This window comes from Gibbsiella dentisursi (assembly GCF_039539505.1).
Lineage (GTDB): Bacteria > Pseudomonadota > Gammaproteobacteria > Enterobacterales > Enterobacteriaceae > Gibbsiella > Gibbsiella quercinecans.
Genome location: NZ_BAABDG010000003.1, coordinates 632,355 through 676,932 on the forward strand (window position 1 = coordinate 632,355; position 44,578 = coordinate 676,932).

35 protein-coding genes and 5 pseudogenes (1 of these 40 running past the window's edge) are annotated in these 44,578 nt (G+C 53.6%); 31 read left to right on the forward strand and 9 right to left on the reverse strand.

The window, feature by feature from the left end:
• On the forward strand, positions 1-836 hold the final stretch of the coding sequence (locus tag ABFX35_RS13535) for a TonB-dependent receptor domain-containing protein (protein WP_346081642.1). Its footprint begins 1,129 nt before the window's first position; the window shows 836 of its 1,965 coding nt (coding positions 1,130-1,965); its start codon lies beyond the left edge, outside the window; its stop codon occupies positions 834-836.
• Here ABFX35_RS13535 and ABFX35_RS13540 read toward each other — a convergent pair.
• Genes ABFX35_RS13540 through ABFX35_RS13550 form a run of 3 tightly spaced genes read right to left on the reverse strand, consistent with a single transcriptional unit; the run spans position 833 to position 2,945 of the window.
• On the reverse strand, positions 833-2,218 hold the full coding sequence (locus ABFX35_RS13540) for an ATP-binding protein (protein WP_346081644.1): 1,386 nt from the start codon (positions 2,216-2,218) through the stop codon (positions 833-835). The genes ABFX35_RS13535 and ABFX35_RS13540 overlap by 4 nt on opposite strands.
• A complete protein-coding gene (locus ABFX35_RS13545; RefSeq protein WP_346081646.1) occupies positions 2,215-2,493 on the reverse strand; it encodes a winged helix-turn-helix domain-containing protein in 279 nt (92 codons plus the stop codon). Before ABFX35_RS13545 ends, ABFX35_RS13540 begins: the two co-directional genes overlap by 4 nt.
• Positions 2,494-2,534: 41 nt before the next feature.
• Complete coding sequence (locus tag ABFX35_RS13550) at positions 2,535-2,945, reverse strand: response regulator transcription factor (protein ID WP_346081648.1); 411 nt, start codon at positions 2,943-2,945, stop codon at positions 2,535-2,537.
• A 255-nt stretch (positions 2,946-3,200) separates the two neighbouring features.
• Between ABFX35_RS13550 and ABFX35_RS13555 the strand changes: the two genes are divergently transcribed.
• The 7 genes from ABFX35_RS13555 to ABFX35_RS13585 all read left to right on the forward strand — a co-directional run bounded on the left by ABFX35_RS13555 (position 3,201) and on the right by ABFX35_RS13585 (position 9,373).
• Positions 3,201-4,229, forward strand: coding sequence for a LacI family DNA-binding transcriptional regulator (locus ABFX35_RS13555; protein ID WP_346081650.1), 1,029 nt, complete (start codon positions 3,201-3,203; stop codon positions 4,227-4,229).
• Positions 4,226-5,230, forward strand: a complete 1,005-nt coding sequence (locus tag ABFX35_RS13560; protein ID WP_346081652.1) for an ABC transporter substrate-binding protein — start codon at positions 4,226-4,228, stop codon at positions 5,228-5,230. The genes ABFX35_RS13555 and ABFX35_RS13560 overlap by 4 nt, the downstream gene beginning before the upstream one ends.
• Positions 5,230-6,108, forward strand: coding sequence for an ABC transporter permease (locus tag ABFX35_RS13565; protein WP_346081654.1), 879 nt, complete (start codon positions 5,230-5,232; stop codon positions 6,106-6,108). Before ABFX35_RS13560 ends, ABFX35_RS13565 begins: the two co-directional genes overlap by 1 nt.
• Positions 6,105-6,914, forward strand: a complete 810-nt coding sequence (locus ABFX35_RS13570; RefSeq protein ID WP_095847011.1) for an ABC transporter permease — start codon at positions 6,105-6,107, stop codon at positions 6,912-6,914. Before ABFX35_RS13565 ends, ABFX35_RS13570 begins: the two co-directional genes overlap by 4 nt.
• Complete coding sequence (locus ABFX35_RS13575) at positions 6,911-7,894, forward strand: ABC transporter ATP-binding protein (RefSeq protein WP_346081656.1); 984 nt, start codon at positions 6,911-6,913, stop codon at positions 7,892-7,894. The genes ABFX35_RS13570 and ABFX35_RS13575 overlap by 4 nt, the downstream gene beginning before the upstream one ends.
• Positions 7,895-7,905: 11 nt before the next feature.
• Positions 7,906-8,736 (forward strand): phosphodiesterase, encoded by an 831-nt coding sequence (locus ABFX35_RS13580; RefSeq protein WP_346081658.1) that lies wholly within the window; start codon positions 7,906-7,908, stop codon positions 8,734-8,736.
• 322 nt (positions 8,737-9,058) lie between these two features.
• Positions 9,059-9,373 carry a hypothetical protein gene (locus ABFX35_RS13585; RefSeq protein ID WP_279027010.1) on the forward strand — a complete coding sequence of 105 codons (315 nt, stop codon included), beginning with the start codon at positions 9,059-9,061 and terminating at the stop codon, positions 9,371-9,373.
• On the opposite strand, the gene ABFX35_RS13590 is transcribed toward ABFX35_RS13585, so the two are convergent.
• Complete coding sequence (locus ABFX35_RS13590; protein ID WP_346081660.1) at positions 9,370-10,188, reverse strand: DUF4225 domain-containing protein; 819 nt, start codon at positions 10,186-10,188, stop codon at positions 9,370-9,372. The two genes, ABFX35_RS13585 and ABFX35_RS13590, sit on opposite strands and share 4 nt — an antisense overlap.
• Before the next feature lie 509 nt (positions 10,189-10,697).
• Here ABFX35_RS13590 and ABFX35_RS13595 point away from each other — a divergent pair.
• Positions 10,698-11,645: an AEC family transporter gene (locus ABFX35_RS13595; protein WP_095847008.1), complete on the forward strand. Its 948-nt coding sequence runs from the start codon at positions 10,698-10,700 to the stop codon at positions 11,643-11,645.
• 303 nt (positions 11,646-11,948) lie between these two features.
• Positions 11,949-13,634 carry an NAD-dependent malic enzyme gene (locus ABFX35_RS13600; protein ID WP_346081663.1) on the forward strand — a complete coding sequence of 562 codons (1,686 nt, stop codon included), beginning with the start codon at positions 11,949-11,951 and terminating at the stop codon, positions 13,632-13,634.
• A 109-nt stretch (positions 13,635-13,743) separates the two neighbouring features.
• On the opposite strand, the gene ABFX35_RS13605 is transcribed toward ABFX35_RS13600, so the two are convergent.
• Positions 13,744-14,526, reverse strand: coding sequence for a DsbA family protein (locus tag ABFX35_RS13605; RefSeq protein WP_346081665.1), 783 nt, complete (start codon positions 14,524-14,526; stop codon positions 13,744-13,746).
• 1,069 nt (positions 14,527-15,595) lie between these two features.
• Between ABFX35_RS13605 and ABFX35_RS13610 the strand changes: the two genes are divergently transcribed.
• The 14 genes from ABFX35_RS13610 to ABFX35_RS13675 all read left to right on the forward strand — a co-directional run bounded on the left by ABFX35_RS13610 (position 15,596) and on the right by ABFX35_RS13675 (position 31,033).
• A complete protein-coding gene (locus ABFX35_RS13610) occupies positions 15,596-17,023 on the forward strand; it encodes a DNA cytosine methyltransferase (protein WP_346081722.1) in 1,428 nt (475 codons plus the stop codon).
• A gap of 7 nt (positions 17,024-17,030) precedes the next feature.
• Positions 17,031-17,504 carry a very short patch repair endonuclease gene (locus ABFX35_RS13615; RefSeq protein ID WP_346081667.1) on the forward strand — a complete coding sequence of 158 codons (474 nt, stop codon included), beginning with the start codon at positions 17,031-17,033 and terminating at the stop codon, positions 17,502-17,504.
• A gap of 152 nt (positions 17,505-17,656) precedes the next feature.
• Complete coding sequence (locus tag ABFX35_RS13620; protein WP_346081669.1) at positions 17,657-18,874, forward strand: type II restriction endonuclease; 1,218 nt, start codon at positions 17,657-17,659, stop codon at positions 18,872-18,874.
• Positions 18,875-19,130: 256 nt separating this feature from the next.
• Complete coding sequence (locus ABFX35_RS13625; protein ID WP_346081671.1) at positions 19,131-19,520, forward strand: type II restriction endonuclease; 390 nt, start codon at positions 19,131-19,133, stop codon at positions 19,518-19,520.
• A gap of 535 nt (positions 19,521-20,055) precedes the next feature.
• Positions 20,056-21,354, forward strand: coding sequence for a DUF445 domain-containing protein (locus ABFX35_RS13630; protein ID WP_346081724.1), 1,299 nt, complete (start codon positions 20,056-20,058; stop codon positions 21,352-21,354).
• A gap of 453 nt (positions 21,355-21,807) precedes the next feature.
• The gene (locus tag ABFX35_RS13635; RefSeq protein WP_095846998.1) at positions 21,808-22,647 is read left to right on the forward strand and encodes a DeoR/GlpR family DNA-binding transcription regulator; all 840 of its coding nucleotides are present in this window, start codon (positions 21,808-21,810) and stop codon (positions 22,645-22,647) included.
• 274 nt (positions 22,648-22,921) lie between these two features.
• Positions 22,922-24,427 carry a sugar ABC transporter ATP-binding protein gene (locus ABFX35_RS13640; protein ID WP_346081674.1) on the forward strand — a complete coding sequence of 502 codons (1,506 nt, stop codon included), beginning with the start codon at positions 22,922-22,924 and terminating at the stop codon, positions 24,425-24,427.
• Positions 24,420-25,409, forward strand: a complete 990-nt coding sequence (locus tag ABFX35_RS13645; protein ID WP_279026492.1) for an ABC transporter permease — start codon at positions 24,420-24,422, stop codon at positions 25,407-25,409. The genes ABFX35_RS13640 and ABFX35_RS13645 overlap by 8 nt, the downstream gene beginning before the upstream one ends.
• 14 nt (positions 25,410-25,423) lie before the next feature.
• A complete protein-coding gene (locus ABFX35_RS13650; protein ID WP_346081675.1) occupies positions 25,424-26,473 on the forward strand; it encodes an ABC transporter permease in 1,050 nt (349 codons plus the stop codon).
• Complete coding sequence (gene alsE, locus ABFX35_RS13655; protein WP_346081677.1) at positions 26,473-27,153, forward strand: D-allulose 6-phosphate 3-epimerase; 681 nt, start codon at positions 26,473-26,475, stop codon at positions 27,151-27,153. Before ABFX35_RS13650 ends, alsE begins: the two co-directional genes overlap by 1 nt.
• Positions 27,150-28,043 (forward strand): allose kinase, encoded by an 894-nt coding sequence (alsK, locus tag ABFX35_RS13660; protein ID WP_279026488.1) that lies wholly within the window; start codon positions 27,150-27,152, stop codon positions 28,041-28,043. Before alsE ends, alsK begins: the two co-directional genes overlap by 4 nt.
• Positions 28,043-29,038 (forward strand): ribokinase, encoded by a 996-nt coding sequence (locus tag ABFX35_RS13665; protein ID WP_095846992.1) that lies wholly within the window; start codon positions 28,043-28,045, stop codon positions 29,036-29,038. Before alsK ends, ABFX35_RS13665 begins: the two co-directional genes overlap by 1 nt.
• Positions 29,039-29,073: 35 nt before the next feature.
• Complete coding sequence (locus ABFX35_RS13670; protein ID WP_346081679.1) at positions 29,074-30,051, forward strand: substrate-binding domain-containing protein; 978 nt, start codon at positions 29,074-29,076, stop codon at positions 30,049-30,051.
• 13 nt (positions 30,052-30,064) lie between these two features.
• On the forward strand, positions 30,065-31,033 hold the full coding sequence (locus tag ABFX35_RS13675; RefSeq protein ID WP_346081681.1) for a nucleoside hydrolase: 969 nt from the start codon (positions 30,065-30,067) through the stop codon (positions 31,031-31,033).
• Positions 31,034-31,204: 171 nt separating this feature from the next.
• On the opposite strand, the gene ABFX35_RS13680 is transcribed toward ABFX35_RS13675, so the two are convergent.
• Positions 31,205-31,561: a hypothetical protein gene (locus tag ABFX35_RS13680; RefSeq protein WP_279026484.1), complete on the reverse strand. Its 357-nt coding sequence runs from the start codon at positions 31,559-31,561 to the stop codon at positions 31,205-31,207.
• 461 nt (positions 31,562-32,022) lie between these two features.
• Here ABFX35_RS13680 and ABFX35_RS13685 point away from each other — a divergent pair.
• The 5 genes and pseudogenes from ABFX35_RS13685 to ABFX35_RS13705 form a co-directional block, all read left to right on the forward strand.
• A pseudogene (locus ABFX35_RS13685) lies at positions 32,023-32,515 on the forward strand (transposase); the annotation flags it as partial.
• Positions 32,516-32,776: 261 nt separating this feature from the next.
• Positions 32,777-34,663: a site-specific DNA-methyltransferase gene (locus ABFX35_RS13690; protein WP_279026482.1), complete on the forward strand. Its 1,887-nt coding sequence runs from the start codon at positions 32,777-32,779 to the stop codon at positions 34,661-34,663.
• A gap of 10 nt (positions 34,664-34,673) precedes the next feature.
• On the forward strand, positions 34,674-35,579 hold the full coding sequence (locus ABFX35_RS13695; RefSeq protein ID WP_346081684.1) for a hypothetical protein: 906 nt from the start codon (positions 34,674-34,676) through the stop codon (positions 35,577-35,579).
• Positions 35,579-38,590, forward strand: a complete 3,012-nt coding sequence (locus ABFX35_RS13700) for a type III restriction-modification system endonuclease (RefSeq protein ID WP_346081686.1) — start codon at positions 35,579-35,581, stop codon at positions 38,588-38,590. Before ABFX35_RS13695 ends, ABFX35_RS13700 begins: the two co-directional genes overlap by 1 nt.
• A 158-nt stretch (positions 38,591-38,748) precedes the next feature.
• Positions 38,749-39,507 (forward strand): annotated as a pseudogene (locus tag ABFX35_RS13705) (IS110 family RNA-guided transposase).
• A 284-nt stretch (positions 39,508-39,791) separates the two neighbouring features.
• Here ABFX35_RS13705 and ABFX35_RS13710 read toward each other — a convergent pair.
• From ABFX35_RS13710 to ABFX35_RS13720, 3 genes and pseudogenes are all read right to left on the reverse strand, one after another.
• Positions 39,792-40,142, reverse strand: a pseudogene (locus tag ABFX35_RS13710) (transposase); the annotation flags it as partial.
• Positions 40,143-40,268: 126 nt separating this feature from the next.
• Positions 40,269-40,400: pseudogene (locus ABFX35_RS13715) on the reverse strand (P-loop nucleotide/nucleoside kinase family protein); the annotation flags it as partial.
• A 74-nt stretch (positions 40,401-40,474) separates the two neighbouring features.
• Positions 40,475-43,990 carry an AAA domain-containing protein gene (locus ABFX35_RS13720; RefSeq protein WP_346081688.1) on the reverse strand — a complete coding sequence of 1,172 codons (3,516 nt, stop codon included), beginning with the start codon at positions 43,988-43,990 and terminating at the stop codon, positions 40,475-40,477.
• Positions 43,991-44,189: 199 nt separating this feature from the next.
• Here ABFX35_RS13720 and ABFX35_RS13725 point away from each other — a divergent pair.
• Positions 44,190-44,447 (forward strand): annotated as a pseudogene (locus ABFX35_RS13725) (transposase); the annotation flags it as partial.
• A gap of 67 nt (positions 44,448-44,514) precedes the next feature.
• On the forward strand, positions 44,515-44,578 hold a 64-nt coding region (locus ABFX35_RS13730), incomplete at its 3' end, for a hypothetical protein (protein WP_241657261.1).

The following is a 44,578-nucleotide window of genomic DNA, read 5'->3' on the forward strand; positions in this document are numbered from 1 at the left end:
CGCTGTTCGCGGAAGACGAATGGCGCATGACCGAGAGCTTTGCGCTCACCGGCGGCCTGCGGCTGGATCACCACCAGCAGTACGGCAGCCACATCAACCCACGCCTGTATGGCGTCTGGCACCTGAACGATGAGTGGACCCTCAAAGGCGGCATTGCCCGCGGCTTCAAGGCGCCCGAACTGCGCGCTGTGATCGATGATTACGCGGTGCTGCGGCGCAACACGTATGTCATGTTCGGCAATTCCAGGCTAAAACCGGAAAGCAGCACCAACTATGAGCTTTCCGCACTGTGGTCTGACCGTGACACCCTCTCCGCCGGCGCCACCGTGTTCTACAACGACTTCAAAGACAAGCTTTCCACGGTCACCACCAGCGAGCGCTGGAATGGCTATATCATCATGGACCGCGTCAACATCGACGAAGCGGTGATCAAAGGTATTGAGTTGAACGGCCGTTGGCAGATCACCCCGGCATTGGCCCTGAAAGGTAACTTCACCTATACCGACTCAGAGCAGAAAAGCGGCGCCAACGCCGGCGCGCCGTTGGCCCTCACGCCCGAAAGCAAAGCCAACCTGCGGGCCGACTGGGCGATCAGCGATCGCGCCCAGGCCTGGGCTGCCGTTAACTACTACGGCAAAGAGTTTGGCACCACGGTCAATGCCGAACCCGCCCCTGCTTACACCACGGCGGATATCGGCGGCTCTTACCAGCTGACCCGCGCCGTGGCGCTTAACGCCGCAGTTTACAACCTGAACGACAAACGCCTGGACGACGAAACCTACGGCACGGTCAACTACGGGCGCACGTTCTGGCTCGGCAGCACGGTCACCTTCTAGAGCGAGCGCCCTTCGCCCGCCGGCAACAGCACGATGGCGCACAGGCCGGCCGGCGGGCGGTTCTCCAACAGCAGTTCACCGCCGTGGGCATGAATGCAAGCACGGGCAATGGACAGCCCCAACCCCAGCCCGGCTCCTTTCCCCTCGCGCCGGCCCTTGAACGGCAATTGCACAAAAGGTTCAAACACCTGCTCCAGGCACGCCGGCGGGATGCCGGGGCCACGATCGCAGATTTCAATACGCACCCCAGCCGGATCGCGCTGCAGGTGGATCCGCGCTTCACCGCCGTAGATCAGCGCGTTGTCGATCAGGTTGGTCAGCGCGCGTTTGAGCGCCAGCGGCCGGCAACGGAGCGTCATCGCCCCCGCATCTATGCCCTGCCACTGAACCCGCTGGCCCAACGTGCGGTAACGCCGCGCCAGCTCGTCAAACAGCGCCGCCATCGCGATGGTATCGGTCGTTTCCTGCATCGCATCGCCGCGTATAAAATTCAGCGTTTCACTCACCATCGCGCTCAGCTCCGCCAAGCTTTCCAGCATGTCATCACGGGCTGGCCCCTCCTCCAGCAGTTCCACCTGCAACCGCAGTTCGGTAATCGGGGTGTTGAGATCGTGGCTGATCGCCGCCAGCATCCGAGTGCGGCCTTCAATATGGCGGGCGATGCGCTCTTGCATCACGTTAAACGCCTGCGTCAGCTCGCGCGCTTCCAGCGGGCCAGCCAGCGGCAAGGGCGCCACCCGTTCGCCGCGGCTGATCTGCTCTGTCGCCGTGGCCAGCGTCTTCACCGGCCGCACCACGCGGCGCATGAAAAAGATAACCATCAGCAGCACCGGCACGCTGGTCACCGGCAGCGAATAGGAGAGCAAACGGCTCCATTCATACGCCTGCAGCGGGTGCTGCACCGCGTTGAGATAGCGCCCGTCGGCCAAGGCGATACTGGTGCGCAGCCGCAGCGGATCCCACCGCACCGCGCTGAACAGGTGCCCGCGCGCCAACCCGCCGTCGGTGCGCTCAAGCTGCATGGCAATCTGCTGGCTGGCGACCTGCGGCAGATGCGCCGCCAGATCGGCGATCAAGCGTTGCTCTTCGGCGCGCATCGCAAAAGGCCGCACTTCAGGCTCGGCGGCCACCCAGAACCGGGCGCCGTTGGCGTCCATCGTGGCCAGCAGGCGCTGATGCGCGGCCGCTGGCAGGCTATCGGCGGCCTGATAGGCAATCACCAGCCGCTCCAGCGCCAACGTGCGCGACACCGGGTGCAACAGCGCGCCCGTTAACTGCACATAGACCATCGCAATCGCATTGGCCGCCACCAGAGCCAAAACCAGCAGCAGCGCCAGCTGGTTGGACATCCGCTTGGGCAACAGCGCAGCGGCTCTTCTCATAGCGGCTCGCTGCTCACGCTGGTGGCCAGGCGATAACCGCTGCCCCAGACCGTCACCAGTAACCCCGAGCCTTGCAGGAAGAGGCTCAGCTTGCCGCGCAGGCGGCTGACCTGCCGATCGATAGCCCGATCGAAAACGTCGTTGCCGGGGCGGGCGCACAGATCGATCAGGCGATCGCGGCTCAATACTTCATTGGGGTGCTGCAAAAACGCCAGCAGCAGGCGCCCTTCCATGGTGCTCAGCGGCATGCTGGCGCCGTCGTCCCTGCCGAGCACGCCGGTCGCCGGCACAAACTGCAGATTGGCGAAGTGGTACTTCAGCAGCGCGGCGGCGGAGCGACATACGCGCTGCTCGCCCGGCTGCGGCGCAGCACGCTATGGATGCGCGCCACCACTTCACGGGGTTCGAACGGCTTAACGATGTAGTCATCCGCCCCCAGATCCAGCCCGCGAATGCGATCGGCCGCGGCATCACGCGCCGTCAGCAGGATCACCGGTGCAACCGTGCGGCGGTGCAGTTGATGGCACAGCGCCATACCATCGCCGTCCGGCAGCATAACGTCCAGCAGCACGATATCGAACGCTTGCTGTTTGAGCAGCAGCCACATGCCTGCCGCATTCTCGGCCGTGCGGACGTCAAAAGCGTGGCGCCGCAGGTACTCCGCCAACGGCTCGCGGATCTTACGGTGATCGTCCACAATCAGTACGCGCTGAGCCGCTGCGTTCATTCGCCCCCCTTCATCCACCACGCCCAAAAAGTGATCGTACCGATCCCGCCGATCGCCACCGCCGGCGGACGATCGTGCCCCGCAGAGACTGTAACAAATTTTGTCATTGATTATCTGCTGCGCAGTGAGGATGAAGCAAGACGGCTGGTTTATATGGAACACATTTGCGTCATCCCCGCTTCATGAAACTGACATCTGCGCCGCATAGGCTGATGCGCAATGAGATCGATCTCATTGGCGAACAAGAGACAACGGATGACCGATTTACTGAGCGTTGCCCGCCTGGCGGGCGTATCACGAGCCACCGCCGCACGCACCTTCTCCGCACCGGAAAAAGTGCGCGAGGCCACGCGCAACAAAGTGTATGCCGCATCAAAGACGCTGGGCTTCCGCCCCAACTATGTGGCGCGCCAACTGCGCACCCAGTCCACCCGCATTATCGGCGTGATGCTGCCGACCCTCAGCAACCCGGTATTTAGCGAACAACTGCAGGCGATGGAAAACATTGCCCGCACCGGCGGCTATTCGCTGATGGTGGCGACCACCCATTACGATCCGGCGCGCGAATCCGCCGTGCTGGAAAACCTGCTGCGCCAACGGGTTGACGGGCTGGTGTTGACCGTCGCCAACGCCCAGGCCAGCCAATGCCTGGAAAAGTTGGAACAGGAAGCCCTGCCGGTGGTGCTGGTGCATAACCCAGCCGCCGGCCGCCGCTTTGTCACCGTTAGCGTGGATAACCAGCAGGCGATGCACCAGGCAACGCGCCATTTGCTCACCCTCGGCCACACCCGCATCGGCATGGCCGCCGGGCCGGTTCAACAATCCGACCGCGCCCAACTGCGCTACCAGGGCTACTGCCAGGCGATGACAGATGCCGGGTTGGCGCCGCTGCCGCTGATTGAAATGGCGCACCACACCCGCGTGGATATCGACACGTTGCGCCCGTGGCTCGGCGCGCCGCAAGGGCTGACCGCCCTGCTCTGCTCGAACGATCTGCTGGCCCTGAGCGCCATCGGCAACCTGCAACGCCTTGGCTACCGCATCCCGGAACAGCTTTCCGTGGTGGGCTTTGACGGCATCGCGCTGGGCGAGATGGTCTGCCCGGCGCTGTGCTCCGTGGTGCAGCCGCAACGCGAACTGGGCACCGTGGCGATGGAAAGCATGCTGGGGCTGCTCGCCGGCGAAGACGTGTGCTCCCAAACATTGGATATTGCGCTGCGCCACGGCGAAAGCACCGCCGCGGCGCAGATTTTCTGTTGCACCACTACTAGGGAAACATCATGAAAAAATCGATCTTCTCCGCGCTGTGCCTGAGCGGCACGCTACTGCTCTCGGCACAAACCCAGGCGGCCACCGCCATCTGTTACAACTGCCCGCCGGAATGGGCAGACTGGGGCACCCAGTTGAAAGCCATCGCCAGGGACACCGGCATTGTGGTGCCGCAGGATAATAAAAACTCCGGCCAGTCGCTGGCACAGTTGGTGGCGGAAAAAGCCAACCCGGTTGCCGACGTGGTGTACCTCGGCATAACGTTCGGCATCCAGGCGGCCAAATCGGACGTGCTGGCATCCTATCAACCCGCCGGCTGGGATCAGATCCCGGCAGACATGAAAGATCCGGCAGGCAAATGGGTGGCGCTTCACTCCGGCACCATCGGCTTTATGGTGAATGTGGATGCCCTGAACGGCGCGCCGGTGCCGCAATCCTGGGACGATCTGCTCAAACCAGAATACAAGGGCATGGTCGGCTATCTGGATCCGGCCAGCGCGTTCGTCGGCTACGCCGCCGCCGTTGCCGCCAACCTGGCGAAAGGCGGCACGCTGGATGACTTTACGCCAGGCATCAACTACTTCAAACAGCTGATCAAGAACCAGCCGATTGTGCCGAAGCAAACCGCCTATGCCCGCGTGCTCTCCGGCGAGATCCCGATTCTGCTAGATTATGATTTCAACGCTTACCGCGCCAAATATAAAGATCACGCCAACGTGGCGTTCGTCATCCCCAAAGAGGGCAGTATCAAAGTGCCTTACGTGATCAGCCTGGTGAAAAACGCCCCGCACAGCAGCGACGGGAAAAAAGTGATCGACTATGTGCTCTCGGACCGCGGCCAAGCGATTTGGGCCAACGCCTGGCTGCGGCCGGTGCGTGAAAGCGCGATGTCTGCCACCGCCAAGGCGCAGTTCCTGCCGGACAGCGACTACGCCCGCACCCGCACGGTCAATTACCAGCACATGGCTGATGTGCAAAAAGCCTTCTCCGCCCGTTACCTGAGCGAGGTTAAGTAATGGCGACAACCTGGCAAAACGCTGCGCCGCGCCCCCAAACCGGGGGGCGGCCGGCCCGGTGCCTGCCGCGCGCCGTTGGCTTTGCCCTGGCGCCGGTGCTCACGGTGTTCTGCGCCTTTTGGCTGATCCCCTTCGGCTACCTGGTGGTGCTGGGCAGCACGCCGGATAACAGCACGGGGCTGAACGCCTACTGGACGGTGCTGACCCATCCAACCTATTTGCAAAGCCTTGGCATCACCCTGCTGCTTTCGGCCAGTGTCGCGTTAGCCGCAGTGGCGATCGCTACCGTGGTGGCGTGTTTCCTGGCACGCCAATCCTTCCCCGGCAAGGGGCTGCTGCTGGCGCTGCTCACCTTTCCGCTCGCCTTTCCCGGCGTGGTGGTCGGTTTTCTGATTATCATGCTCGGCGGGCGCCAGGGGCTGTTTGCCCAGTTGGGCGCCGCCACGGTGGGCGAGCGCTGGAGCTTCGCCTACAGCCTGAGCGGGCTGTTCCTCGGGTATCTCTATTTTTCCATCCCGCGCGTGATCATGACGTTGATGGCCGCCTGCGAAAAGCTGGATCGCAGCCTGGAAGAAGCCGCCCGCTCACTGGGAGCCGGCAACGGGCGCATCGTCCGTGATGTGATCCTGCCCGGCCTGGCGCCGGCGCTGCTTTCAAGCCTGGCGCTGTGCTTTGCCACCAGCATGGGGGCTTTTGGCACCGCCTTTACGCTAGGAACCGATCTGAACGTCTTGCCGTTAAGCATTTACGGCGAATTCACCAACTACGCCAACTTTGCCACCGCCGCTGCACTCTCGGTGCTGCTGGGGCTGGTGACCTGGGCCGCCCTGTTGCTGGCGCGCCGCCTCTCTGGCGCCACTCTGGAGGCCCCGCTATGAAACGCCCGCTGCTGTTTAGCCTGCAGTTCGCCTTCACGTTGCTGGTGTGCCTGTTTTTGATCGTGCCGATCGGCATGTCGGTGATGGCGGGCTTTACCGAAAACTACTTTATCGGCATCAAAAGCGGCCTGACCCTGCGCTGGATTGCCGAAGTATGGGCGCTGTATGCCCCCACCTTCTGGCTTTCGCTACTGATTGCGCTGGCGTGCCTGGCGTGCACGCTGTTGCTGGGGGTGCCGGCCGCCTGGGGGCTGCTGAAAAGTTCTTCGCGCACCGCCGCCTGGATTGAGGAGTGCCTGATGCTGCCGGTCGCCATTCCGGGGCTGGCGACCGCGCTCGGGCTGCTGTTGGTTTACGGTGGCATCCCGGCGCTGCGCGCAAGCTGGGTGTTTATTTTGATCGGCCACGTACTCTTTACCCTGCCCTTTATGGTGCGCCCGGTGCTGGCAGTGATGAAGGCCGCGGGTCTGCAACAGATGGAAGAGGCCGCCGCCAGCCTGGGGGCGGGCAGCCTGCGCCGTTTTTTCACGGTGGTGGTGCCCAACTGCCTTTCCGGCATTGTGGCCGGTGCGTTTATGGTGGTCACCTTGTCGATCGGTGAATTCAATATCACCTGGATGTTGCATACCCCGCTGACCAAAACCCTGCCGGTCGGGCTGGCCGATAGCTATGCCTCGATGCGGCTGGAGATTGGTTCGGCCTACACTACACTGTTTTTACTGATGATTATTCCGCTGCTGGTGGCGCTGCATTTTCTTGGCCGCCCGCGCAGCCAGCCGATGAAAAAGAAAGAGGTATCCTCATGAGCCACCCTGTCGGCATCCGCCTGCACCGCTGCGCCCGCACCTTCGGGCGCGATCACACCGCGCTTCATCCGCTGGATCTGACTATCCACCCCGGCGAAACCCTGGTGCTGCTCGGCCCTTCCGGCTGCGGCAAAACCACCACCTTGCGCATTATCAGCGGCCTGGAGCACAGCGACGCCGGCGGCGAAGTGTGGTTTGACGAGCGCAACGTCACCGCACTGCCGATTGAAAAACGCAACGTCGGCATGGTGTTCCAGAACTATGCCCTGTTCCCCAACCTGAACGTGGCGGGCAACGTGGCCTATGGCCTGCGGATTATGCGGCTGCCGGAAGCGGAGATCCGCTCGCGGGTGGCCGAGATGCTAGCGATGGTGGATCTGGGCGACGTTGCCGAACGGCCAATCCAGGCGCTTTCCGGTGGGCAGAAACAGCGCGTTTCGCTGGCCCGGGCGCTGGCGGCGCGCCCCAAAGTGCTGCTGTTTGATGAACCGCTGGCGGCGCTGGACGCCAAACTGCGCGAGAAGCTGCGCGAAGATATCGGCATGTTGCTGGAACGGCTTGGCATCACCGCAGTGTATGTCACCCACGATCAGCAGGAAGCCATGGCGTTAGGCGACAGGATTGCCGTGATGCGCCACGGGCGTATCGAGCAAATCGGCACGCCGCGCGAAATTTATCACCAGCCCGCCACCGCCTTTGTCGCGGACTTTGTCGGGGCCATCAACCGCCTGGCGATCGCCGGCGGCGAGTATTACTGCCGCCCGGAAGACATCCGCCTGGGCGACGCCGAGCAGGCATTGCTGACCGGGCGGGTGCTGCACAGCACCTTTCTCGGCCAGAACCAGCGGGTGCTGGTAGACACCGGCCACGGCCGCCCGGTGCAGGTGGACTGCCCGGCGCGCGAAAGCTGGCAGCCCGGCCAACCGGTGGGGCTGCACGCCAGCACCGCGAACCTGTTCCAGATCCACGCCCACCCCTAAGGAGCCCGTCGTTGAATACTTCTTTTGTTCTCGCCCAGATAAGCGATCTGCACGTAAAAACCGCCGGCCGCCTTTCCTACCGCAAAGTGGATACGTTGGGGGCGCTACAGGCCTGCGTAGCGCACCTTAACGCGCTGGTGCCGCGCCCCGATGCGGTGGCGATCACCGGTGATTTAACCGATTTCGGCACGCCGGAAGAATATGCCGAAGTGCGCAGCGTGCTCGATACGCTAGTTATCCCCTGGTTTGCCATCCCCGGCAATCACGATGCGCGCCCGGCGTTCCGCCAGGCCTTTGCCGATCGCCCCTGGCTGCCACACAGCGGTGAGTTCCTGCACTGGGTGGTGGAGGATTACCCGGTGCGGCTGATCGGGCTCGATTCCACCGTGCCGGGCAAACCCTGGGGGGAACTGTGCGTAGAACGCTTGGCCTGGCTTACCGCCCAACTGGCCAGCCAGCCGGAAAAGCCTGCGATTGTGATGCTTCACCACCATCCATTTATCAGCGGCATCGGCCATATGGACCGGCAGAACCTGCGCGATACACCGGCGCTGGAGCAAGTGCTGGCGGGTGCACCGCAGGTGATGCGGGTGCTGTGCGGCCATGTGCACCGTTTTATGGTGGCGCAATTGGGCAACACGGTGGTGTGCAGCGCGCCGGGCGCTTCGCACCAGGTGGCGCCGGATTTTACCCCAGGCGGCCCGGCGAACTTTGTGCTGGAGCCCCCCGGCCTGCTGCTGCACCGCTGGAATGCGCAGCAAGGCATGGTGACGCACTATTGCCCAATCGGGCAGTTCCCCGGCCCCTGGCCGTTCTATGATGAAAATGGGTTGATTGATTGAGGTCGATCCGCTGATATCGCCCCGAACTCCAGAAAGGTTGGAGAAACGCGAATACACAACGAGCAGTGCATGTTGTGGTTACTCTGCGCCACGGCGACGGGGAAACAGCGTATTAAGTCATCCAGATTTACTGGCTTACGGGGGGAGGCAGAGATTGGCTCCCACTCGAAGAGAAACGCAAAAACTGAAATAACCAATTGATATTAGGGAACAACATCTGGCTTTACTGGGAAGCACTCGTGATGCTGGTCGATTAATTGCTTGTTTTCTGATATACCTGCCAGAAGACTTAGGGCGATCAAGCGTTTAAGGGTAAAAAGGCATGATAGTTAGTGAAGAAGCACTATTACGATCTGGTTTCAGCCACACAGAACTGCAACGCATCAAGAATAACGTAGAAAGCTATGGTGGCACTCTGGCAGAGGCCATTCAGGATTTAGCAAATAAGTTCAGAGTCGTTCTTTGGGTAACGGCAGGTTGCCTGATAGTTTTTATATTCCTTTTATTATTTTCTTCAGCGCCAACCATTGTAGGCGGTGGTATATCACTGCTAATTGCCATCATGATCGTGTTCTTCATACAGCCGCCAGTCCTTTCTTACAAATCTTGGCGGTACTGGAAAAACAACAAGAGTTAATTGTTATCATCGTCAGTAGTCAGGAGATCAAAAACGACTTTGGCTTTCACACCATACTTCACGATTTTCATCGTCAGTTTAGGACGGCTCATCGTATCAACTTTCCGGTAGTAGTCATGTGTTACCCACCGGAATAATCTCCAAGCTTCTGGCCTTCTTGCCAACCCTAATATACTGTAAACGCTGGCAGTTAACGTTGTTGCTTTATAAAACGCCAGACCAGTTTCTGGTTTAAATCCAAGGAAATTAGCTGTTTCCATAGCACCATCAGCAAAAATCCCTTCTGTCTTGGTTTGCTCGCCATACAAGCGGGGGATGATCTCTTTAGATATGCCATTAATCCCATCGACGATAAGGATTGCACCTGCCAACACCCCCACAGGCGTCATTGTTGATATCATCATAGCCCCCCCAGCAACAGCGAGACCTGAAATCACAATGTGTACAGCAGTAATGACATACCCAACAATTTCGTTATTTTCCTGGACAAACTTTACCTTTGCGTAAAGTTGAGCGGCTTGTATCCGTAACTGCCGGTCTTGCTCTTTGAGGCTTTCCGACTCTTCCCGAAGTGCTTTCACACACATCATGCACTCTTCATCAGACTTTGCATTACGGGCGACAGCAAACTGTTGTTCAATTACATCCCTAATTTCTTGAACAAAATGCAAACGACTTAGACCATCACGCAAATGGTACGCTGATATAGAATTCGCGGTATCAACCAGCTTTCTGGCTTCGAGGTTTACCATCGACTCAGCCCAAACCTTATTTCTGCCACCAGACTGCATCATTGAAAACAATGCTAGATCCATGTTCCTACCTCCGCATACCTATTCACTCACCTGATAATACGCCGTTGTCTTCAACTGTAAATCACGCGTAATTCTGAAAGTATAACCAACCATGCTCCCACTGGAGCACATAAGGCCCTCGCAGACGTTCCCAAAACCTACTGACCGGCAAGCACTCCCCTCAAGCGCCAACACGGGCGCATACCGAACATATGGCGGCAAAGCGAAAACGCCTGCGCCCTATGCCCCACCTAAGCGATGAAATATATTTTTACTTTTGCGATAAAAAAGAATATCCCACAATAAAAAAACTATCGTCAGCTCGATTCAATGCACTGAAAAACAACCGTTAACCTCCTCTCCGCCATACTAAAAACCACCTGTATATTAATTAAAGTAGGCATTAAGTAATTAATTAAACCAATGCCATGTGATGTTTATCACTACTTCTCTCCGCCCTAATACTTAGATTAATACCAAATTTACTAAAACACCTCACCCTACTAAAAAATGCAAACACAGGAAATATTATGGAATCGTTACTTTTACAATCGTTATTCCCACTTGTATTTATTATGTTACTGGGATGGCTGAGCGGTAAATTAGGTTACAGCAAGCGGGAAGATGCCAACGTTTTAGCCACGGTGGTCATCCGGTTCGCACTGCCATTCCATTTATTTGTCGGCGCATTAAATACCGATCCGGAAAAAATACAGAATTTACCGTTTATGGCGGTATTGGTGATCGGCCTGATGGGCTCTTACCTGCTGACATTATTCATTTCACGCTTTATTTTTCGCCACGATATTAAAACCAGTGCCATTCAATCGCTGGTCTGCGCCTTCCCGGACATGGCCTATTTTGGCGCTCCGGTGTTGGCGGTACTGATTGGCCCGGAGGGTTTTCTCGGGGTGCTTATCGGCAATTTGATCACCAGCGTACTGATGATCCCACTGACCATCGTGCTGTTGCGCATGGGTGATAGCAACGCTTCCGGCGCATCGGCAGAGCTGGGGCTGGGCCGGATGATCATGCAGAACCTGTTTAAGGCCGTGCGCAACCCGATTGTGTGGATCCCTATCCTGGGCGTACTGATGAGCCTGGCAGGGCTGAAGCTCCCGCACCTGTTGAGCTCGCCAATCGAGATGATGGGCAAAACCGCCGGTGGTATCTCTTTGTTTGCATTGGGTTTGCTGTTCTACGGCGAGCGCCCGACGCTGAACATCCAGACCATCACCAATATCGGCATGAAAAACCTTATCCAGCCGGCCATGATGGCATTCGCCGGGTTGGCGTTTGGCCTTAGCCACACCTTTATGCAGCAGGTGGTGATTATCGGCGCCACGCCTTCGGCCATTGCCGCTGGTATGTTCGCGCTACGTAGCGATACCTATGTGGAGTCGGCCTCGTCGTCAATATTATTGGGCACCGCCATCGGCGTGCTAACGCAAGGAGTCATGATCTATGTAATTTCGTAGCTTCATCAGACAGAAGTAGTGAAAGGTTTATTCATTAGCAGGCGGGCTTAAGGCCCAAAATAAATTACCAAAATCGCTTTATACCCAAAATAATTCGCGTTGCAGGAAGAAAACACCCACCGCGTTTTGGATCGCGTTTGCGCTGGCCCCGCAGGGGAACGGCCCAGGGATGGGCCAGGTAACCAAGCCAGCGCACCTGCAACCGGAAAAATAACGGGTATATGTCACGGCGACAGACGATGGTTATATTTCTATCGCCCTTGAACCGTGCGATAAATCCGTCGTACAGGAGCAAGACAAAAAATGTTAAAGACCGAACCGATTTATACACCGTATACTGGATCAATATTATTAGAAAACCCATTATTGAATAAAGGGCTGGCCTTCACACAGGAAGAACGTGCCGCCTTTAACCTGAACGGCTTATTGCCCGATCAGGTAGAAACAATAAAAGAACAAACCGAACGCGCCTGGGCTCAGTTCTGCCATTTCAAACGCGATATATCAAAACATGTATATTTGCGTAACATTCAGGATACCAATGAAACCCTATTTTATAACCTGGTGCGCGCGCATTTAAGCGAAATCCTGCCGATTATTTATACGCCGACGGTCGGCGAAGCCTGTGAACATTTTTCCGATATTTATCGCCGGCCGCGTGGTTTATTTATCTCATGGCCAAATCGCCACCATATCGATGAAATGCTGCAAAGCTTTTCCCGCCACGATATCCGCGTGATCGTCATCACCGACGGCGAGCGCATCCTGGGGCTGGGCGATCAGGGCATCGGCGGTATGGGGATCCCGATCGGCAAACTGGCGCTGTACACCGCCTGCGGCGGCATCAACCCGGCGACCACGCTGCCGATCATGCTGGACGTGGGCACCAATAACGCGCAACGGCTGGATGATCCGCTCTACATGGGCTGGCGCCACCCACGCATCACCGACGATCAATACCTGGAGTTTATCGATTCGTTCGTCAGCGCGGTGAAGGAACGCTGGCCGAATGTCTTGCTACAGTTCGAGGATTTCGCCCAGAAAAACGCCACGCGCCTGCTTAACCGCTACCGGGATCAGCTCTGCTGTTTCAATGATGATATTCAGGGAACGGCGGCGGTGGCGGTGGGCACACTGCTGGCCGCCAGCCATGCCGCCGGCACGCGTTTACGCGACCAGCGGGTGGTTTTCCTGGGCAGCGGTTCAGCCGGTTGCGGCATCGCCGAGAAGATTATCGCCTGTATGGTGGAAGATGGCGCCGACGAACAACAGGCGCGTAGCCAGATCTTTATGATTGACCGCTTCGGCCTGCTGACCGACGACATGCCGAACCTGCTGGACTTCCAGCAGCGGCTGGTGACGCCGCGCGACAGCGTTAAGGGCTGGGACACCGATCCAAGCAGCATTTCACTGATGGATGTGGTGCGCCACGTGCACCCGACGGTGCTGGTGGGCGTATCGGGCCAGCCAGGGCTGTTCAGCGAAGAGATTGTGAAAGAGATGCACCGGCACTGCCCACGGCCGATCATTATGCCGCTGTCTAACCCCACTTCGCGTGCGGAAGCGGCGCCGCAGGATCTGATCGCCTGGACGCAGGGTGCAGCTCTGATCGCTACCGGCAGCCCCTTCGCACCGGTGTTTTATCAGGATGAGCTGTACGATATCGCCCAGTGCAACAACGCCTATATCTTCCCAGGCCTGGGATTAGGGATTTTGGCGGCCAAAGCGCGGCGCGTGACCGAAGGCATGCTGATGGCGGCCAGCCATGCGCTGGCGGCACATTCACCGCTGGTGCTGACCGAGCAAGGCGGGCTCTTGCCGCCGGTGGCGGAAATCGAAACCCTCTCGCGGGCGATTGCCTTTGCGGTGGGCCGTGCCGCGCAGCAGGATGACGTGGCGCCGACGATGAGCGAAGACGCATTGCGCACTGCAATTGAAGATATGTTCTGGCAAGCCCAGTACGCGCCTTACAAACGCGCGTCTTTCTGACAACCCTACGGTAACCCTTCGGGTGGCCTTTGCCACACCGTTCTCAGCGAAAACCAAGGTGCTCTGCGGCATCTTGGTTAATCAAGCCAAACGCCGCCAGAGCAACTGCTTAATGTGCGGCCTTCTGAATCGCTTGCAACAGATCTTCCGCCGGCACCGCGCCCGGCAGTACGCTGATGTTCTCCGCCGTGGCATTCTTCACCGGCATCACAATCAACCCCGGCGTCCCGGTTAACCCCAGTTGCTGGGCCAATGCATTGTTCTTGGCCAGCACACCGTTATAGTCCACATCCTGCGTTGGCTTGTAGCCCGCAGCGTTACTTGCCGCCGCGATGTCTTCTTCGGTCAACGCACCTTCATTGTGCTGGGTGTGATAAATGCCATTATGGTAGGCCATATAGGCCTGCGCGCCCTTCTCTTTCCAGACCGCTAACCCACGCAGAGCCGCCTTACCGGAGTTCTCCCAACGGCCGGCGAAAATCGGCCATTCTTTAAAGATGAAACGTACATTCGGGCTGGCCTTCATGACTTTTTCCAGCTCTGGCGCCAGCTTGCTGCAGTAGATGCACTGGTAATCGAAAAACTCGATAACGGCGACGCTAGCGTTAGCCGGGCCGTATGTGGGCGTGTCTTTATCGTTCAGCAGCGCCTGTTGGTTTTTCAACACGTTCGCCACCAGCGTTTGCTGCTGTCGATCTTCCTGTTGCGCCTGGAGCGTTTGGCTCGCCTGCACCAGCACCTCTGGGTGCGCCACCAAATAATCAGCTGCAATTTTACCGATTTGCGCCTGTTGCTCTGGGGTGAACGTGGGCGACGCATCGGCGGCCTGCGCCAGGCCGCTCAAAAACAGTGAAGTGGTAACGGCAACCGCCAGGCGGGTTTTAAAATTCATTGCGTCATTCCTGTAGGGTTAATGTATTTGTTGCATGCGCCACGTTTGGCTCGCGCCGGTGTTCACATCCGATACAGCCAGATTAATCATTTCCGTTTAAGGAATCTGTATCTTCTGTTGTTGAGGTTGTGTCTAACTGTGAATGGGATAGTTGGAAAGGGACATATCGCAGCGCCATATAGATTTATGGCCAAATTCAATGGCTGGTTATAACAGCCAATCATGGTGGAAAACTGTGCAAGCTACCGTTGCGAACCAGATTCCACTATTGGCAGTAAGTACCTGTAATTTTAAACAGGCTATTTTACCGCCAATGCTGCCAGGGTAGAGTTAGCTAGCTGCGGCAAAATCCGCAGCCGGAGTTAGCGTTCCGAATCTCCCAACCCTATTCGAATGTGGTATAAATTCGAGCAAGCGGATGCACACCCAAACAATGGTGGCTCGGGCGGTGCTTCTTCAGAGAAGGCCGGGATCCGTTGGGGGCCGGTTACGCTAACTCCATTCGAGCTACCACCCCCGAGTTTAGCGTCTCTTTGGTTGCGGTTTTCTCTCCCAATGGAAATGACCAATATGGAAAACATCCGTCAACCTATACGTTAGAAGCAGTTAAAAGTACAATTTCTCTTTATCGCGATCTGTTTAATCATCTCAATCTGCATGAGCTAACATCAACGCAACTGCTCGATCTTGCGGCACTGTCAGCAGAACAGTCCGAAGGTCTGTGCAACGGGTTGCTACTATTCATCGAGCCTTTACAAAAAACTCATGGCCCAGCGCATTTAACAAAGAGCTCTTGAGTAGTTATCTGAACGCATCTGCTGCCTGCATTATGTACCCTGTATGGACGGGAATTGAGAGAGATGGAGTACCAAGAAGCTATAAAATGACAGCTTCATTTAATGTTAACTAGTTTTAAAATCAGGCAGACGTTCCAGTCTGCCCTGTTACAAGCAGCGCCAACGACATCCATTCCCTTGATAAAATACTGGATATTCATCCAGAAAACTTTAAACTGGGTATAATGAGTGATAGGCTATCACTAAGTCATTCCACACTTGGAAGAGTCATGATGCAAGAGTTCCAACAGTACGCAGAAAAACTACACGCAAAGGCACAACAGCAACAGTTAACCCGGCTGGAAGAAGACAAAGTATTGGTCGGAAAGCTGGTTGAAATTTACGATCAGAAAGCTATTGCTGAGCTTCTGCGTACAGTGAGTGGTAACGAATGGACACGCGAGTCCCTCAATCGTTGGTTAAAAGGGAAATCACCTCAAAAAATTCTAACGGAAACTGAGGTCGAATTACTCCAATCGATGTTGCCAAAACCATCTTCTTTTCATCCAAACTATAAGTTTCGCTTCATTGATCTTTTTGCAGGAATTGGAGGAATCCGTAAAGGATTCGAGGAAATCGGTGGCCAATGTGTTTTCACCAGTGAATGGAATAAAGAGGCTGTTCGTACCTATAAAGCTAACTGGTACTGTGACCCTATCTATCATAAATTTAACTCAGATATCCGCGAAATAACGCTTAGTGAAAATAATAATATTTCTGACAAAGAAGCATATCAGCATATTGATAAAGAAATACCAGATCATGATATCTTATTAGCTGGGTTTCCCTGCCAACCGTTTTCACTGGCAGGCGTATCCAAAAAGAACTCTCTGGGCCGAGCCCACGGTTTTGAGTGTGAAACCCAAGGGACATTATTTTTTGATGTAGCTCGCATTATTGCCGCTAAAAAACCTGCAATTTTCCTTCTGGAGAATGTTAAAAACCTTAAGAGCCACGATAAAGGAAAAACGTTTAAAATCATCATGGAGACATTAGATGAACTTGGTTACGAAGTAGCAGATGCTCAAGCAACAGGTTCTGACGATCCCAAAATTATCGATGGGAAGAATTTCTTACCTCAACACCGTGAACGTATCGTGTTGGTTGGATTTCGTCGTGATTTAAATATTCATGATGGTTTTTCACTCAATAAACTAAGTAATTTTTTCCCAGAGAAGAGGCCTTCCTTAGGTGAATTATTAATAGAAAACGTTGACAACAAGTATATTCTCACAGAGCATTTGTGGAAATATCTATATAACTACGCAAAAAAACATCAGGCTAAAGGTAATGGCTTCGGCTTTGGTTTGGTAAACCCCAAAAATGAATCAAGCATTGCCAGAACACTGTCAGCACGCTATCACAAAGATGGTTCAGAGATTCTGATTGACAGGGGATGGGATATGGTTCTTGGAGAGAAAAATTTCGAGGATCCTAAAAATCAGGCCAACCGACCTCGCCGTTTAACCCCCAGGGAATGTGCGCGGATTATGGGGTTCGAAACACCTGATGGGGAACCCTTCCATATCCCGGTATCAGATACTCAGGCATATCGACAATTTGGCAATTCAGTGATTGTTCCTGCTTTTTCAGCAGTAGCAAAACTATTGGAACCCTATATTGCTTTAGCGGTTTCGAAGGAAAAAAATAAAGCTGCATGAGGTAATTATGGCTGACGTACACTCCCCTTCAATCAGAAGCAAGAATATGAGGGCAATACGGAATAAAAATACAGCCATAGAAAAATGCTTATCCCGGATTTTGGATGAATCCGGCATAGCTTATCGAACTCAAGTATCTGAACTACCAGGTAAACCTGATTTTGTTATCGATGATTATAAGGCTATAATTTTCGTCCACGGATGCTTTTGGCACCAACATGACTGTTACTTGTTCAAAGTACCAGCAACAAGAACCGATTTTTGGCTAAAAAAAATAGATTCAAATGTTAAACGCGATAATGAAGTCATGCGATTACTAACAGAACAAGGATGGCGAGAGCTGATAATCTGGGAGTGTGCCCTAAAGGGGCGATTAAGAATTTCAGCTAACGCGTTATCAGAAAGGATAGAAGAGTGGCTATGTGCAAGTCAGAGTCATGCCGTTATTGACTCAAAAGGAATCCATCAAATAAATAATTAGCGTGATAACATTAACCAATTGAAATGATAAATTTTGCCCCCCTACAGCTGGTACACCCCATCATCTACTCGACATCTATACAATAACGTGGATAATAAATACATCAATAATAACCAGATGTATCCATATCAAATACACTGTGGGAGAAGTAATTGACTGATTTTCAAGACTGGTTAACCGAAAAATCATCAGATAGCTGGTATATACATATCAAGCGACTTTCTGCTAATGATACAGGGGCTACTGGCGGTCATCAGTCAGGAGTTTACCTTCCTAACAATTCAGCGAACCTTCTCTTTCCATCAATTAACAGAACTGATGAAGAAAACCCTTCCGTATGGCTTGTTGCAGATATTATATCACATAAAATCAATGGATTACACGTAAGGTCGGTATATTACAACAGCAAACCAAGAAATCAGAACCCAAAGGGCCGTAACGAAACACGCATTACCTGCTGGGGAGGCCAAAATAGCCCTGTACAGAACCAACAAAATACAGGTGCGATAGCTATATTCGCTTTCAGTGCCCCGGATCGCCTAAAAGATTGTGAACTTGTTGAAGTGTGGGTATGTCGCTCCCTTGATGAGGAAAGCCTTCTTGAAACAATAATTGGAGAAGTGCTTCCTGGAACAGCACTATCGGGGGTTGCTACTCATATCTTAGGAGGGTTCGCTACAGATAACAGCAGTTGGAAATCTCATGATTATCCTATTCCTGAAAAGTGGAAAGTAACATTTCCTGGTGGAAACGAAATTATAGAATATCTCCCGAAGATATTTAAGTTCAAAAGTAACACACCAGATAAATTATTACTTGAAAGGCGTGATAAAGAGTATTCATTGTTTCGACAAATTGAGGAAATTCATGTTATCGACAAGATAAGAAAAGGATTTTCTTCTGTTGAAGACTTTATTGAACTTGCAAACTCAGTAAGTAACCGACGCAAGTCGCGTTCAGGAAAATCTCTCGAGATGCACATTGAAAAAATATTTATTTCCAATGGGCTAACAGAATTTACTACTCAAAGCATTACAGAAGGAAAAAAGAAACCTGATTTTCTTTTCCCATCAGTAGATGAATACCATAACCTAGCCTATCCTACTGATAAATTAAGAATGTTAGCAGTCAAAACAACCTGTAAGGATCGCTGGCGACAGGCTATTAGCGAGGCTAATCGCATAGAAAAAATACATTTATTCACTCTTCAAGAGGGTGTTTCTGTTAATCAATATTTAGAAATGAAAAATGCAGGGGTTACTCTGGTTGTACCCAGACCTTTACATGATAAATATCCCAAGGAAATTCGGAATGAGTTAGTTACCTTATCCGAATTCATTGATGAGACAAAGAAACTCTATCAATTATAAAATACCACATGTTTTTCTTGGATATTGAAAATATTGTTTAACGTAGCAGTATACTTCCGCAACATCCCACTCCTGCCATTTATGATTATATATCAACATAAATATAAAAACATATAAAATCAAATAGTTAGCCAAGTTCACCTCTTCCAAGAATAAAGTGTTGACGATGGGCATTTATTAGATAATATAGTGTATATTAATGTTACCCCAATCTAAACACATTATCTTTTCATAAAATTTACAAGAGACTATAATTATGTCAACGACATCAATTTATCTAAGCCAGTCTTGTATAAAAACATTATCTGCTGTAGAAGCAGAAAGAAAAAGATCTAACCAGCACGAATTCAACGGAGTCAGTCAACTAAAAAAAATGTTCGGATTAAAAAAATTCACTAAAAACGCATTTTTCTCAATTAGGGGGACAGGAGTAAAATGCACCAAAAATATAACATGGTACGATGCCAGAGAAAATAACCCTGATAGAACAGAGTATCGCCTATATTTTAGTGGGAATATTGTAATGGACAAAGCCCAAGAGGGGGATAATATTATTATAGGTGTGGATAATAAAAACGACATACATGTAATACTAATTAAATCAAACACTGAGGATCATAATGGGGAAATATTAAAATGGCAATAGAGTATATAAGCTTAGGTGTCCAGCCCAAGCTTATTTTTCCAGATCAACCATTCATATCAGTGAAATAAAATAGACTTAGACTCACCTAGAAAAATAATTTAAAAAATCAATCAAAAAAGCATTACAATGATATATAATGAAATTTGTAAGAAGGGACAGAATTTCGACAATTGTATCGAAAAATAGTTAATATTACTTTCCGATGAGTTACACGTCACATTATGAAAGAATAAATACTAATACCCGGTATAGCTAAAATTTAAATATTCCCTCATAGCTGACAATAGCCGCGCTATCATTTCAAAAGTCTGGTTCAGCCCATCAGTCCTACAGAAATACTCGCCAACTGAGGTTAACCCGTCGCAGGATGAAGGTGCCGCGATGGCACCCATTCCATTACCGTATAGCACCAGGACTACCCTCAACCATAACCACATTCATCGTTAAATCCCCCGCCATCGCAAAATTCGTCTACAGTCTGCCAAGATAGATGTATGTGTCATTGATTTGAATAATGGGCAATCCACACAACCACATGACTAAAGAAACCGAACTGGCCAGCGCCAAACGCCTTCCACTGCTGCTGTTATGCGGCGCCGCGGGTATTTTTATCGCCACGGTGCTTTACCCGCTGTGGTTCCCCGCCAATGCCTGGATCGGCGCGCTGAAGGCCATCTCAGAGGCAGCGATGGTCGGCGCCTTGGCTGACTGGTTTGCCGTCAGCGCACTGTTCCGCCGGGTGCCGATACCACTGGTGGGCCGCCACACCGCCATTATCCCGCGTAACAAGAATCGCATTGCCGATAACCTGGCGCTGTTCGTGCAGGATAAATTTCTCAACACCAACGCCCTGCTGGCGCTCATCCGCCGCCACGATCCGGCGCAGATCATCGCCAACTGGCTCAGCACGCCGGCGAACGCCGCCCAGTTCAGCGGCTATCTGCTGAAGATAATCCGCGGGTTTCTCGATCTGGCCGATGACCAACGCATTCAGGCATTTATGCGCAGCGCCATCCACAAGGCGATTGATAAGGTGGATTTATCGCAAACGTCAGCCATGTTGTTAGAGAGCCTGACCAAAAACAACCGCCACCAGGTGCTGCTGGATGACGCCATCCGCCAGCTGTTGCATCTGGTGAACAAGCCGGGAACGCATGCGTTTATCGCCCAGCAGGTCATCAGTTGGCTCAAGCGCGAACACCCCATCACCGAGAAAATGCTGCCGACCGACTGGGTGGGCGACAAAAGCGCCGAACTGGCCGCCAGCGCGGTGCAATCCATTCTTAATGATATCGAGCAGGATGGCGCGCACGAATTGCGCCAGGGCTTTAACCGCGCCGTGCAGCGGCTGATCGCGCAGTTGCGCAGCAGCCCGGAGATGCAACTGAAAGCCGAAGAGATCAAAGACTATCTGAAACAGGACGAAGCCCTGAACAGCTACATTAGCCAGCTATGGGGCGATCTGCGCGCCTGGCTGAAAACGGATCTGGACAAAACCGACTCGGTATTGCACGCCAGGGCCAGCGCCGCCGGGCAGTGGCTGGGGGAAGCATTGCAGCAAGATGCGGAACTGCGCGCGTCGCTGAATCAGCATATGGAAGAAGCGGCCACCCATGCCGCGCCGGAATTTTCGACGTTTTTAAGCCGCCATATCAGCGACACGGTAAAAAGCTGGGACGCGCGCGATATGTCGCACCAGGTAGAACTGAATATCGGCAAGGATTTACAGCGTATCCGCATCAACGGCACAGTGGTGGGCGGCGTGATCGGCCTGATATTGTATCTGTTATCGCAGCTTCCGGTGTTGATCGCCTGGGTGCGCCTGGGGCAGTGATGCTCATGCGATTCTCTGCACGCCGCCGCACACATTATTTCGCCATGTCGCAGGGGTTAAGGTCACGCCCCTGCGGTTCCCTACCCGGCGAATAACGGTGCTATCCCCCATCGCCAACGCATCCATTCAGCACAAAATCGCTCACCCTCCATCCTTACCCCTTTGCCAATCCCGAGTGAAAAACGGTCATATCCTCACAAACGGGCATTAACAGTCATAGTAATCTCTGAAGAATAATTTTTTCATCGCCACAGCGTTTAGGCGCGTTTTATGCCTGAAACGATTATTTTTGTGATTATGCTCACTATTAAACGTGCGAATTGTTATTTATTTCACTTCTTTTAACGACATTCATCAATTTTTAAACGGCAGTAAAAATGCCGGCCGACAGTTTCGGCTGGTGCACATTTTACGCCGGCCGGATCTTCTAACTTATAGTCATCGGAGGTTGCTATGTTGCCGATTGAAAGACACCGCTTGATCGTGGAGGAATTAAATCTTCATGGCCGGGTACTGGTCGCTGAACTGGTGAATCTTTGCCGGGTATCACAGGAAACGATTCGCCGCGATTTAACCCGCCTGGAGAAAAAGGGTTTATTACAACGCAGCCACGGCGGCGCGGTAGTAATGCGAAAACATGAGCGCAACCTGCCCGAAAAAAACAGTAATTTCAGCGAACATGAATTGGCTTTTCGTTTGCGTATGCATGAAAACACGCAGCAAAAAACGCAGATCGCCAAGCGGGCGCTTGATTTTATCAACCCAGGCGACTGTATTTTACTGGACAGCAGCACCACAACCTGGTTTCTGGCGCGCCAGTTGCCGGATGTCGAGCTGACGGTGTTAACCAATTCGCTGCAGATCGTCCAGACGCTGGCGGCCAAAGAACGTATTCGCACCATTTGCCTGGGGGGAGAATACTCCGCTCATAACGAAGATTTTAACGGCGTGGTGGCGGAACAACCCTTAAAGGATTTTCTGATTAACAAAACGTTCTTTTCATGCAGCAGCCTGGGCAACGATGGTTATTTACGTGCGGCAAATGAAAACAATGCCCATTTAAAACAGCAGATGCTGCTGGCATCGGAAAGAAAATATTTATTGCTCGATGCGGGGAAATTCCTGCGCCCCTCATTCGCGCGCATCTGCCATTACCGTGACGTCGATTTTTTAATTACCGACAGTTTAAAAGATAAGGAACTCCAACAGGAACTGGCATGGAACGGCGTGAATGTGATTGATTGCTCACAGCGCGCCAATGCAATGCAGTTAATGAATCATCAAAAAATATAGCGCCATGGAAATAAAATTTATCGCCAGTGTTCCGCTGGCGCAGTTATACCCCTAATAATTCGAGTTGCAGGAAGGCGGCAACGCAGCGAATCCCCAGGAGCTTACTGGAGTAAGTGACTGGGGTGAGCGACAAATCTGCCGGGAGCAGATTTGAACGCTGTTGGCAGCGGCCCCAAAGGGGCGAGGCCCAGGGATGGGCCGAGTAACCAAGCCAACACACCTGCAGCTTGAAGTATGACGGGTATAGCATCACCTGCCAACCCGGGGCTGTAATATGCAAGCATTCACATCGCAAACATTAATTACGCTGGAAAATTTATCCAAAACTTTTGGTGGTAACCGTGCGTTAAGCGATATTTCACTGTCTTTAATGGCGGGAGAGGTGCATTGCCTGGCGGGCACCAACGGCTGTGGTAAAAGCACCTTAATTAAAGTCATCTCCGGCGTTCACATTCCAGATGCCGGCAGCCAGATTACGCTCGGCAACGGTGAGCGCATTTCCCGCCTCACGCCCAAGCAGGCGCGCGATTTCGGCATCCAGGTGATTTATCAGGATCTGTCGCTGTTCCCTAACCTCACCGTGGCGGAAAACATCGCCTTCGAATATAACCTGGGCCACCTGCTGGGCTGGTACAGTGCGAAGAAGCTGAAAGCCTGCGCGCAACGCATTATTCATGAGCTGAAGTTCGAGCTGGATCTGGATGCGAAGGTCGCCGCGCTTTCCATCGCCCAACGCCAGCAGGTGGCGATTTGCCGTGCGCTGGTGGCGGATGCCCGCCTGGTCATTATGGATGAGCCCACCGCCTCGCTTACCCGCACCGAGGTCAACCAGCTCCTGCGCACCGTGCGCTATCTGAAAGAGAAAAACATTTGCGTGGTGTTTGTCAGCCACCGGCTGGATGAAGTGCTGGAGATTTCCGACCGGGTTACCGTGCTGCGCGACGGCCGCAAGATGGGCACCTGGCCGGCCAGCGAAATGGACAGCCGCCGCCTCACCGAACTGATGACGGGCCTGAAACTCGACTACCACCTGAAAACGCCGACGCTGAACCCGCAACGCAAGCTACTTGAGGTGGAGAACCTGAGCCGCGAGGCGCAATACCACGACGTCAACTTTTCCCTCTATGAAGGCGAAGTTCTGGGGCTGTGCGGGCTGTTGGGCTCCGGCCGCACCGAACTGGCGCTATCGCTGTTCGGCATGACCCGGCCAGACAGCGGCAAAATCTGGCTGGACAGTAAACCGGTGCGCTTTCGTAGCCACGAGGATGCGATCAAGGCCGGCATCGGCTATGTCTCTGAAGATCGCCTGACGCTGGGGCTGGTGCAACAGCAGTCGGTCGCCGACAACATGGTGATCGCGATCCTCGATCAACTACGCAACCGCTTCCACCTGATCGATGAATACCGCAAAAACAAGCTCATCCACAGTTGGATAAACCAACTGGGCGTGCGCGTGGCGGATCCGGAACACGCCATTTCCACGCTCTCCGGCGGCAATCAGCAAAAAATCGTGCTGGCGAAATGGGTGCTGACGCAGCCTAAGATCCTGATCCTCGATTCCCCCACGGTCGGCGTAGACGTCGGCGCAAAGGCCAGTATCTACAGCCTGATACATCAGTTGGCGAAAGAAGGCCTGGCGATCCTCCTGATTTCGGACGAAGTGCCGGAGGTTTACTACAACTGCGACCGTATCCTTCATTTCCGTGACGGCACCATACACGCCGAATATCAACCGCAGCAGGTGGCGCAGCAGCAACTGGCGGAGGTGATCAATGCCTGATTTATCCTTACTCAAACCAAAATCCAGCCAGGGCTGGCTGGCGTGGGTGCTGTTGTTCTTTATCGTGCTGTTCTCGTTCGCCAGCGAACAGTTCCTGTCGTTGCAAAACCTGCTCGATCTGGCGGAAACCTACGCCGTCACCGGCATCTTCGCGCTGGGGCTGTTCGTGGTGCTGGTAACCGGGGGGATCGATATCTCCTTCGCCGCCGTGGCTTCGGTGGTGCAGTACATCATTGCGGCGCTGTTCGTGAATCTGGGCTTCGATAATGCCCCGCTGAGTATTCTGCTGGCGATCCTTTGCGGCACGCTGTTCGGCGTCATCAATGCGGTGCTGATCTACTGGCTGCGGATTGTGTCGATCATCATCACCATCAGTATGCAGGCGCTGCTGTTTGGCCTGCTGATGTGGATCACCGAAGGGCGCAGCCTCTACAACCTGCCGGAGTGGTGGGTCACGCTGCATAACGTGCTGCCATTTACCGTCAATGGGCAGCCTTACCAGATCGGCCTGCCGCTCGCCATTATGCTGATCATCACCGTGATCACCTGGCTGCTGCTCAACAAAACCCACCTTGGCCGCCAGCTCTACGCTACGGGCGGCGATCAGGAATCCGCGCGCCGCATCGGTATCCGGGTGGGGCTGATCCATATCCTGGCCTATGGCTACCTGGGCGCGCTCGCCGCCATCGGCGGGCTGGTGCAGGTTTATCGCGTCGGCGAGGTGGTGCCCAATGCGCTGGTGGGCGGCGAGCTGGATGTGCTGGCTGCCACCGTGCTGGGCGGCGCCAGCCTAATGGGCGGCAAAGGCAGCGTCACCGGCACGCTGATGGGCGTGTTCCTGATCGCCATCTTGAAAAACGGCCTCAACCTGGTGGGCGTTTCCAGCTACTTCATGAACATCGTCATCGGCGTGGTGATTATGGTCGCCATCGCCGTCACCCACTACAAAAAACGCAAAGAGACCGACGTCAGCTTCGTCTGACCAGGGAGAAAGCTATGAAAAGACTTCATTTTCTGAGCAGTGATAAAGCGCACCCTGGCCTGTTGCTGCTGATTGTCCTCGGCATCATCGCCTTCAGCCTCTTGTTGCCCGGGCGGTTTTTAACCGGGACGACCTTTGTCAGCATGGCGTTTCAACTGCCGGAGCTGGGGCTGCTGACGCTGGCGATGTTTATCGCCATTCTTAGCGGCGGCCTGAACCTGTGTATTATCGCCACCGCCAACCTGACGGCGCTGTTTATCGCCTGGGTACTGCTGACCTTCCTACCGGCCGGCGCCGGTACCGGCCTGCAACTGTTGTGGCTGCTGCTGGCGCTGTCCGGGGCGGCGTTGATCGCCACGCTGATTGGCCTGATCACCGGCTTGATGGTAAGCCGCGTCGGCGCGCACCCGATTCTGGTTACGCTGGCGACCATGATGACGGTCAACGGCATCGGCATCTGGCTGACGCGCGGCACTGCGGTGAGCGGCATGCCGGACGTGGTGCGGGCGCTGGGGGCGGATACCTTCCTGGGCATCCCGCTGCCACTCTGGCTGTTCTTCTGCGCCGGCGGCGCGATGGCGCTGTTTTTGGGCAAAACCCGCGCCGGGAAATGCATCTATATGGGCGGCAGCAATATCAACGCCACCTGGTTTAGCGGCGTCAATACCCACCGTTTACTGATTCTGGTTTATGTCATTTCCAGCCTGCTGTGCGTGCTGGCCGGGCTGGTGATGATGGCGCGCTTCAACTCGGCGCGCATGGGCTATGGCGATTCCTACCTGCTGATTACCGTGCTGGCCATCATCCTGGGCGGCGCAGACCCGAACGGCGGGTTTGGCCGGGTTACCGGCGTGGTGCTGGCGCTGATCGCGCTGCAGATCCTCTCGACCGGTTTCAACCTGATGAACATCAGCCAGCACTTCAGCCTGGCGATGTGGGGCGCCGTGCTGATTGTGGTGCTGGGCCTGAAGTTCTGCAAAACCAAACTCCTTCACTCCCGCGCGGTGCGGCGCAGCACATTGCTTGCACGCCAGGCCGGCTTAACGAACAAAAAGGAAGTCTGATGCGTACCCTAATTTCGCCCTCATTAATGTGCATGAACCTGATGGAAATCAAGCAGCAACTGGCGGTGCTCAATACCCGTGCCGACTTCCTGCACATCGACATCATGGACGGCCACTATGTGAAAAACATCACCCTGTCGCCCTTTTTTATCGAACAGATCCGGCCATTCACGCCGGTGACGATCGACGTGCACATGATGGTGGAAGAGCCGACCGATTTTATTGAGGCGGTGGCCAACGCCGGCGCGGATTACATCTGCCCGCATGCCGAAACCATCAACAAAGATGCTTTCCGGGTGATTAATCAAATTCGGGCGCTGGGGAAAAAAGTGGGCGTGGTGCTTAACCCGGCCACCCCAATCGCCTTTATTCAGCATTACATCCACCTGCTGGACAAAGTCACCGTGATGACGGTCGATCCCGGCTACGCCGGCCAGCCGTTTATCGCGGAAATGGTGCAGAAAATCGCCGAACTGCGCGATCTCAAAACGCAGCACGGCTACCGCTACCTGATTGAGATCGACGGTTCGTGCAACCAGAAAACTTATCGCACGCTGCTGAATGCCGGGGCGGAAGTGCTGATTGTAGGCACGTCCGGGCTGTTTAACCTGCATGAAGATCTGGCTTCCGCCTGGTCTTTAATGATCGAAAACATCGAACAGGCGCGGGAGCCGGTATGACTGAAACCTGGCTGGGCATCGACATCGGCGGCACCAGTACCCGTTTATTAACCCTGCAAGGCGACGACGGCTGGGCGGGGTTTCGCAAATTGCCCACCGCCGGATGGGCGACCGCGCCGGATGCGCTGGCCGCGCTGGCGGAACTGATTGCCGCCGCCCAGGCCGAACGGCCGATTGCCGGCGTGATGCTGGGGCTGCCGGGGATCCTCAGCCGCGATCGCCGCCAGGTGGTTTCATTGCCGTTTATCCAGGCGCTGGACGGCATACCGGTGGCGGCGAATCTCAGCGAGATGATTGGCGCCCCGGTAGCAATGGATAAAGACGTTAACCACCTGATGCTGTGGGATCTGTTGCAACTGGACACGCTGCCGGATAACGCCGTCGGCTTTTACCTCGGCACCGGCATGGGCAACAGCCTGTGGCTAAACGGGCAGTTTTACCACGGCGAGCATGGCGGCTCGGGCGAAGTGGGCCATATTCCCTGGGCGGATAACGATTGCCCGTGCCCCTGCGGCAACCAGGGGTGCGCCGAGACGATCACCTCCGGAAGCTGGTTAAGCCATTGGGCGCATGAGCACTACCCCACCCTGCCGATATCGCAACTGTTTAGCCGCCACGGCGCGCACCCGGCGTTGCAGCAGTTTGTTTCCCGGTTGGCCAAGGTGATCGCCAGCGAAATGAACATTCTGGATCCGGAGTATCTCATTCTCGGGGGCGGCGTGCTGGCGATGGCCGATTTCCCGCTGGCGCAGTTGCACCGCGAGATCGCCCGCCATTTGCGCCCGCCGGTAACGCGCGGTGGCCTGAAGATCATCAACAGCCATGCCACCGACCACACCGGCTGCCGGGGCGCCTGCCTGGCGGCGGCGCGTTATTTCAGGAGGGCATGATGAAAGGCAAAGTCTGCGTATTCGGCTCTTTTAACCTGGATATTGTCACCAAAATGTCGCGCTTCCCGATGCCGGGGGAATCGCTGGTGGCACACAGCACCATGATGGGGCCGGGCGGCAAAGGCTCTAACCAGGCTACGGCCGCGCTACGCGCCGGCGCGCGGGTGCATTACATCGGCAAAGTGGGCAACGACGATTTCGGGCTATTTGCCCGCCGCCACCTGGAGAAGACGGGGTTCGATGCCATCACCCTGTTCACCTGCAAGGAAAAGCCCACCGGCAACGCGATGATTTTTGTGGCCGGCGATGATGCCGAGAACATGATTTCGGTTTACCCCGGCGCCAATCTGACGGTCAGCGCCGCCGAGGTGAAGCGCTGCCAGCCCACAGTGGCCGCGGCCGATATCCTGTTGGTACAGTTGGAAAATAACCTGAGCGCGATTCAGCGCATGGTGAATTGCGCCAGGCAAGTCGGCACCTATGTGATCGTCAACCCGGCGCCATGGCAGAAGGTGAAAGACAGCTTTCTGGCGCAAACCGATCTGCTCACCCCCAACAGCACCGAGGCCGGCCAAATCACCGGGATTGCGGTCACCGACCTGCCCTCTGCCCGGCAGGCGGCAAAAGCGCTGCACGCCAAGGGCGTGCGCCAGTTGATCATCACGCTGGGCATGCAAGGGGCGTTGCTATCAACCGGGCAACAGATGGCCCTGGTGCCGGTTTACCCGGCCCAGCCGGCAGACACCACCGGCGCCGGCGACGCGTTCAACGGCGCGCTGGCCGCGCGCCTGGCGGCTGGGGAAACATTGGAACAGGCGGCGCTGTTTGCCGCTGCCTACGCGGCGGTGTGCGTTGAGCGGCCCGGTGCGGCCGCCGCGATGCCGGCGTATGCCGAGGCGATCGCGCGGATGCAGCAACACCCGGAACTGGGCATCACCGTACTGGCCGATGGCAGTGAAATGGCCGGGGCATCCACGTCACTCTCTGGTTTTTAACGCAGTACCCTACATAGCGAAAAACGGAGCACAAAATGAAAAAGATAGCGGCAGTACTGATTTCCCTGGCGTTGAGCGGCTATGCATGCGCAAACGAGCCGTTGAAGATGGGGGTGGTGGTGAAAGTCGGCGGTAACCCCTGGTTCAACTCGATGGAAGAAGGCATTAAGAAAGAAGCGGCCAAGCAAGGGATCAACGCCTGGCAGGTGGGGCCGACGGCGCAGGATCCGGCGCTGCAGGTAAAAGCCATCGAAGATCTTATCACGCAAAAGGTCGATATTATCGGCGTAGTGCCGATCGATCCGGCGGTGCTGGAGCCGGCGTTGAAAAAGGCGAAAGACGCCGGCATCAAAGTGATCGTGCATGAGTCGCCGGCACAGAAATATGCCGACTGGGATTTTGAGCTGGTGGATGCAAAATCCTTCGGCGAGCGGCATATGGAGCTGATGGCGCAGTGTATGAAGGAACAGGGGCAATACGCGATTATTGTCGGCAGCCTGACGATCCCGCTGCACCGCGAATGGGCGCAGGCGGCCATCGATTACCAGAAACAGCACTACCCGAAGATGCAGCAGGTGGGCGATCTGTACGGCACCGGGGAATCGCTGGACGACTCCATGCGGGTGACCAATGAACTGATGTCTAAATATCCCGATTTCAAAGGGATGATGGCCTTCGGCTCCCCTGGGCCAGTGGGCGCGGGCCGCGCCGTTGCCCGGCGCAATAAAAGCGACAGCGTTTGTGTGGTAGGCGCCTACAGCCCTGGACAGGCGGCGGCACTGGTACGCAGCGGCGATATCAAGGGCGGCTATATCTGGAACCCGATGACCGCCGGGGAGATTTTCGTCCGCCTTGGGAAGATGGTGGCGGAGAACAAACCGATCGCGGAAGGCACTGAAATTGAAGGCATGGGCAAGATGCGGGTAGATACGGCTAACCACACCGTGTACGGCGACAGCCTGGAGAGCCTGGATAAAGACAACCTGCCCAAACTGCTGAAAATGGGCCTGTAAGGAGAGACGGGTGATGGCCAGACGTAAAATTATTATCGATACCGATCCGGCAATCGGCATCCCAGGCACTGACGCCGACGATCCGATAGCGATTATGCTGGCGCTGCAAGACCCGCGCCTGGAGCTAATGGGCATTACGACGGTGTTTGGCAATTGCCCGCCGATGCTTGGCGCACGCTGCGCCACGCGCATTTTGCAGGTGGCCGGGCGCACTGCGATCCCGGTGGCGGCCGGGATGGGAACGCCGATGGGCGGAACGCTGCCGGAGCTGTTGCAGCGCGCCTATGCAGGCCCGCGCGGGCGCGAAGGCAGCATTGCGCTCCCAGCGGCGGAATCTTCCCATTGCGGCCGGCACGCCAGCGAACTGATCATCGATCTGGTGCGGCAACACCCGGGAGAAATCACGCTGGTTTGCATCGGCGCCCACAGCAACCTGGCGCTGGCGCTGCTGAAAGCGCCGGACATCCAACCGTTGATTAAGGAAGTGGTGATGATGGCCGGCGCACTGGGGATGGATGCCACCTGGGGGCGCGGCAACATCACTCCGGTGGCGGAATGCAATATCTGGTTTGATCCGCAGGCCGCGGATATTGTGTTCCGTTCCGGCATCCCACTGACGATGGTGAGCCTTGATGTCACCAATACCGCCACCGGCTTGGTGCTGACGCGTGAACATCTGCAGGATATCGCGCAGGATAAACCACTGACCGCCTTATTTAAGCAGGTTTGCGCAACCTACTTCGAAGCACCGATGTTCGACTGGTCGGAAGGCTGTGTGCTTTATGATCCGCTGGCGGTGGCCGTGGCGGCCGATGCCAGCGTTGGGCATTTCGAAGAGATGGCGATCGGCATTGAAACCGCGGGCCGGCTGACGCTGGGGCAGACGGTGCCGCTGCGCGACACGCCGCCCAATGTGCGGGTGTGCACGCACATCGACGGGCAGAAAATCGTCCGTGATATCGTGGCGCAGATCGTCGGTTGATGGGCGGTTAGTGGGTGAATTTGGGAGGTTAAGGCCTGATATTTCTCTGGAGTGTCGGGCCTTTTTTGAGGGGGGATTACCGCAGAAACAACGCCTTTATGACGTTGTTTCTGCATTGTTAGTCAACCGATGGCTTCCGGCCGATAGGATAAGCACTAAAGCTTATTCTGATTACCAGCTAGTCAGGGCTGCGTCCTTAACTGTGCAGCCAGTAAAATAAATTTCATTATTAATTAGTTGTTTTAGCGAGCAATTTTTGGTTTTCCCGCCTATTGTTGCATCAAACGTATAGTCTTTCGATGCAGCACCAGTGAGAGCGTTCCCGTTGCCTTCACTTTCTTTAATATTGCTGATAGTAACCTTCTCCGGAGACACGTTCATAGATTGAGCGAAGCTTTTCTGGACTTCTTCTGTGGAGGGAGCACCTTTTAAACGGCCGTAAAGTTCCATGCCGACGTGCGCACATCCTGATAATTGCGTAATGAGAAATACCAGTGCGATATTCAATAAGAATTGGTTTCTTTTCATTAAAGGTGGCCCCTTCCAGAAAACGGTTCAAATTTTTTAATTGAGCGTCCACAGTTGAGCAGCGTGAACGCACAGAATCGGTTACTTTAACCTATTGATACATCGAAACTTATCAGGAAAAACTAGCTTCTCTGGCTGATTACTGCGGCCCCCAGGCAGCGGGGCCGGCAGAAATAGAGTGTATTAACAAACCATGTTCAACCGGCAGTGAAGTAAGAAACAAACCCAGATGTTTCATCGAGTCATTCATTCATGTTTCTTATCACTATGAAATAATTTATAACACATCGCCAAAATCCTTCACCTTCTTTAGCCGCCTGAAAGTACAATTCAGAAAATTCCTTTTCAGGGGCCAGAGATTTAACCAAAAAGCGGAATGCGGAGGATCAGGCAAAATGATCTTATCCAGCAATCGTGGACATGCGCCTAAGTGAGTAAACTCTCAACCAGAGGTAGCTCACATGACAAAATCCATATCAACCAGTAAGACCCCCCGTAAGAAACACGCGCCTGAATTCCGCGATGAAGCCCTCAAACTTGCAAGCGCATAGGCGTGGCCGCCGCCGCACGCGAACTCAGCCTGTATGAGTCGCAGCTCTATAACTGGCGCAGCGAACAGCAGCAGCAAATGACCTCTTCCGACAGGGAAAACGAGCAGGACGCTGAAATTGCCCGCCTGAAGCGTCAATGGGCAGAAAAAGACGAGGAGCTGGCCATTCTCCAAAATGGCCGCGACATACTTCGCGAAGCGCCTGAAATGAAGTCTGTCTTTATCGATAAATATCAGGCCGAATTCAGCATTAAAGCCATGTGCCGTGTGCGGCGGGTATGCATGGCAAAAGCGGCACACCATGATGGGAGTGGGCGGATGACATTACGTACTTGCGCACAGATGAAAGCTGGCTTTATCTTGCCGTGGTTATTGACCTGTGGTCGCGGGCCGTTATTGGCTGGTGAAGAAGTTGGGTGATTATTGCTGTGATACAAAACATTATAGATAAACGCCAATAACATACAGTTTGTGTGGTTATTTACACACCCCCCTCAGATAAGGATGTATGGCACCTCTCACGATGATAGAAAAATGACCTACCTATACCCGCTGTTAAAATTGCGGCACGAAAGCCACATTCATATGGCGAGACGGTACGCAAAACGTCCCTCTTGGTTTAAGATCGCCCCCTGCGCCAGCCCAAATGAACTATTGTGGTAACTATGAGAAAAATCGACATCAACAGTAACGAGACCCACTCTGCCGATCTGGTAGCAGAAAACATTGAACGGCTCAACGCGCTGTTCCCAGAGCTTCTCACCGAAGGGGCTGATGGCGCCGTGGTCAATGTGGACGTGCTGAAAGCGCTGGTAGGTGATCGCACCATAACCGACGCCGATGAAAAGTATGGTCTTAGCTGGTACGGCAAACGCCATGCACGCCAGCTAGCGCTGACGCCCAGCACGGGTACCCTGCGGCCTGCCACTGACGTGAGTCTGAACTGGGAGTCCACCCAGAATCTGATGCTTGAAGGTGATAATCTCGAAGTCCTCAAACTGCTGCAAAAAAGCTATTCAGGTAAGGTCAAACTGATTTTTATCGATCCGCCCTATAACACGGGTAAAGACTTTGTTTACCCGGACAACTTCCAGGACAACATCAAAAACTACCTGGAGCTGACCGGGCAGATGGAGAACGGGCAGAAACTTAGCAGCAATACCGAGGCCAGTGGGCGTTTTCATACCGACTGGCTCAATATGATGTACCCACGCCTCAAACTCGCCCGTAACTTGCTAAGCGACGATGGCGTGATGTTTATGTCGATTGACGATGGCGAAGTGGCGAATCTGCGTAAAGTCTGCGACGAAATCTTTGGCGAAGAGAATTTTATCGCTAACATCGTGTGGCAGAAAAAATATACCCGCTCCAACGACGCCAAGTGGTTCTCCGATAACCACGACCATATCCTCGCTTATGGCAAAAATAAGGAACTGGTGACGCTCAACGGCCAGGAACGTAACGCAGATCAGCTTAAGGCCTACACCAACCCGGATAATCATCCGAAAGGCCCATGGAAAGCCACGCCGCTGCACGCCAAAAGCGGCAGCAACACCAAAGCATTTACCTTTAAAAACGGTGCTGTCTGGGCACCGCCAAAAGGCACCTATCGTCGGTTCAATGATGCAGCTATGCAGCAGATGGACGAAGGTAATGAGATCTGGTTTGGAGAAGAGGGCAACCTAACACCACAGCGAAAATCGTTCTTAAGCGAGGTCAAGCAGGGGGTAACGCCGGTAACCCTGTGGCCGTATCAGGAAGTCGGGCATAACCATGAGGCTAACAGCGATCTTAAGGCCCTGGGGCTGGGCGGTATTTTCGACAACCCGAAACCTGTCCGTCTGCTTCAACGAATGATCCACCTGGCAACCAGTGCGGATCAGGAACACATCGTGCTGGACTTCTTTGCCGGCTCCGGCACTACCGCACATGCGGTGCTGGAATCGAATGCGCAAGACAACGGCAACCGCCGCTTTATCTGCGTTCAGCTTCCTCATCCGCTTTCCAGCCCGGTGCATGAGGAGGGTATGACGCTGAGCACCATCGCGGATATGACGACGGAGAGGATCCGCCGTGCCGCCGTCGCGCTACGTGAGCGTCACAAAGATTATAAAGGGGATCTCGGTTTTCGCGTCTACCGTCTGAGCAACTCCAATATCCGCGCCTGGGACCCGGTACCGGAAAGCCTGGAACAATCACTCTTTGACACCGCGCCGCACATCCTTGAAGGGCGCAGCGCGGCAGATGTGCTCAGCGAACTGTTGTTGAAGCTGGGACTTGAGCTTTGCGTACCTGTTGAGACGAAGACCATAGCAGGCCGAGAAGTGTTCTCAGTCGGGGGCGGAGTGTTAATCGCCTGTCTTGCGCCTTCTATTACCGCAGACGATGTAGAAGCGCTGGCTGAGGGGATTGTCGGGTGGCATCGCAAACGCGATCCGCAGTCGGAAACCACCTGCATCTTCCTCGATGATGCCTTTGCCGACGACGTTGCGAAAGTGAACATTACGGCGATTCTGGAGCAGTCCGGCATTAAAAACGTTCGTAGCTTATAAGGCGGTTCCCATGATTATTGCTCCCCTGCAACAGGCGCTGTGCACGGACAGATGTCGGGTCACCTACGGCCCCGATCCCAGCAACTGGATCGTGCCGTCACTACCAGCAGGCTGGCGCTTGCTGAGCTTTCACTTTTTTGTCGACTGGAGCCAGACGCCGCCGGTGGTGGCAGATCGCATCTGGATGACCCGCCAGCTACGGCTTGAAGCGGGGGAAATGCTCGAAAATATTAGCAAAGATGAGATCCTGCGACAGTTTCGCGTGGGTGCGACATACCAAGAGTTTAAAGATCTGGAGCGTGCTAGCGCGCCTTGCAGGCACCAGATTACTGTCGTTCTGTTACCAGAGATTCCGGTTGCAGATATTAATGACAATACGCCTGTATGGGCCATTGGCAAAACCGAAGGCGGGAAGCTCAAGATCTCCACAGGTACGGTTCAGGATCTGAAGGGGGCGATTCAGATGCATTCAGGCGGCCCGGTTCAGATCGGCAGTAAAGGGCTGACCTACGGCACCAGCGCAGTGGAGTGCTACCTGTCCAAATCCGACGCTGCCTTTCCGGGAGATGCAGACGCCGTTATCGTCGACGATCAGAACCGGATACGCTGCATCGTTGAATACAAAAAGCACACGCTGGATGCGCCCATTAGCCAGCATTTAGTAATGCGTTATTACCCGCGCCCCGATGGTCGTAAGTATCAGCGCCTGGAGGCATTGGCCGCACGTTGCAGAGGCTTGCTGCCTTTTCCCGTGCCGCTGGTTATCTTGTATTACTCAACAAAAACGCCCGCAATACGGCTACAGGAAATCGGCGCTCTGGATGCCCATGGCATCACAATTAACCGAGATTCGGGTGATATGCCTGTTAATGGAAACACCGCTGATACTGTTGTGAACTGGCTTGGAATGCTCTGATGAAACTGAATTTTGAACCGAACTTAGACTATCAGTTGCAGGCGATTGAGTCGGTATGCGATCTCTTTCGCGGCCAGGAAGTGTGCCGAACTGAATTTACGGTCACCCTGCAAAAGCCTGACGCGCAGCCGCAACAGATGTCGCTCGGTATCGCAGAGTCCGACCTAGGGCTCGGCAACCGTCTGACCCTGCCCGACGATGAAATAGAGCAAAACCTGGCGGATATCCAGCTGCGGGGCGGCCTGCCACCGTCCGGCGCGTTAACCTCCGGCGATTTCACCGTTGAAATGGAGACCGGTACCGGTAAAACCTACGTTTACCTGCGCACGCTTTTTGAACTAAACAAACGCTACGGCTTTAGCAAATTCGTGATTGTCGTGCCATCGGTGGCAATCAAAGAAGGCGTTTACAAGACTCTGCAAATCACCGAAGAGCACTTCAAAGGGCTCTACGCGGGCGTGCCGTTCGACTATTTCCTGTATGACTCTGGCAAGCTCGGCCAGGTGCGCAACTTTGCCACCAGCCCACACATCCAGATCATGGTGATGACGGTTGGGGCAATCAACAAAAGAGACGTCAACAACCTCTACAAAGACAGCGAAAAAACCGGCGGCGAGAAGCCTATCGACCTGATTAAGGCCACACGCCCGGTGATCATCGTCGATGAACCGCAAAGCGTCGACGGTGGCCTGGAAGGGCGCGGTAAAGAGGCGTTGGCAGCGATGGATCCGCTGTGCACGCTGCGCTACTCCGCCACCCACACCGACAGGCACCATATGGTGTATCGCCTGGACGCGGTGGATGCATACGAGCGTAAGCTGGTGAAGCAGATTGAAGTCGCTTCTGCCACGGTGGAGGACGCGTACAACACACCGTTTGTCCGCTTTGTCAAAGCCGAGAGCAAGCGCGGGAGCATCAGCGCGACTATCGAGTTGGATGTCGCTACCGCGAGTGGCGTCAGCCGTCAACAATTGAACGTGCAGGATGGCGATGATTTGGAGCGTCTCGCTCACCGCCCGCTGTACGCCGATTTCCGCATCGGTGAAATCAGCACGGCCAAAGATGGCCAGTTTATGGAGCTGCGCTACCCCGGCGGCGAAGTGTTCTTGCAGCAAGGCCAGGCCCACGGCAGCGTGGATGCGCTCGCCCTGCAACGTGAGATGATTCGTCGCACTATCCGCGAGCATCTGGACAAGGAGCTGCGCCTGCGCCCGCTGGGCATCAAGGTGCTGTCGCTGTTCTTCATCGACGCCGTCGAGATGTACCGGCAGTACAACGCCAGCGGCCAGCCGCAGAAAGGAATCTATGCGACGATTTTTGAAGAAGAGTACCGCCGCGCCAGCAAACTCCCTGCTTATCAGAGCCTGTTTGCTGACACCGACGTGCAGGCTCACGCGCAGGCGGTGCATAACGGCTATTTCTCCATCGATAAGCGCGTGGTCACTCCGTTCTCCGATGTCGAGCTGAAAAAATCGTCGAAGAAAGAAGATATTGAAACCAGCTCCTACAACCTGATCATGAAAGAGAAGGAGAAGCTGCTCTCTTTCGACACCCCGTTGCAGTTTATTTTCTCGCACTCGGCGCTGAAAGAAGGCTGGGACAACCCCAATGTCTTTCAGATCTGTACGCTACGCGATATCCAGACCGAGCGGGAACGCCGCCAGACCATTGGCCGCGGTCTGCGTTTGTGCGTCAACCAAGAGGGCGAACGGATACGCGGCTTTGACGTTAACACCCTAACCGTGATCGCCACCGAGAGCTACGAGCAATTTGCTGAGCAGTTGCAGAAGGAAATCGAGAGAGATACCGGTATCCGCTTCGGGATTGTCGAACCGCACCAGTTCGCCGCTATTCCGGTGATGGATGCGGACGGAAACCCGGTACCGCTAGGCATTACTCAATCGAAAACTCTCTGGAAACACCTGCAAGCGGCGGGACATCTGGATGCGAAAGGCAAAGTACAGGATTCGCTGAAACAGGCGCTGAACGACGGCAAGCTGCTGCTTCCTGATGAGTTTGAGGCGCAGCGCAGGCAGATCGTCGAGGTGTTGCGCAAAGTATCAGGCCGCCTTGTGATCAAAAATGCCGATGAACGCCGGGCTGTGCCGCTGCGTAAAGGGAGCGATGGCAAAGCCCTGTACCTAAGCGATGCTTTCCGCGCGCTGTGGGATCGCATCAAGCATAAAACCACCTACCGCCTGCAGTTCGACAATGAGCGGCTGATCGCCCAGTGCATCGCCAGTTTGCAGGAAGCACCCGCCATTAGCCGAACACGCCTCCAGTGGCGCAAAGCGGATATTGCTATCGGCAAAGCAGGTGTGGTGGCGAGCGAGAAAAATGGCGCAACGACCGTGACGCTGAACGAGACGCATAGCGAACTCCCGGATATTCTGACGGACCTACAGGACAGGACTCGCCTTACCCGTCGCACCCTTGCTCGCATCCTGATCGGCAGCGAGCGCCTGGACGACTTCAGGCGCAACCCGCAGCAGTTCATCGAACTGGCCACCGAGGTTATCAATCGTTGTAAGCGACTGGCGCTGGTCGAGGGGATTGTCTATCGGAAAATGGGGGATCGGGACGTTTACGCGCAGGAGTTGCTTGAGAAAGAAACCCTGACCGGCTACCTGAAAAATATGCTGGAAGATACCCACAAATCGATCTACGAACATGTGGTTTACGACTCCCTTCAGGAGCGGGAGTTTGCCACCGCGTTGGAGAAAAACTCCGCCGTGAAGCTTTACACCAAGCTGCCTGGCTGGTTTAAGGTACCCACCCCGCTTGGTAGCTACAATCCCGATTGGGCGGTGTTGTTCGAAGAAGACGACGTACAGCGGCTTTATTTTGTCGTGGAAACCAAGAGCAGCCTCTTCCCAGACGATCTGCGCAATAAAGAACAAGCGAAGATCGTCTGTGGGCGGGCACACTTCCAGGCCCTGGCCTGCGGGGAAAATCCTGCCCAATACGTTGTAGCGCGTACAGTTGACGACCTGCTTGAAAACATCGAGTAAATGGATGGGTTTTTAAATCGTCAGAGCGGCAAGCTCTGACGCCACCCATCCTATTCAGGCACGACTATGAAGTAATTGTAGTGATGTGATGGACGTCCCTCCCTGAAGTAGCCAGTGCCATACTCTACTGACTGCAATTAATTCTGGAGTGATATCACATGAACACAATCAGAGTTGTTGGTATCGACATTGCCAAATCTGTTTTTCAGGTATGCGTCTGGATGGTTCAATTGCATATAACAAAAAGATCTCCCGTTCAAAATTGCTGGATATCATTCGGCAGTTTGAGCCCGGAACGCTTATCGCGATGGAAGCCTGCTCTACTTCGCACTTCTGGGGCAGAACCTTCAGAACGATGGGATACAACGTCAGACTGATACCTGCCCAGCACGTGAAAGCCTTTGTAAGAAGCCAGAAAAATGATGCAAATGATGCGCTGGCGATTTGTGAAACAGCATGCCGCCCGGGTATCCACTTTGTGCAGGCACTGAATGAACGCGTCACCGGTCTGGACAAGGAAATTGCTGCACTGTCTTCACAGCAGACAGCATATCGCCATTTATTAACGATCCCGGGAGTCGGCCCGCTCATTGCGGCGGCATTTATCAGTGAAGTGGATGCAGGACAATTTTCCAGCGGCAGAGAATTATCCGCCTGGTGTGGTCTGGTTCCCCGGGCAGCACAGTTCGGGAGGCAAGCAACGATTATCCTCCGTGACAAAAAATGGCAATCGTAGTCTCAGAACATTAATCATCCATGGAGCACGGTCTGTAATGCGCTGTATGAAAAAGCGCGATGACAGTCTGGGCCTTTGGCTACAAAGGATTGAGGCTCGTCGAGGGTTTCTGAAAACCACGGTTGCACTGGCGAATAAACTGACGAGAATTATCTGGCGTGTGTTGACCGATGGTGGTTGATTTTAATATGCACAAGGCCGTTACGATGAATTAACTAAAAACAACAAATTACAGAAAGCATATTTAACGGAGTTTGCAGGCACTGATGAGAAAACGGCTACCGTCCCTGTAACAGCCTGAAGTTGACCTGGGTAATCATATACCGGTGTAGTGATAAGGAAACAGGGCTCGGATAACATCATGGCGCGGGTAAATTAACCCACTAATGACGTCGGATATATGGTCGCAAACCGTATCGAACCAGTACTTGTAACACCCGGGGCGTCCATATATGGTCAACTAAAACTGGCCACCGCTTTGGTGTACAACGATAAAACCTGTTTATCCATCCCGGTGATCCGGGTCTGGTTTTTCTTCACCAACCGTGGTTCAAAGGTTCCTTCACGATCGCGTAGGGTACGCAGCGCCAGAGGCCCATCACCTGTAGTGACTGTCTTTGTCGAGTCGCCATTGCGGGAGTTGGCCCCTGATCTGGGCTGATTTTTATCGTAACCAAGGTGGGGAGTCATTTCGGCGTTAAGAGCCGCCTCAACGCTAATTTTCTTCAGCAGGCGATCGAACTGGCTGAGATCTTCAGGAGTTTTGAGATTTTTGGCCAGTTCGTTAGCCAGAGCCTGCAGCTGTTTTTCGTGCATAAAGTAACCTGTTTTTGATGTTGGATTGAACATATCAAAATCAGGCAGATACACAAATTCCTAAACAGGCTCCGTTGCCCCCACAGAGATTTTCAGTATGGGGTGTCAACTATCCTGCCAGAGGGGGACAACCTTCGCGCGAATCAAAGACTGCTCGACAGAATTAATACGTAGCCAGACAGCACCCAGCTTGGCGGCCAGCAGGCGGGCAATGGTTGATTTCCCGGTGCCGGGTAGTCCGCCAAAGATTAATAACATACGTATCCCTTTGATAAAAAACGCTTAATAAATTAATGCTGCACATTCGATATCTGCAGAGTGCGTTATACCCCCTATAATTTCCGCTGCTCCAAGCTGGAATAAATCGTCCTAATTTCAGCTTTAATGCTTTCGCCACGGTATACCATCGACGTATCGTATCGTTTGTACTTCTCATCACGCGTAGCGCTAAACCAGTTGAACGATCCTATGCACAATAGCCCTTCGTCACCAATCACGATTTTACTGTGAACACGGTTAACCAGCATAGTCACAATGCCCAGCTCATTTAGTTTTTCCATTGCATCAGTAAGGCGCTGCTGTTTTGCTTTGCGCTTTTCATAACTGACATCTTCGGTATTAAAGCTTTTGTCCGTTACAACAGTAATATCGATACCACGAGCACGTGCCTGGACCATCGATGTCAGAAAACCGGTTTGTTCCAACTTTTGCCAAGTAAGCCAAGGGGAAACAATAGTAATACTCTTACTAATAGCTTCAAAAGTCTGGTTAAGAAACACATCATGCTGCTCAACACCGTGCAAGGTAGAGATCTGTGTTTGCGCTGTATTAAGATCCTGACGTTCTTTGTACTCAAACTGCAATGCATTACTGTCGTATGCAAACAGGTATTTTGCCAGCAACCCTCTCGGTGAAGAAGCTGGCTGAATCTCAAACAGGTCCATATCACCAAAAACCAGGAAGCTATCTTTAGCACGTGAAACAGCAACGTTCAGCATGCTACTCTCACTGTCGATAAACCCACCATCTTCATGCTTCGAATAGACTGGAGAGAAAACCACAATCGCTCTTTCCGCCCCCTGCAATGAATGAACAGTACCCACTGTCAGCGAATTTTCATCGCCACTACAATTGATATCCAGCTTACGTAATGACGATTTAATCGTACTGACTTGTGCCGAAAATGGAGTCACAACTCCGACTAATTCGTGTAAAGGCTTACCGTAATGGCGCTCAATGTCTTCTTTGTGGGCCACAAGCCACGCAGCTATCGTCTCAGCTTCAAAGGTGTTATAACGGCTTCCACCGTTGGCCTGCATACCTTTACCATCAATATGCAAATAGCCCATTGCAGGAAAAATCGTTCCTTTTTCTTCCCCCCGTTTGGGCTGCAACTTACCGTGATAGCAGAGGTGGTTACAGTAGCCAATGATGTTATCGAAGCAACGACGGTGTTCGTACAGGTACATCCCCCGCGCCAAGTCCGGATCGTACTGGTAGCGCGAGTTAAACTGTGCAACCTTCATAACACTACCAGATGCAGCACTTTTTCCTGAATCACACACCAGAGCATAAGCTTCAGTAAGTTCTTCCTGAGTACCTCCAAGAAGTATGTTCTCCTCAACCATGTTGCCAATATCAATACAAGGCAGGCTGTTCCAGATAGGCGCAATCTGTTCTGTGTCGCCAATCACCAATGCTTTCTTCGCCAGTGCGAAAGAAGCTGCCGCAACCTCAGGCAACACCTGCCCCGCTTCATCGACGATCAACAAATCGGCGAAGTTATATAAGTAGCCATCATCAAACCTCTTCCCGCCAACATGTTCTCTGATGAGCATATGATGAGGGAGCATGAAGCAAGTCATCACTACACAAGGGGTGAGCTTCATTCTACGTAGCCAGCGGGCTTTAACCGCCTTCGCACCTCTGAGCCCTCTTTCTTTCTGAAGATTATCGATGGCTGCCATGTCCATCAGCCACCGACCTTCCCAGTAATGCGTCGCCAGCAGGAACGCAGGGAAACGGAGCTGTGTATCGGCAAGCTCATCGGCTTCACTCAGACTCTGCTCTGCTTCGCCCGGATTTCCCAGTGAGTGAGTAATCTCGCGCCAGCGTATTACCGCTTCACTTTCACGTCGGGAAATATCCTCAGCAAGATCAATTTGCTGCTGATACTCGGCCTGTTCTTTAAGCGTTTGTGCAATCAGGCCATCGATAAAGTCATCGATTCCATCAGGCAGAGAATCCTGGAATGCAGCCATTCTTTCGCCAAACGTAGCCTCCAAAGACAGCTTCATTTGATAGTGACGCTTAGTACGAACGGCAGGAAGCCAGGAGAAGAGAACGAACATGATCGACTCACCGGCTCGATATTGCTGCCACTGTTTTTTACCCTGCATTAATAGCGAGATTTCATTTGTGCTATTGAGCAGTAACGTTCTCTTGTCCTGAATATACTGTTCAAGATCGTCGCTGATGGCGCGCCGCTCCTGACGGATTAAATTCAGCCTGTCCCAAGTGGGCTCAATTTGCCCAAGCAGTTCAGAGAGTTCAACTAAACGCTGATGCAAGAGATCTACAACGTGTTCAGGGGAACAGCATTCCTCAGCCGGAAAAGCCGCCCGTGCCTTTTCAAGGAAAAAGAACTGTGCATCTTCTAGATATTCAAGGGACTCAACACGGTCAAAAAAATCTTCCGTCTGGTATTTTTTTGCTGCCTCGGCTTTTCGGCTTGAAGAAGGGAAGTAAGCACCAAAGCTTTTTACATCAGGTAACCAACGCCCGGCCATGGGTCCAGTGCCGGTAGCAAAATCTTTACCAAAGGCCTCGATAATGTTCGTAACGGCCTGATTATTGGTTGATGTCGCAATCACCACTGGTGGTTCAGTTTTGTTAAGCGCGGCCTTCGCCCACTCAGTAGCAATGATTGAGAGAACCAGAGTGGTTTTCCCGGTTCCCGGAGGACCATTTACGGCAAGAATATCGCCCGGTTGTTGAGTGAGATAATGGCTCAGGGCATCGCGCTGCGCCACAGCCAGCGGAAACTTATCACCGGAATGCCCAAGACGCTCACTGAACATAGCATTGCTGGCAAGGAGCGACTCAACAGGAGACTTCTCTTTCGAAGCAAAGCGAGCCAGTAATGGCACCTCTTTTTTGCACGACAGCAAATGATCGTACATAGGCAGGATATGGATGCTGGCCCCTCCAGACTGGTTGGCTTTATTAATGTAGCCATATCCAGCTAGTTCATATTGCTCAGGTGATGCGAGCCATTTGCCAGCAACATGTTTTAAAAGTTCATCTGTATCTTTAAGGTACTTTTGCCACAACTGCTGATAACGAGCATATCGTTCCGCTCGTTGTTCGTCTGTTTCCTCACGCAGCTCATCTTCATCATCAGGACAAAAAGTTATTGAATCATGTGTGGTTTTGTACTTGTCATATTCTGTCATTTCACCAATAGAAAAAGTGCCTTTCGGGAGCGGTTCAAGCAAGTCACGAGGAATGGTGGCAGGAGATGTGGGGAACAAAAAGCCTTTGCGGTTCAGGAGAGCAGAGGTAACCAAAGGTGTAACGATACCAGGAGCCCCCGCGGTCCGCTCTTTGCCATGTTTTAACTGACGGATCCATACCTGTGGTCGTAACAGCACCTCGACGGTCTTAACCTGGGCGTCTTCACCATCGAAGAACGAATGAACTATCTCCTCACTTAACCTTCCCGCTTCGACAGCCATCCACCGTGCGAATGAATCGTCATCTTTACGTTCAAATGCCCCTTTTCCAGACTCAGCGTCAGCTAAGGTATTACGCCAGTATGAAGTGAATCCTTGAGTATTACTGTCCATGCCCCATCCCGTAACTTAAATAAAACTATTGATTTTGTTGATATAAAATCATCATGATCAAACATTGTCCACGATGCGAGTACGATCGCAAGAATTTGTTTGTATCGCTAAACATGGTGTATCACTGTGAAGTGGTTTACTGAATTTGGCCACCTGAACAGAGGTGATATGCTCACCTCAGAACATTACAGGTGCCTCAATGAAAAAAAGAAATTTCAGCGCAGAGTTTAAACGAGAATCCGCTCAACTGGTCCTTGATCAGAACTACACCGTTGCAGCTGCGGCCAGTGCTATGGATGTGGGCCTTTCTACCATGACGCGATGGGTAAAGCAGTTGCGGGATGAACGACAGGGCAAAATACCTAAAGCCTCCCCTATAACCCCGGAACAAATTGAAATACGTGAGCTGAAGAAAAAGCTACAACGCATTGAAATGGAAAACGACATATTAAAAAAGGCTACTGTAGATTCAATTGGTCAACGCAACAGTCATGTGAAAACATGGGGTTGCGGAGGATTTTTGAATGAGACGGACATTTACAGCAAAGGAAAAAGCATCTGTTTTTGAACTGTGGAAGAACGGAACAG

Coding starts and splice junctions, on each gene's coding strand:
- ABFX35_RS13645 (WP_279026492.1), top strand. CDS start 24,420: ATGCCTGATTTATCCTTACTCAAACCAAAATCCAGCCAGGGCTGGCTG.
- ABFX35_RS13690 (WP_279026482.1), top strand. CDS start 32,777: ATGAGAAAAATCGACATCAACAGTAACGAGACCCACTCTGCCGATCTG.
- ABFX35_RS13650 (WP_346081675.1), top strand. CDS start 25,424: ATGAAAAGACTTCATTTTCTGAGCAGTGATAAAGCGCACCCTGGCCTG.
- ABFX35_RS13565 (WP_346081654.1), top strand. CDS start 5,230: ATGGCGACAACCTGGCAAAACGCTGCGCCGCGCCCCCAAACCGGGGGG.
- alsK (WP_279026488.1), top strand. CDS start 27,150: ATGACTGAAACCTGGCTGGGCATCGACATCGGCGGCACCAGTACCCGT.
- ABFX35_RS13540 (WP_346081644.1), bottom strand. CDS start 2,218: ATGAGAAGAGCCGCTGCGCTGTTGCCCAAGCGGATGTCCAACCAGCTG.
- ABFX35_RS13670 (WP_346081679.1), top strand. CDS start 29,074: ATGAAAAAGATAGCGGCAGTACTGATTTCCCTGGCGTTGAGCGGCTAT.
- ABFX35_RS13630 (WP_346081724.1), top strand. CDS start 20,056: ATGACTAAAGAAACCGAACTGGCCAGCGCCAAACGCCTTCCACTGCTG.
- ABFX35_RS13575 (WP_346081656.1), top strand. CDS start 6,911: ATGAGCCACCCTGTCGGCATCCGCCTGCACCGCTGCGCCCGCACCTTC.
- ABFX35_RS13600 (WP_346081663.1), top strand. CDS start 11,949: ATGTTAAAGACCGAACCGATTTATACACCGTATACTGGATCAATATTA.
- ABFX35_RS13640 (WP_346081674.1), top strand. CDS start 22,922: ATGCAAGCATTCACATCGCAAACATTAATTACGCTGGAAAATTTATCC.
- ABFX35_RS13595 (WP_095847008.1), top strand. CDS start 10,698: ATGGAATCGTTACTTTTACAATCGTTATTCCCACTTGTATTTATTATG.
- ABFX35_RS13635 (WP_095846998.1), top strand. CDS start 21,808: ATGTTGCCGATTGAAAGACACCGCTTGATCGTGGAGGAATTAAATCTT.
- ABFX35_RS13585 (WP_279027010.1), top strand. CDS start 9,059: ATGATAGTTAGTGAAGAAGCACTATTACGATCTGGTTTCAGCCACACA.
- ABFX35_RS13615 (WP_346081667.1), top strand. CDS start 17,031: ATGGCTGACGTACACTCCCCTTCAATCAGAAGCAAGAATATGAGGGCA.
- ABFX35_RS13680 (WP_279026484.1), bottom strand. CDS start 31,561: ATGAAAAGAAACCAATTCTTATTGAATATCGCACTGGTATTTCTCATT.
- ABFX35_RS13665 (WP_095846992.1), top strand. CDS start 28,043: ATGAAAGGCAAAGTCTGCGTATTCGGCTCTTTTAACCTGGATATTGTC.
- ABFX35_RS13610 (WP_346081722.1), top strand. CDS start 15,596: ATGCAAGAGTTCCAACAGTACGCAGAAAAACTACACGCAAAGGCACAA.
- ABFX35_RS13590 (WP_346081660.1), bottom strand. CDS start 10,188: ATGGATCTAGCATTGTTTTCAATGATGCAGTCTGGTGGCAGAAATAAG.
- ABFX35_RS13560 (WP_346081652.1), top strand. CDS start 4,226: ATGAAAAAATCGATCTTCTCCGCGCTGTGCCTGAGCGGCACGCTACTG.
- ABFX35_RS13675 (WP_346081681.1), top strand. CDS start 30,065: ATGGCCAGACGTAAAATTATTATCGATACCGATCCGGCAATCGGCATC.
- ABFX35_RS13570 (WP_095847011.1), top strand. CDS start 6,105: ATGAAACGCCCGCTGCTGTTTAGCCTGCAGTTCGCCTTCACGTTGCTG.
- ABFX35_RS13700 (WP_346081686.1), top strand. CDS start 35,579: ATGAAACTGAATTTTGAACCGAACTTAGACTATCAGTTGCAGGCGATT.
- alsE (WP_346081677.1), top strand. CDS start 26,473: ATGCGTACCCTAATTTCGCCCTCATTAATGTGCATGAACCTGATGGAA.
- ABFX35_RS13605 (WP_346081665.1), bottom strand. CDS start 14,526: ATGAATTTTAAAACCCGCCTGGCGGTTGCCGTTACCACTTCACTGTTT.
- ABFX35_RS13625 (WP_346081671.1), top strand. CDS start 19,131: ATGTCAACGACATCAATTTATCTAAGCCAGTCTTGTATAAAAACATTA.
- ABFX35_RS13695 (WP_346081684.1), top strand. CDS start 34,674: ATGATTATTGCTCCCCTGCAACAGGCGCTGTGCACGGACAGATGTCGG.
- ABFX35_RS13550 (WP_346081648.1), bottom strand. CDS start 2,945: ATGAACGCAGCGGCTCAGCGCGTACTGATTGTGGACGATCACCGTAAG.
- ABFX35_RS13555 (WP_346081650.1), top strand. CDS start 3,201: ATGACCGATTTACTGAGCGTTGCCCGCCTGGCGGGCGTATCACGAGCC.
- ABFX35_RS13720 (WP_346081688.1), bottom strand. CDS start 43,990: ATGGACAGTAATACTCAAGGATTCACTTCATACTGGCGTAATACCTTA.